We start from the raw sequence: 54597 nt of genomic DNA on the forward strand, positions 1-54597 counted from the left end.
TCTGCAGGTCGGCGGAGTTGAACCAGACGATCACCCCTACGCCCCGGTCCCGGGCGTAGGCGACCACTCCCGGCAGCCAGCTCGACTGCCAGCCCTCGTCGATGAGGACGTAGCCCCAGCCGTTGCGCTGGGCGAAGTCGATGTACTGCCGCTGCCGGGCGGCGTCGGCGGGGCTGGCGTGTTCGGTCAGCCAGGACCAGGCCACGGTGCCGGGTCTGACCCACGAGGTGTCGGCGAACCGGGCCGGGGCCGACAGGTCGTCGACGATCGTCGACTCGGTGACGGTCTTCAGGGCGCCGATGGCCGCCGTCCGCCACGGCGTGGCCAGCGGCAGCGTGGCGGTGACCGGCGCAGCGGTGATCGAGGTGGTGTACGTGGGGGAGCCGGCCTGGTGCGCCAGGGCGCCGGCGGCGTACCGGCCGTCCAGGTCGGACTCGGCGAGCAGGACGAAGACGCCGCCGACGTCGAACAGGGCGGGCACCCCGTAATCGTTGGATGCGGCGCCACCGGCCGTGGTCTCGAACCAGACCCCCTGGTCCTCGCGGTCCGGCGGCACCAGCCAGGCCGGTGCCGCGGCGGGCAGGGTCCAGGACGATGCCTCCCGGCGTACGGTGACCGGGCCGCTGCCCGGCAGCACGTAGCGGTAGGCGGCCCCGGCGTCGGACACGCGCACCACGACGTCGAGCCGTGCGCCGCCCGTGCCGGTGAACGACAGCGTCGCCTGGGTGTAGGTGGTCTGCCGGCTGCGCTTCTTGCCGGTCGGCATGGTGTACGACTCGGTGATCGTCTGATCGGCGCGCGATGTGAAGACCAGGTTGCGGGTGAGGTCCGCGGTCGCGGTCTCGATGCCGATGGGCGAGGGCAGCAGCACGGCGCTGCCGCGGCTGGACGCGCCGAAGCTGAGCGCGCCGTTGTCGAGCGTGACCTGCGCGGAGATCACACCCGACGGCCCGGCGACCGTCCAGGTGACGGCGGCCTTCGCGGCGGCGGGGGTGAGGGTGACCAGAGCCGCGCTCGCGGCCAGGGCGGTGAGCGACGCGACGCACGCGCGGAGTCTGCGGCGGAACATGCCGTCTCCTTCGAAGATGACGGGTCACACGTCCGCCGTGACGTGATTACTTCAGGCGCTCCCGCTGAGAGCGTGTCTGATTCCACCACGTCCCGACATATTTGAACAGTGGTAACGGTGAATGTCTCGGCTGCGTCAGGCCGGGTCGCTCAGCTTCGCCGTCTGTGCCCGCAGCACCGCGATGGTGTGCTCCAGATAGTCGGCGATCGTCGCCAGCTGCTCGGCGTCGTACCGGGCGACCACCGTGCCCATCTCGCGGGTCAGGTCCGCGAAGATGGCGCTCAGGTCGGGCCGGTCGGCGGTGGCGGCGATCAGCACCCGCCGCCGGTCGTCGGGGTCCGGCCGGCGCTCGACGTAGCCGGCCCGGACCAGCCGGTCGACGATGCCGGTGACCGCGCTCGCGCCGACCGACAGCTGCGGGGCGAGCGCGCCCGCGGGCAGCGGGCCGCCGCGCACGATCATGCCGAGCGCCTTGTGCTCGACGGCGGTCAGCCCGAGCCGGCGGGCTACGGCCTCGTGGAACAGCACGCTGGCGGTGCTCAGCTCCCAGCCCAGATCGCTCACGACGCACACCCTAACCCGCCGGTATTTACTTCATGTCTGTGAATAGTTTAGTGTCGTGAAATACCTGGGGAAGGGAGCGGCTGACATGGGATCGGCCTGGAGTCTGAGTGTCGAGGCGGCGCGCTGGGCGGCGCGGTTCTACGCGGCCCACTGGCCGCTGGTGCTGGGATTGTCGCTGATCCCGAGCCTGCAGCGGTTCATGGTGATCAACTACGGTGACCGGCTGCCGTCGGGAGTCGGCCCGGCGAGCGAGGTGCTCACCGCGGGCGTGCGGATTCTGCTCGTCTACCTCATCCTGCGGATCACGGTGGTCGAGGCGGGCTGGTCCCACCTCGGGATCGGCGAGCGCTGGCAGCGGCTCGGCCAGGGTATCGACGGCCGGATGCGCGACTTTCTGCTGCAGTTCCTGGTGCTCGGCATCGCGTTCGTGATCTTCGACGTGCTGCCGGAGACCGCGATCTCGCTCTGGGCGCCCGAGGAGCGCAAGGACCTGCTGCAGGCGATCCTGGTCAGCGTGAAGAACCCGACGGTGATCGCGATGACGATCCTGTGGATGGTCGGCGTGGGACACCAGCTGGCAGCGTCGCGGATGGACGACCTGACGCGCGCGGTCCCGAAAGTGGGCCCCGGCGCCGACGGTCCCTGAGGCTTTCGCCTCATGAAGCGATCCACGTCCGTAACTACGTTGAAACGACTCGCTCTTTCACGTACGCAGGAGGTCGCGCATGACAAGGGACTGGATCAGACAGCGGGTGCGGGCGGGCTGGCTCGCGGCCGGTGGCGCGGCGATGGTGCTCACGGTCGCCGTCGTCGCGCTGACGCCGTCGGCGGGCGCCGCCGCCGAGCTGGTGGTGCAGGCTGAGGCGTACGCGGCGCAGTCCGGCGCCGTCGTCGAGCCCACCGTCGACGCCGGCGGCGGCTCCGCCGTGGGCTACCTGGCGCGCGGGGACTGGCTGCGCTACGACGGCGTCGACCTGGGCGCGTCGGGCACGATGGCCGTCTCCGTGCGCGTCGCCTCCGCCGTCGGCGGCTCGGGCGCGATCGAGCTGCGTACGGCGTCGACGACCGGGCCCGTGCTGGCCCGGTTCACCATCGCGGCGACGGGCGGCTGGCAGGCGTGGGTCACCCGGACGGTGAACCTGACCAGCCACCCGGCCGGCGTCCAGGCGGTGTACGCGGTCATGGCCAACACCGGCAGCGGGGCCGACTTCGTCAACCTGAACTGGCTCTCGTTCAGCACCGGGGGCACCGGCAGCGGCACCGGCTGGGTCGACGTCGACCCGGTGAAGTGGAACGCGCAACTGGCCGCGTTCCGGGCGATGGCCATGGCCCCCGCGCCGGCCAACGCCGTGCGGGTCCCGGAGTTCAACGCGACCTGCACCTACAGCCACTCCGTCAAGGACGACCCCATCGTGTTCCCCGGCCTGCCGGGCGCGTCCCACATGCACAGCTTCTTCGGCAACCGCAGCACCAACGCCGGCTCCACCCTGGACAGCCTGCGCGCCAACACCACCACGACCTGCACCCCGGCCCCCGCCGACCTGTCGGCGTACTGGGTGCCGACCCTGTACGACCGCGGCACGGCCGTGGAGCCGAAGGGAGTCGTGGTTTACTACGGCTCGCGGCTGGCCGACCCGAGCCGCACGGTGCCGTTCCCGCTCGGCTTCGAGATGATCGCGGGCAGCGCGAGCCGGCAGGTCCCCACGCCCGCCGGTGCGGTCAACCAGTTCTACTGCGTCGGCGGGACCACCGGCGGTGAGATCGGCCGCAGCGCCGACGGCAACTGGCCGATCTGCTCGCCGGGCGGCACGCTGATGTTCCAGCTCGTCTTCCCCGACTGCTGGGACGGCGCGCACCTGGACAGCCCCGACCACAAGTCGCACGTGGCGTACACCGCGGACGGGACGTGCCCGAGCGCGTTCCCGGTGGCGATCCCGTCGGTCTCGTTCGTCATCGCGTACCCGGCCGTCGGCAGCGCCGACGGGTTCACGCTGGCCTCGGGCATGGCCTCGTCCATGCACGGCGACTTCGTCAACGTCTGGGACAACGACGCGCAGGGACACCGGGTGAAGAACTGCATCGTCCAGTCCGCCAAGTGCAACAGCGCCGGTCAGTTCTGAGCGGCTGCCCGGGCGGGCGGTGTGCGAGACGCCCGCCCGGGCAGCATGTTCGCAGCGTCAGCTGACGGTGACCGTGTTGATGTCGGGGGCCGAGCCGGTGTCGTTGAAGAACCTGATCCAGCAGGCGCCCTTCGGCAGCCGCAGCCGCACCGACGTCCGTGCCGGGATCAGCCAGCTCCGGGCACCGGCGAGGGTCAGCTCGCGGACCGGGCCGTCGTCGACGGCGAGTTTGAGGGTGCGCGGCTGCTCGGTCTCGTAGACGACGGTCAGGGTCCGCTCACCGGCCTGTGGCACGCCGGTGACGCGCACCGCGAGGGTGTTCGGGCCGCCGATGTAGCCGACCCGGCTGCCGTCCACGCAGGTGGGGCACTCGATGACCCGCGCGCCCACGCGGATGTTGGCCGGGTCGGCGGCGTGCACGGTGATCGGCTCGAACGTCGCAGGGCTGGTCGCCCTGGCCGGTGGCTCGGCCCCGCCTGTGCGCTCGTGCACCGCCGACGGAGCGGGTGACGGTGGGACGGTCGTCGCTGTCACGGTCGGCGGGCTGGGCGCACCGCCTGCCGCAGGTCCGGGAGCCGGCGGTGGGGCAGGCATGATCAGCGGTGGTACGACGGCGATCGTCGCCGCGACGGCCAGCCCCAGGGCCGCCCAGCCCAGCACACGCCTGTAGACGACGGGCACCGTCACCGCCGCCCGGTCCACACGACGACCGCCTCGGTGCGGCTGGCCACGCCCAGCTTGGCGAAGATGTGCTGCAGGTGGTTCTTCACGGTCTTCTCGGCCAGCATCAGCCGGTGGGCGATGGCGGCGTTCGACAGGCCCTGCGCGACCTGCCCGAGCACCTCCTGCTCCCGCCGCGTCAGCCCGAACCGGGACCTGGCGAGCCGCCGCCGCTCGGCGAGGTCGCGTTCGGTCCGTTCGCGTTCGGCCTGCTCGCGTACGGCCGACGCGGCGACCGCGGCCGCCACCGGCGACAGCCAGCCGTGCCCGGCCACCACGGCCAGCACCGCGCGGTGCAGTTCGGCCGGATCGAACGCGCCGTGCACCAGGTAGCCGCGGGCGCCGCCGCGCAGCATCCCGGCGATGAGCTGCGGGCTCGCGTCGCTGGTGAGCACCAGCACGCGGGTGTGGGCGACCAGCTCGCCGAGCACCGCGAGCCCGTCGGCGACCGGCATGCGGTGGTCGAGCAGGGTCACCGTGGGCCGGTCGCGGCGGGCCAGCGCGACGGCTTCGCGCCCGTCGGCGGCCTGCGCCGCCACCCGGATCCCCGGACAGAGCCCGAGCCAGCCGGACAGCGCGGCACGGACGATGGGATTGTCGTCGACGACCATCACCGAGATCATGCGGATGCTCCGGCCGGCGTGAGCGCGATGTCCGCGACGACGGTCGTGCCCGCACCCGGCGCGGACAGCACCCGTAGCGCGCCGCGGATCGCGGCGGCCCGTTCGGCCATCCCGATCAGTCCGAAGCAGCCGCGCCAGTCGGCCGGCACGGCGAACCCGGCCCCGTCGTCGGCGACCCGCAGCCGGACACCGCCCCCGGCGTATCCGAACTCCACGGTCACCAGGCTCGCCCCGGCGTGGCGGGCGATGTTCTCCAACGACTCGTGCAGGATCTGCGCCAGCTCGTAGCGCAGCTCCACCGGCAGGTCCCCGGCCGCGACCGCACAGCGCACCGGCACGCCCGTACGCTCGGTCCACCTGCGGCAGATCCGGTCCACCGTCGCGCCGAACTCGTGGTTCGGGTCGTCCAGGCGCAGCCCTTCCAGGACCTCCTGCGCCTGGCGCACCGCCGCGGTGGCCCCGGCCGACACCGTCGCCGCCAGCTGCTCGGCCAGCGCGGGCTGCCGCCGCAGCGACGTCGGCAGCGCCAGCGCCGCGAACGACACCCCGCGCAGCGTCTTGGTGACCGAGTCGTGCAGCTCGCGGGCGAGCCGGGACCGTTCGGCCGCCGCTGCGCTGCGCTGCGCCGAGGCCACCAGCCGGACTGACAGCTCGACATGGGCGGCCAGCGCGGCGGTCGCCACCGCGGCCCCGACGGCGGCCAGCACGTTGACGATGGGGAAGGCCAGGACGAACCCGGCCAGGCTCGCCGCGTCCGGTGCCGCGCCGAGCACGTGTCCGGCCACCAGGTAGCCGAGCGCGGTGTAGCACGCGGCAGGCAGCAGCGCCCAGAAGCCGGCGAGCACTCCGGCCAGCGCGGCGGCACCCGCCGCGCAGCAGAAGAAGGCGACGTCGCCGCCGCCGATGCCGAGCACGGCCAGGACGATCGCGGCGTCGGCGGCCAGCACCGGCAGGGGGTGGGCGACGACGTGCGGATCGCGGGTCAGTGCCACGAGCGCCACGGCCGCGGTCAGCGCGACGAGCACCAGCACGGCGAGCAGCGGGCCGGGACGGGCGTGCAGGCGCAGGCCGCCGCCCGCGACGGCGAGGGTCGCCGCCGCCCGCCCGAGCAGCACCGCCCGCGCCACAGCGGCCCGCGCGACCGTACGGTCCGGGTGTCCAGCTGTCGTCGTCACGGTGTCCTGCCCCGGGGTGGGCGATCGCTGTCGATCTTCGAGGGAGCGCTCTCTCGACGAGGATCGGGCAAGCGCTCCCCGGTTGTCAAGGCGTCCGTCGATCTCCGCCGTGGACGGTCCCGTGACCTTCGCCGGCCGGTCAACAGCGTGGTCGCCTCAGACACTCTTACCTGTTGTGACTGAGGGCATGAGCTTCGAAGAGTACGTGCTGGCGCGCGGCCCGGCGCTGGTCCGCCTCGCTCGGCTGCTGGTGGGCGATCCGCACCGGGCCGAGGACCTGGTGCAGGACGCGCTGCTGCGCACCTATCCGCGATGGCAGCGCATCGTGCGGTCCGACCATCCGGACGTCTACGTGCGGCGGGTGATGGTCAACCTGAGCTCCGCCTGGTGGCGTAGGTTGTCCAACCGCGAGCTGCCGGCCGACCTGCGTGCGCACGGTCCGGTGGCCGTCGGCGCGGGGCCGGAGGCGACGAGCGTCGCCCGGATGCTGATGTGGGAGCGGATCAACGGGCTGCCGGCGCGGCAGCGGGCCGTGATCGCGCTGCGGTACTACGAGGACTTCGACGATCACCGGATCAGCGAGATCCTCGGCTGCTCGCGGGCGAGCGTGCGCACTCATGCCATGAGGGCGCTGAAGGCGATGCGTATCCAGCTCACGGCAGATGTGGAGGCGACCGTATGAACATCGACATCAATACGCTGGTCGAGCAGTTGCACAGCCGTGCGGAAGGCCCGGTGGATTCGAGGGCGCTGCTGGCCAGGGTGGAGCTCGTGTATCGCCGACGGCGGTCACGGCGGGCTGTCGTCGGTGCCGTGGCGGCGGTGTCGCTGGTCATGGCGGTGGCCTTCGCGACGCTCGCGCCCCACGACGGGCAGTCGTCCCCGCCCGGGTCGCCGGGGACGGGGGGCCCGCGCCCGGTGCTGCCCAGCGGCGCGGCCCGTGCCGGCGATGTCCACCAGGTGCCCGCGTTGCCGGGGATCGGCTCGCTGAACGACGCCTCGGACGTCGGCGCCGATCCGTTCGCCGTCCACTTCGACACCGGGCGGTTCGCCCACCCCGTGGCGACGGCGCGGTGGTCGGTCGCCGACGGGGTCGAGGAGCTGACCTTCTACGGCGACACCGAGGGCGTCGGCGGCCCGAAGGGAGACTCGGCATCGGAGTACTACGCCATGGTGACGATGTCGACGGCGAGCGCCGACCGGGCCCGGCCGGACCGGACGGCCGCCGACTTCGGTACGCCGTCGCCGGTCGCCACGCAGCGACCGTCCATCGCGGGCGTGGCCGCGGTCGCGGAAACCGTCGTCCACCGCGGTGGGATGTTCGACGGGCAGCAGGAGACCACGGTGCGCTGGCAGCCGGTCGCCCGCGTCGACGTGGTCGTGTCCGTACGCGGTGAGATCGAGCCCGCCGACGTGCTCGCGTTCGCGACCGGGCTGCGATTCGATCGGGCCAGCCGGTGCGCCGTCCCGCTGCGGTTGGGCGACCTGCCGTCCGGGGCACGGGTGACCGGCTGCGCGTTCCGCCTGTCCAACTTCGCCGCGGAGCCCGGCGCCGGCCGTGGGCGCGGTGACCTGCTCGTGAGCGGCCCGAACGGTTCCACGCTGGAGGTTCGCTACCTGGGTCCGCAGGGCCCGGAGCCTTCCACGCAGGCGAAAACGACGTTGGCCAACGGCTGGAAGTACTCCGTCATGTCGACTGACAGCGGCATGCCCGGCGCGCCCAACGCCGTCATCCGGGTGCACGAGCCATGGCACCTGGAAGCCCAGGCGACCGGGGGGTACACGATGGACGATCTGCTGCTGTTCGCGGGCCGGTTCGAGCAGTCCGGCGATGCGGAGGATCCGCAGACCTGGCCGGGCTCGGCGGGCTGACCGCAGGTTCGGGGGCGGGCGCTGCCTGCCCCCGAACGATGACGGTCGGAAATCGATTTCGTCACGGACTGGCACCGCTGTCCGGGTCGGCTGCTTCCCCTACGCGCCTCCAGCCTGCTCTCTTGTACAGCGATGCAGGCGTCCGGCGCGTCCGGGAGTGCCGAGCGACGCCATCGACGTATTGACAGGTTCTCCGAACTTGCCTACGTTCTGAGAAATCGATTTCTTGGCCTGTCGTCCCGGCAAGGAGGCCATGTGGTGCCCGAGCTCGTCCGCATGAGCGGCATCACCAAACGCTTCGGCGGGGTGCTCGCCTGCGCCGGGGTGGACTTCACGGTGCGCGCCGGTGAGGTCCACGCCCTGCTGGGCGAGAACGGGGCGGGCAAGTCCACGCTGATGAACATCCTGTCCGGGGTGCACACCGACTACGAGGGCGACGTCGCGGTCCATGGCGAGGTGGTGCGGCTGCGCGACCCCGCCGACGCCCAGCGTCACGGCATCGCCACCATCCACCAGGAACTCGACCTCGTCCCGCAGCTCACCGTCGCCGAGAACCTCGTCCTCGGCCGCGAACCGCGCACCCGCGCCCGGCTGCTCGACCGCCGCGCCATGCAGCGGCTGGCGCGTGAGGAGTTCGCCGCCCTGGGCATCGACCTCGACCCGAACCGGCCCGTCGGCTCCCTGCGCGTCGGCGAGCAGCAGCTCGTCGAGATCGCCAAGGCGCTGTCGCTGCACGCCCAGGTCCTCGTGATGGACGAGCCGACGGCCGCGCTCGCCGACGCCGAGGTCAGCCGCCTGTTCGAGATCATCGACGGGCTGCGCCGCCGCGGCGTCGGCATCGTCTACATCTCGCACCGCATGGAGGAGATCGAGGTCATCGCCGACCGGGCCACGGTGCTGCGCAACGGCGCCGTCGCGGGTTCGCTCACCCCAGCACCCGAGCACCGCCCGCAGCTCATCTCGCTGATGGTCGGCCGGTCCGTCGAGGCGATGTTCGCCCGGCCGAAGACGCAGAAGCCGGCTGCCGAGGCCAGGCCGCTGCTGCGGGTCGCCGGGCTGACCGTGCGGCCCCGCACACCGCGCCCCGGGCGGGCCGAGCCCGACGGCATCGACCTCAGCGTCGACGCGGGCGAGATCGTCGGGCTGGCCGGCCTGATGGGCTCCGGACGCACCGAACTGCTGGAGACCTTGTTCGGAGCCGGTCCAGCCGCGCGGGTCACCGGAGCCGTCACGCTCGACGGTCTGCCGTACGCGCCCAAGAGTCCCCGCGCGGCCCTGGCCCGCGGCGTCGGGCTCGTGCCCGAGGACCGGCGCGGCTCCGCCCTGACCCTGCCCCACCAGGTCGACCACAGCATGGTCCTGTCCGCGCTGTCCCGGCTGACGACCCTCGGCTTCGTGCGCCGTACCCGGGAACGCGCCTCGGTCCTGGACATGATGCGCCGGCTCGCCGTCAAGGCGGGCGCACCCACCGCGCCCGTCGGCTCGCTGTCCGGCGGCAACCAGCAGAAGGTCGTGCTCGCCCGGCAGCTGATGACGGTGCCGCGGCTGCTGCTGCTCGACGAACCCACCCGCGGCGTCGACGTCGGCGCGAAGGCCGAGATCTACCAGATCCTGCACCGGCTCGCCGACGAGGGCATGGGCATCCTGCTGGCCTCCTCCGAACTGCCCGAACTGCTCGGCGTCTGCGACCGCGTCGTCGTGCTGCGCCGCGGCGCCGTCGCCGCCGACCTCGACCCCGCCGACGTCACCGGCGACGACGTGCTCGCCGCCGCCATGACCGCCCCAGGAGGAACCGACCGATGACGCTGCTCAAGACCCCGCCCGCGCTCGCGCGGCTCACCGGCGGCAGGCGCGAGCTGGTCGACCGGCTGTTCGCCGTGCAGAGCCTGGTCGCGCTGCTGGTCGTGTTCATCGTGGCGATCCTCGCCAGCCCGACCCGCGACGGCGAGATCCTCTTCCTGACCGCCGGCAACCTGGGCAACATCGTGCGGGCCGTGTCCGAGATCGGCATCATCGCGGTCGGCATGACCTTCGTCGTGCTGCTCGGCGGCATCGACCTGTCGGTCGGCGCGATCCTCGGCCTGAGCGCCGTCGGCACCGCCACGCTGATGGTCGACTCCGGGTACGGGATCGCGCCGACGGTGCCGGCGGTGCTGGCCATCGGCGCGGTGATCGGCGCGCTGCAGGGATACGCCACGGCGCGGCTGGGCATCCAGTCGTTCATCGTGACCCTGGCGGGCTTGCAGGTCGCGCGGGGACTGGCCCGGATCTGGTCGGGCGGGCTGGGCATCCCGATCGCGTACGGCGACGGCCCGCTGCAGGCCCCGCCCGCGTTCGAGATCCTCAACGGCTCGATCAACGGCGTGGTCCCCGTCCCGGCCGTGCTGTTCCTTGCCGTCGGCGTCGCCGCGATCGTGGTCCTGCGGACCACCGCGTTCGCCCGCCACGTGTACGCGATCGGCGGCAACGAGAAGGCGGCCCGGCTCTCGGGTGTCCCGGTCACCCGGGTCAAGGTCGCCGTGTTCGCCGTCTGCGGCCTGCTGGCCGCGGTCGCCGGCGTCATCCACGCGGGCCAGCTCAACCAGGGCAGCCCGAACGACGGCGCGGGCTACGAACTCGACGCGATCGCCGCCGTCGTGATCGGCGGGACGAGCCTGTCCGGCGGCTCCGGATCGATGGGCGGCACCCTGGCCGGCGCGCTGATGCTCGGCGTGCTCAACAACATCCTCGCCCTGAACAACATCGACGCCAACGTGCAGCTGCTGATCAAGGGCCTGGTCATCGTGGCCGCGGCCGGTCTGCAGCGGCTGCGCCGCGGCGTCGCCTGACCGTACGCCCGTTCCCTCAAGGAGAAGTCACCGATGCGCACACGCACCGCCATCCTCGCCGCCGTCGCCGCCGGCGCGCTGCTCGCCTCCGCGGCGTGCAGCGTGGAGAAGGACGACCCGGCCGCCGCGAACGCGGCCTGCGGACCCGACCGGCAGTACCTGATCGGCATGTCGCAGGCCAACAACGCCGAGCCCTACCGGCAGGTGATGAACAACGACGTCACCACGGCGGCCGAGGCCGTCAAGGGGTTCGAGGTGGTCGTCGCCGACGCCGCGCAGGACAACAGCAAGCAGGTCGCCGACGTCGAGAACTTCCTGACGCAGAAGATCAACCTGCTGATCATCTCGCCGAACGAGGCGAAGCCGCTGACCGCCGTGGTGAAGAAGGCCTACGACGCGGGCATCCCGGTGATCGTGCTGGACCGCAAGGTCGAAGGTGACGCCTACACCGCGTTCATCGGCGGCGACAACGTCGCGATCGGCAAGGCGGCGGGGGAGTTCTACGCCACCAGGCTGCTGCCCGACGGCGGCAAGGTGATCGAGATCGCGGGCCTGCCCGGCTCGACGCCCGCGGCCGAGCGCGCCCAGGGCTTCCGCGACGGCATCGCGGCCAACCCGAAGATCCAGATAGTGGCGTCGCAGCCCGGCGACTGGCTGCGCGAGAAGGGCCAGTCGGTGGCCGACGCGCTGCTCAAGGCGCACCCGGACGCCGCGGCGATCTATGCCCACAACGACCCGATGGCCGAGGGCGCCTACCTGGCCGCCAAGGCCGCGGGCCTGGACAAGAAGATCAAGTTCACCGGCATCGACGCCCTGCCGGTGCCCTCCGGCGGTATCAAGGCCGTCGAGGAGGGCCGCCTGGCCGCCACGTTCCAGTACGCCACCGGCGGCCGCGAGGCCGTGGACCTGGCCAAGAAGATCCTGATCGACTGCAGCAAGGACGTGCCGCGCTCCACCACCCTGGGCACGCAGCAGATCACCGCCGAGAACGCCAAGGACGTCTACGCGAAGCTCGGCGGCAGCTGACCGCCGTACGCTCGCCGTCGCCGGCCCTGTCGCCACACAGGGCCGGGGCGGTGGCGTACGGTCACGGCCCCGCTATCTCGCCGCCACGCGGGATCGCGGGGCCGTCCCGGCATGACCGGCAACACGATGATCATGGTGTTGACCGGGTCGAAGGCTATTCTTGGCGAAATGCGCACCCCCGAACGCCTCTCGTCGACCGCCCGTGCCGCAGCCCGCGCGGCTGCCGGTGTACGGCGCCGCGCAACCGGACGGGCGGCGGTCCTGCCGGCCGTGGCGGTGCTCCTGGGCTGCGCGCTGGCCGCGTGTTCGGGAACTCCGGCCGCCGCGGAAGCGGACAAAGTAGCGCAGACACCAGCTGCTGTGCCGATAGCGCACACCGAGTATCGAAGCCCCGCGCCCATCCGTTTCGGCGACGCCACCGCCGGGCCGTCCTGGCTGGGAAAGCGGGTGCTCCCGACCGGGCCGCAGGGCTTCGCCGCAGCCCGGCAGACCCCGCCCGAACTGCGGAACCGGTCGATCATCACCGTCGACTACCTGCCGCCACCGGCGGACGGCCGCTTCCACGCCACCGTCCGGGCGGTGCCCGCCGACGTGCTCGCCCGCTCCAGCTGGACCGAGAAGTGCCCGGTCGCCGCCGCCGACCTGCGCTACCTGACGGTCGGGTTCCGCGGCTTCGACGGCCGCGCCCACACCGGCGAGCTGCTGGCCAACGCCCGGGTGGCCGACGACCTGGTCACCGTGTTCGAGCGGCTGTTCGCCGCGGACTTCCCGATCGAGCGGATGCGGATCTCCAGCGCCGCGCGGCTGAACGCCCCGTCGACCGGCGACCAGAACACCACCGAGGTGTTCGCCTGCCGGTCGGTGCGCGGCCACCAGGGCTGGTCCCAGCACGCGTACGGGCTCGCCGTGGATCTCAACCCGTTCCAGAACCCGTACCAGAAGGGCAAGGTCGTCCTGCCGGAACTCGCCACCTCCTACCTCGACCGGGCCGATGCCCGGCCCGGCATGGCGTTGCCCCGCGAGCAGGCTGTTCAGGCCTTCGCCGCGATCGGCTGGAAGTGGGGCGGCGACTACCGCACCCTGAAGGACTACATGCACTTCTCCGCCAGCGGCGGCTGAACCGGAGAACCCGCGCCGACCGCCGTCGGACGGTCGGCGCGGGGCCACGGCTACGAGCCGACCGTCAACGTCCAGGTGTCGATCCGGCCGACGTCGGCAGCCGCCGCGTCCTGCACGCGCAACCGCCACGTGCCGTTGGCGGTCTCGCTCGAGAGGTTCACCGTGAAGGTCTGGTGGATGTCGTCGGCGCTGCCGCCGGACCGGTTGCTCAGCGAATAGCTCGACCCGTCCGGCGCGACCAGGCTGACCGCCAGGTCACCACGGTACGGGTGGACGATGTGCACCTCCGCCGTCGACGACGCCGACGCCGTCCCCGGGCAGCCGCTGATGGTGATCGTGCTGTCCACCGCCGCCCCCGCGTCCGGGATCGCCACGTCAGTGGGGTTGCTCGCCCGGCAGCCGGCGGTCCCGTTGACCGTGAGCGTGTAGACCGCGGTGCGGGTGGTGCCGGAGCCCGTGCCGGTGATCGTGATCGGGTAGGTGCCCGGCGCGACCGCCGCGGTGGTGCTCAGGGTCAGCGCGGAGCTGCCGCCCGCCGGCACGGTCGACGGGCTGAACGACGCGCTCACCCCCGCCGGCAGCCCGGCCGCCGACAGCGCCACGCTCTGCGTGGAACCGCTGGTCACCGCCGTGGTGACCGTCGCGCTCAGCGAGCCGCCGGGGTTGGTCGCGCCCGCCGCCGGGGACACCGAGACCGAGTAGTCGTTGCCGGTGGCCAGGCCGGTCTGCGCGATCGTCAGAGTGCTCGCGACGGGGTCGAGCCGCAGCACGGCGCCGGCCGGCGGGCGCAGCGTGTAGTCGTAGTCGGTGGAGATGACCACGAGGCCGATCCGGCGGCCGGCCGCGAACACGTAGTCCTTGGGCTGCATGGCGAAGTTCAGCGTGTACTCGGTGCCCTGCACGACCTTCTCTCCGGCGGCGTGGCTGCTGCGGTTCTGCGGGTCGATCCAGCCGCGGGTGACGATCACGGGGGTGGCGCTCGTGCCGGTGCCGCCGTAGTCGACCAGCAGCGCGGTCACGTTGGCGTCGTTGCGGTTGGTGACCGCCAGCCGGAGCGAGACCTTCGGCGAGCCGGTCAGCGTGACCGCGGCGGGCAGGTTGCCGGTCCGGTAGACCAGCCGGTTGCCGTTCGCGCTGTCGGGGTTCGCGACCAGCGTCGTCGCCGTGCTGGTCCGCCCGTTGTCGGTGAACTGCTGCGCCGTGGCACCGCTCGGGGTGCCGAGGGTCAGCCCGCCGGGCGCGGTGGCCGAGGTCGCGTCGAGTTTGAACACGGCCTCGGTGGCGGCGGGGTTGGGCCAGTCGGTGTACTGCCGCCAGGTGCCGTCCTTGAACTGCACCTCGGCCCGGGGCCCGGTGAGCACGCCGTTGTCGACGCCCTTGAGGAAGTACTCGAACCAGCGCTCGACCGTCGCCTTGTAGTCGGTGCGGGAGGTCGTGCCGTGGCCGCTGTTGTGCAGCCAGATCTTGCGCGGCACGTTGTTGGCCCGCAGCGCGTCCCACCACTGCGCGTAGTGCCGGCCCTTGACGTTCCAGTCGGCCTGGCCGTGGATGACGAACACGCCCGCGGTGACCTTGTTCGCCTTGCCGACGTAGTCCCGGTCGGCCCAGAACTGCGTGTAGTCGCCGGTCACCCGGTCCTGGTCGGTCTCGATCCGGTTGATCCGGCTCGTGCAGTCGGTCCGGTCGACCACCGCACGGGCCAGCACGTCGGCGTCCTCGCCCTGGTAGCCGCCCGGGGCGACGACGAGCCCGTTGGCCCGGTAGTAGTCGTACCAGCTGGAGATCGCCGAGATCGGCACGATCGCCTTGAGCCCGGCGACGCCGGTGGCGGCGGCCATGTTCGGCAGCGTGCCGTTGTACGAGATCCCGATCATGCCGACGTTGCCGGTGCTCCAGGACGCCGTCACCTGGGCGCCCGAGGCGCTGAAGCCGCGGGCCCGGCCGTTGAGCCAGTCCACGACCGCGGTGGTGGCCAGCGTCTCCTGCATGTCCCCGCTGGTCGGGCAGCCCTCCGAGGCGCCGGTGCCGAGGCTGTGGCCGAGCACGACCGCGTACCCCTTGGGCACGAAGTAGTCGTCGTACCAGTCGGGCAGGTCCGGCACCGGCCTGGCGGCGCTGATCCCGGCCGTGGGCTGCGCGCCGGGCACGAGCGGGAACAGGCCCTCCTGCGGCAGGGCGCTCACGTTGACGCCGTGGTTGGCGGCGTTGGCCAGGCCGTTGCGGTACGGACTCTGCTCGAACACGACCGGGACCGGCCCGCCGGTCGAGGGCCGGGCGATGTCGATGGCGATCCGGTCGAGCCGGCCGTCGCCGTTGGAGTCCACACCGGACTCCACGTAGACCCGCTCCTCGATCTGGGCGAGCGCGGCCTGAGCCGGCGTCGCCGCGTTCGCGTGGGTGGCCGGGATCGGGAGGGCGGCTGCGAGCAGCGCAAGGGTGAGTGTGACGCGGTGGGGGAACCGCATGGGCTTCCTTCCAGGGGGTGGTGGATAGTCGCCGGATGTCGGTAGAGCGCGATGGTTGTCGATGCTTGCAGATCGTCGGAGGTGATTCAAGACGTGCGGCGGCGCGACACCTGGCCGGTCGGACACTCCGAACGGTCACTTTCGACCCGGCCCGCCGTCGGCGGCATCGACGCTGTGGCGACGATTGGGCATGATGTCTTGGTGACGAACACACAACGCTGGGTCGTTGTCGGGGCGGGTGCGGTGATCGTCGCGGGGCTCGTCGGCGCGGCCGTCGTCGCGGGCCTGGAGGGCGTCGAGGTCATGAGCTGGCTGGCGGGCTCGGCGAGCCTGCTGGTGGCGGTCGTCGCGCTGGTCGTCGTGTGGCCGGCTCCGAACCGGACCGATCGGCCGCTCGCCCCGCCCGCGACAGCGCCCGCACCGGTGCCGGTGGCGGCGCAGGCCGAGCGGCCGCCGATGGAGGTGCCGGCGGAGCCCGTGGTGGCGCCTGAGCCCGTTGCGGCCCGCGAGCCGGCGGTGGCGCGCGAGCCCGCAGCGGCGCAGGAGCCGGCACCGGGCGGCAGCGCGGGCGCAGGACCGGCGAGCACCGGGCCGGTGCGGCAGCAGAACACCGGTGGCGTCAACATCGCCAACAGCGGCGTGATCGGCAGCATCGACCTCTCGCAGTAGCACCGTTCGTCCGACATACCGATGAGGAGCGACCATGCCGGACACCGGCGGCCAACCGGGTGCCTCGGCGATCGCCGAACACGACCTCGCCGACATCCGCGCCGCGCTCGCCGGGCGGCCGACCGGCGCGATCGACCAGGCCAACTCCGGCGGCGCGAACGTCGCCAACAGCGGCGTCATCGAACACCTCACGATCACGCTCGGCGCCCAGCCTGAGGCCGCCCCCAGCAGCGTCTTCGTCGTCTGCGCCGATGCCGACCGCGCCTTCGTCGAGACCGCGATCCTCCCGGCGCTCGACCCGCTGCCGCTGCGCATCCGGTACGCGGTGAACACCGCCGGCCACGCGGACGCGTGGGAACCGCTCTACCGCGCGATGGACCGGGCGAACCTGCTGCTGGTGGTGGCCTCGAACCCGGCGGCGCTGCGCGACGCCGTGGTACGCAGCCAGGTCGCCTACTGGCTGGACTCCCATCCGGACACCGCCAGTGTGGTCGTGGTCAGCGGATCGGCGAGCCTGCCGCAGCCGGCCGACGACCGGCTCGCCCGGCATCCGGTGGTCGTGTGGTCGCACGACGTCGCCGGGGGTCCGGGCGCGTACCTGGTCAGGGCGGTGCGGCGAGCGACGCCCGTCGTCCCCCTCGCCGTCGCCGGGGCCGGTGACGAGGAGCGCCGCTCCCTCGCTCCGATCCGCTCGGCCTATCTGCGCTGGCTCGGCCGCTGCCACGCGACCCTGGAAGCGGTCATCGCCGGGCGTGCCGTCGTCCGCCCGCTGCGTTCCTGCCCGCCGCCCGGCGACCTCGTCTCCGACGAGTCACATCACGGCTCGCGAGCCGTGGAGCTGGCACACCTGCACGCCCGGTCCGACCGCCGCGGCTCCCTGCTCGGCGACGACGGCGGGCCCGACGCGGCCGAGCTGGCGGCGCTGGCCGACCGGCCGCTGCCGACATATCTGGGTTCGGCCACCCACCTCGACCACCTGGACCTGAGCGGGCGGCCGGCGATCTCCCCGGACGCGATCCTGGCCGACGTGTGGCGCGCGATCGTGCTCGGCGACCCCGGCAGCGGCAAGAGCAGCCTGGTACGCCGCCTCGTCACCGACCTCGCCGCCGCGGCGGCCGACGACACCGCCCCGGACGCGGCCGGCGGACCCGTGGTCCGGTTGCCGGTGCTCTGCCGGGCAGCCGACCTGATCACCGCGCTGGACGAGCACACGCTGTCGGCGGAGGGGCTCGCCGCCGCCGCGATCTCGTCGGGCTGGGCGGGCCAGGCGCCGTACGACCCCGGCAGCGGCGACCCGATCGCGGCGGCCGATCTGGCGCGGCTCGCCCGCGCCACCGTGCGCGACCGGCGGATCCTGCTGGTGGTCGACGGGCTCGACGAGGTGCCCACCCAGGCCGAGCGGCGATCACTGGCCGAAGCACTCGACCGCTTCGCGGCGGCGGGTGGCGCCCGCATCGACCGTCCCGAGCGGGCGCCGGGCAACCAGATGCTGGTCACCAGCCGCATCGCCGGCTACCACAGCTCACCACTCGGCGAACGCTTCAGCCAGTTCCTGATCGGCCCGCTGACGCCCGAGGGCGCCGGCCGGATCGTCGACTACTGGCTCGTCGAAGCGCCGGACACCCCGCGGGACAGTGCCCTGCCCGGCGACGCGGCCGCCCAGCGCATCCGCGTCAACGACCTGGTACGGCGGCCGTCGCTGCCGGTGGGCGAGTTCGCCACCAACCCGTACCTGCTGGTGTCGCTCATCTCGGCGTCGTTCACCGGCTGGGGCAGCGGCCGCAAACCCGACGGCCACCGCTGGGTGCGGGCCGACCTGTACCACCTGATGGTCGACGACGCCATCCGGCGCGGCCTGCAACGCTACCCGGACGTCGCACCGCAGTTCGCGGTCCGGCTGCACGGCGCGCTCGCGCACCGGATCCATCAGCGTTCCCGCAGCGGCGTCGTCGAACGCGACCTGCTCGACTCCTGCGTCGCGGAGGTCCTCGCCGAGCTCGGGCCCACCGGGCGGTCCTGGGACGTCGCCTCGGCCCGGCAGCTCGTGGCCGACACCGGCCTGCTCGTCGACCGGGGGCAGGGCCTCTACGGCTTCCGGCACCTGACCGTCGAGGAGTACCTCGCCGCGCGCTGGCTGCTCGCCCGCGACCCCGATCCGGCCGGCATCGCCGCGAGCGTCGTCGAGCTGCTCGCCGACCCGCGGTGGCTGGAAGCGCTCCGGCTGGCGCTCGGGGAGCTGAGCAGCACCGACCGGCCGGCCTTCGACGCGGTGGCCCGCGCGCTGTTCGACGGGTCCGGACGGCGTGCCGGCGCGGAACTGCTGACCACGTGCCTCGCCGACCTGGTGACCCTGGAGCCGGGGCACGTCGGCGAGCTGGTCGCGGTCGCCGTCGAGACCGACCGGCACGACCGTGCCGGGTCGGCGGCGACGGCGGACGCGGCCCTGCTCGCCCCGCTGCTCGGCTGGCCGGTCACCGTCCAAGGCCGCTCCTGCGCGGTCCACGTGCGAGAGGCGCTGACCCGGTTCATCACCGGCGGCGACCCGGCCGCGGCGGCCGCCGCCGCCCGCCTGGTCGACGCGACGCAGATCGAGGACAGGAGCGTGGCGGAAGCGCTCTTCGACGCCCAGGAACGCGACGGCGAACGGCACGGCTGGCAGCTGACCCGCTCGCTGATGTCCATCCAGGCCCGGCGGCTGACCACCGTCACCGCGAGCCCCGCGGTCGAGCTGACCGACGACGACCGGTCCTGGCTGGCCGAGCAGGAGATCCTGCTGCCGCCGGCGGACAAGCCACAGCCCCGCTCGGCGCTGCGCGGCAGCGGCGGACTCGGCGACCGGCTGCCGATGCGCCGCGCCCTCGAACTCGATCCGTCCCTGGCCGCCCGGGTCCTCGCCGACGTGACCTGGACCCGGACCGTCCTCTGCCTGTACGGCGGTATCGCCTTCCTCGACACCCGGCGCTGGCAGGAGGCCCACCGCGAGATCGTCAACGCGTTCGACGCGCCGACGACCGGGGACGCCGAACGCCGGCGCCTCGCGATCGTGCTCGACACGGTGACGGAGCCGGCGCTCGCCGCGCGCGCCGAACGGTCCATCGCGTTCAGCGTCGCCCACATCACCGGCGAATCCCCGCTGACACCGCTGCTGATCGGGCTGCTGCGCCGCGGCGTCGACGGCGCCGGCCTGCTCGCCGCGCTGGCCGGGTGGTCCACCGACCCCGGCCTCGACGACACGGCACGCGGCGACGCGCTTGCCGCCAACCTGGCGGTCGCCGACCCGGCCACCTCGCCGGTCGACGTGCGGGCGGCCGCGCCGGTGCGCGAGCGGGCCGCCTGGCGGTTGGGCCGCGCCGAGGTCATGTTCACCGACGCCGTGGCCCGGCTGAGCCCGAGCGCCGTCGTGACGTCAGCGGCGTCGGCGTCGCCCGAGGCGGCCGCCGACGTGGTCCGGGCGATGCGCCGCCTCGGACACCAGCCGGGCACCTGGGGCGACGGCGCGCAGGACCACGTCGTCCACGCATTCGGCTTGCTGATCTTCGCGACCGTCCCGGACAAGACCTACCAGCTCGCGGTCGCGCTCGACACGATGGGCCGCGCGATCGGCGGCGACCCCGACCTCCTGATCGGACGGCTCAGCCTGCTGCACCTGTCACCGGCGTTCGGCGAGCAGACCGGCGCCGGCTGGCTGATCGACCCGTTCGCGCCGGTCGTCGCCGACCTGGGCGAGGCGCTGTCCGCGCTCTGGAACATCGACCCACGCCTTTCCTTCGTCCGCTGTTGGCTCTTGGACCGCCTCGCCGGCGCGCTGGTCGACGGCGGGTACGCGGGCGAGGCGATGCTCTGCGCCGCGCATGTCGCCCGCGCCGACCGGGTCAGCGCCCTGCGCACCGTGACTCGCATCTACGAGGCAAGCCGCCCGCGCCCGAGCCAGGTCCTCGCCGGGGATACCCCGAGCACGGCCGGCGATGCCGACGCCGACGCCCACCGGCAGGAGACCCTCGTCGACGCGGGCGCCCTGGCGGCCGACGTGCAGCGGCTCGTCGACGACGCCGGCCATCCCTACTCTCGGATCCGCGGGCGCATGCGGCACGCGGCCCAGCTGGGGGCGGTCTGGGGCGCCGTCCGTCTGGCCGAGGTGCTCGCGCCCGTCGAGGACGCCTGGCAACGGATGCGGCTGTTCGACCTGGCCGTCGAGCTCCGGCTCGCCGACTCCGACGACGGCCTGCTCGACGCCGCGACGGCGACCGCTCGACAGATCGACATCCTCGTCGAGCAGGCCCGCGCACTCGCCCGCCTGTCCCGCTGGACGACCGGGCAACGCGCCGAGGACCTCCGAGTCGCAGCGGTCGCGGCCCTGAACGGCGCGCACCCGGATGACGCCGCACCGCTGCTCGCCGCACTCGGCCCGGCGATCGTCAGTGCCGCGGGTCAGGCGGTCTGGCGACAGTACGTCGACGCGCTACCCCTGCTCCGCCAACGGCAGCTGGCCACCGGCGACGCCGCGGGTCTGCTGCTCGGCCACGAGGCGGGCCCGGCGGCGGATGCCGGGTCGGGACCGGACGCGGCAGCCGACGACCGGCCGGCGGAGGTCCAGGTGGAGCTGCTGCCGTGGGCGGTGCTCAGCGGCGCCGTGCTCTGCCGCGCCGGGCGCGAGTCGCTGCGCCGCGCCGGTGACGCGCCGCCGAACGAGGCCCAGGCATGGCCGGCGCTGGCCGACCCGGCCCGGCGCGGAGCGGCGACGGCCGTGCTGCGAGAGGCCGCGGCCCGGCGCGAAGGCGCCACTCCGCTGCAGCTGACCGATGTCGCCATCGCCGGCATCGACGCGCTCTTCGGTGGCGGGCTTTACGACGAAGCCGCTGAGCTGCTCATCCTGTGCTCGTCGGTCGGGCGCGACGAGCGGCTGCACACCTGGCGGACCTTCGACGGCCTGGCCGGCGAGGTAGCGACGCTGCTGCTGATCGAGTCGGGCCGGCTCGACCTCGCCGCGATCGGCCGGCTCGCCTCGCTGCTGACCCATCACGACGACCGGATCCGGCTGCGCACGCGGCTGGCGATCGCGCCGGTGAACAATTTCGGCGAAGGAAGGCCTCGGCTTCGGGCGAGCGCGCTCGGCGCGCCGGCGCTGACCGCGTTCGTGCGCCTGGCCGCGGATCTCCGCGCGAGGCTCGCGCACTTCTACACCGACGTCATGTGGGCCTTGACCGAGATCGTGCACGATTCGGCGGACGTCCTGATCACGACACTCGCCGCGCTCGACCGTGATGACGCCGCCCGCCGACTGCTGCTCGGATCGATATGCCAGCCAGGCAGGCAGGTATTCGACCGCCTCGGCGAGATCCTGGCTCCGCTGGCGGAGGGCGACGTCTGCCACCTGCTGTACGGGCTGCAGTGCGCAGCGGCGAACCCGGTCCGCTACGGGGTGCAGGTCGACCAGCTGAGACGGATCGTGCCAGTGATCGAAAGCCTGCTCGGGGCCAGCGGCACGGCGGCGGCGCGCGACTGCCTGCGGCTGCTCGGGCACATCCTGCCCGCCGAGCGCGCCTCGGTCGGGCTCCTGCTCGACGAGGCGGCCGCCGACGACGAGGTGGCCGACGCGGCCTGCGAGGCCGTCGGCTTCGTGTTCGACCGGGGACCCGTCGACGGGTGGGAGCTCGACCCCGCACAGCACAGCCGGCTGATGGCGTTCGCGACCGGACCCGACGCCCAGGTCGCCGCGGCCGCGCTGGGCGCGCTGACCCGCGGGGGCGTCCTGATCGAATCCCTCGACCAGGTCCCGGCATACACGATCACCCGTGGCCTGATGGCCGCCACCGACCCCTACCTGGTCGGCGAGCAGCAGCGGCGCTCGATACGTCGAGCCGGGAGCTTCGTCCTCGCCCCGCTGCGCCACCACGACGATCAGACACCGCTGGCCGATCGGCTCATCGACGACGTCATGGCGTGGCTGACCGGCCACCTCGAAAGGTGCCGCAGCGGCGGGGCGCGGCGCGTGGCCGCGGGCGAGCCGGTCATGCCGGAGGACACGCCGTTGCTCGTGCTCGCCGAGATCGCGCGGCGGCAGCCCGCCGCCGTCCGGGAGGCGGCGCGTCTGCGGGCGCCCCACCTGCCCGACCGTCTGGTGGAGGTCATCGACATCGACCATGGCTGGACCACGCGCCTGTCGGCCGGCGTCCTGCTGCTGTGTCTGGGCCACGCCGACGGGCCTCGGCTGCGTGCCGTGGTCGGGCTCGCCCGCGACTCCAGCATCGTGCATGCGGCTGTGCTCTCGGTCGTCCCGTGGCTGGACGACGTGACCGACTGCGGTCTGGTCGAGCTGGTGACGGCGACCGCGAGCGCCTACCTCACCGAAGCGCACCTCGCCGTGCAGATCCTGGGCTCGGTGCTCCAGCGGGCGGGCCTGTCACCGGTGCAACGCAAGACCGCGCTCGACGCCGTGGCCGGCGCGGCGCGGCGCCCCGACGCCGAGCGGCACGTGCAGGTGATCCATTCCGGCGCCGTCGTCTCGATCGGCACGCTGGCCGGCACCTGCGGCCGGATGCTGTCGGCGCTGCGCGATGCGCCGGGCGTGGCCGCCGCCGCGACGCACACCCCGCACCTCGTGGTCCACCTGCGCGACGCCCACGGCAGGCCCGTTCCGATCGCCCTGACTGCCGGCGTGCCGACCCAGGAGCCGATCAAGCACCAGGTCCGATATCTGCAGGAAGCCCAGTCCGTCGAGTTCGTGCAGGACGACATCGACCGGCTCAACCGGATCGGTGACACGGTCGCCACCGCCGGTGGCCGGATGGCATCGGTGGCGCGAGCGCTGCAGCCCTGACGTCGCGATCAGCCAGGTCCGGGCGCTTCGGCGCTATCCGCCCCGTCGGCTTCGGACTGCTGGCTGAGCGCTTCGTTCATCGCGTACGCGGTCAGTTCGCCGAAGTCGACGTCATTGTCCGCGGCGATCACCCGAAGCTTGGCGAACGACTCCATCACCTCGGCCGGAACCGTGCCGCCGCGCTCTCGTTCCAGCCAGGCGGCCTGCTGCTCCAGGGGATGCGCGTCCAGCACCGGCTCGCCCGCGTAGATCGGAAACGGCAGCCGCCTGCCACCGAAGTCACAAGGGATCATGAAATGTTGCACACCACACCGCTTCCCGAAACGTCGCTTATGGAAGTCACCTGTGCTCGCCCGCACAGTCTAGGCAGCACACGCCCGAGCTCGTGCCGGTGGTTTCGCCGATGCGTGGTGCGTGTGCCGGATTGAATACTCGGCCGATGACGGTGCGGATCTACGACATCATGGCCTGCGACGTGTACTGGGATTTCGAGGACAGCGTGGGGCTGCCCAAGGAGCAGCACAAGTTCCTGGTCTCCTTCTTCCCGTCCGAGACGCCGGTGCCCGACCAGATCGAGAGCATCGTGGCGCGCGGGCCGGGCGGTTACCAGGCCGCGTTCACGAACCAGATGTTCACCAACGCCAACCGCGACGGGTGGATCTACGACCCGTCGCTGGACTACCACTGGTACATGCTCAACGTCCCGGCCGGGTTCCTGGCCGAGGGCACGTACACGATCGAGGTGACGACCAAGGACGGCGAGGTGCTGACCCGCTCGCGGGAGCAGCGCAGCGCGCCGTCGCGCGCGATCGTGGACGGCTACCTCGCCCACCGCGACCGGATGGCGTACACCCTGACCAGCTGGTCGACCCTGGCCGAGTTCGGCGGACCGGACGCCTACTACGTGTACCGGCTGGCCCAGGCCGCGTCGCTGCGCGAGTTCGACACCCAGAAGCTGCTGTGGTGGGACAACATCTACATCCGCCGCGCCCGCGGCGTCGAGCCCCTGGCGGGCCTGAACAAGGGCTCCGTCGACCTGCCGATCGAGCTGACCCCGGGGAACACCTACGGCCTGTTCGTCGAGATCACCGACGGCAACGCCCAGGGCGAGGCCAACATCTGCGTGTTCCAGCCACACCGATTCCTGACCGCCTGACCAGCCGCACCCGGACAGGCAAGAAAGGAAGGGCACCTTCTACAACACATAGCGATGTGAAGGTGCCCTTCCTTTCCCCGGTCAGGGGGTGGGGTGGCCGAACCAGCGGGTGAGGTGGTGGTTCAGGGCTTGCTGGTCGTCGCCGAGCCAGGCGACGTGGCCGTCGGGGCGGAGCAGGACGCATGGGGCGTCCAGGGCCGCGGAGGGGTCGGGGAGGTGGTCGACCCGGTCGGACCAGCCGTCGGCGGTCAGGCGGCCGGTGCGGTCCAGGAGCAGGCCGCGGCCGTGGTGCAGCAGGTCGTAGAGGCGGCCGTGCTTCAGATCGAGGTCGGGCAGGCGCCGGCCGAGCAGGTCGGGGCCGGGGCCGAAGTCGTACCGGACGCCGATCGCGGTGATCTTCTCGATCAGCCGGCGGTTCACCTCGTCGAAGTCCATCAGTTCGGTGAGCAGCCTGCGTACGGCCCGCGGGCCGGGCTCGGTGGACAGCAGTTCCAGCTGGGCGCGGGTGTTGTCCAGCACGTCCGCGGCGACCGGATGGCGTTCGGTCTGGTAGGTGTCCAGCAGCGGCTCCGGCGCCCAGCCGCGGACCTGCGCGGCCAGTTTCCAGCCGAGGTTGAACGCATCCTGAACGCCCAGGTTGAGGCCCTGCCCGCCGATGGGCGGATGGATGTGCGCCGCGTCGCCGGCCAGCAGCACCCGCCCGACCCGGTACCGTTCGGCCAGCCGGGTGGCATCGCCGAAGCGCGACAGCCAGCGCGGGGAGTGCACACCGAAATCAGTTCCGGCGATGGCGTGCAGCTGTCGTCGGAAGTCCTCGATGGTGGTTGGCTGCGTACGATCGCCGACTCCCGCGACGGGGATCACGACGCGATAGATGCCCTGCCCGAAGGGCCTGAAGTCGAATCGCCGGTCGGTCCGGCCGATCTCGGACATCTTCGCGGCGATCTGCTCCGGCGGCACGCCGACCTCCAGCTCGCCCATCAGCGTCTCGTTGCGCGAGGGCTCGCCGGGGAAGCCGACTCCGAGCAGTTTGCGCACCGTACTACGCGCGCCGTCACAGCCGACGAGATAGCCCGCCCGCAGCCGTTGCCCGTCGGCCAGCGCGACGGTCACGCCGTCGCCGTCCTGTTCGAGGCCGGTCACGGCGGCGCCGCGCCGGACCTGTGCGCCCAGGCTGATGGCGTGCCGTTCGAGCAGGTCGACGATGACCGGCTGCGGGATGCCCAGCAGGTAGGCGTGCGCGGAATCCAGGTCCTCGGGCGCGGGCTTGTCGATGGCGGCGAAGTAGGCGCCGGCCGGACGCCTCCTGCCGCGTTCGAGAACGCGCTCCAGCAGCCCGCGCATCGCCATCAGCTCGATACTGCGGATGTGCAGCCCGACTATGCGGGCGTACGACACGGGTTCGGTCTCCTTCTCCAGGACGAGTACCCGCACGTCGTGCAGCCGCAGTTCGGCGGCCAGCATCGCGCCGGTCGGCCCGCAGCCGGCGATGATCACGTCGAACATGTGGGGCGCGCGATCGGCGCCGGAGGCCGGCGACGGTTCGCCGGAAATTCGAGAGTCCACAGGTGTTGCCTTTCGGGAGTGCCTTGTCGGGGCTCCCGGCGACACCTACGTCAATCGCCCGACCGTCAGGGGAAGGGGGAGCACCCACATCGATACAGCGTTCATGGGTCTCACCTCCTTGGGCGGGTCACGGTCAGCTGCAAGTTACAAGACCGGCCGTCACCGCGTCCAGTCTTTCCGGTGTGACGAGCGGCCCAGGCGCCGGCTCGCCCGGCTGGTCGCGACGGACCCGCTTATATCGTCAGGTATGACTACGTCAGAGCGCGGCCACCTGGTCCGAGCGACACCTCCAGTCGCGGTTCCGCGACCACTTCGGCTTGACCCCGAAGGCGGCCCAGCGCGTCGCCCGCCTGCAGCGGGCGCTGCGCGCCCTGGACGCGGGACTGCCCGCCAGCCGGGTCGCCTGCCTGGCCCGTTACAGCGACCAGGCGCACCTCATCCGGGAGGTCAAGGCCATGACCGGGCTGACCCCCGCCACGCTGACCCGGCGCCGGGCGGCGAGCTGGCGGCCCACCGACCGCTCGCAGACCGAGATCACATCGGTGTTCCTCGCCTGACAGTTCGGATTTGTTCAATACGTGACCGGGGTCCGGCTGCGACTCTCGGTTCGCAGATCACTGCGCGCCCCGCACCGGCGTCGCGGGGCATCCCGTCTCTCCGAGGAGCCCGATGCCCGTCCCGATGATCGTTCAACGTTCCCTGCGGCTGTCCCTGGCCCTGGCGATCGCCGGATCGACTTCCTGTTCGCGAAGGCCTACACGGCCTCGGGCACCGGCACCGTCGACTACGGCCAGGCCTACGACGCGTCCGGCGGCCTGGGCGCCCGTGCGCCGAAGTACTCGGACCACCGCGGCCAGGGCGCGGCTTTGAAGTACTACTGACATCTCCTGAGTCGGGTCGAGTGCGGCGACAGCGCCGCCCTCGACCCGACCCGTGGCGCTACGCGGGATCCGGGGCGTCGGCGGTGGCGACCGGGTCGACCAGGAACGCCAGCACGGTGTCCTCGATGTCTCCGCTGAGCAGGGTCACGCCGTGGCTCACGCTGGAGCGGATGATCAGCTTCTTGTGCTCGGCGATCGACAGGCCGTACAGCTCCTTGGCGTGGGCGGCGAAGTTCTCGTCGAGGTCGCCCGCGATGAGGATGGTCGGCACGTCCAGCTTGGCGACGGCGGTCAGCGCGTCGGCGCCGTACACCGTCGGGGCGGACAGGGCGACCACACCGTCGACCGGTGGGGTGGTGGCCGCGGCCGCGGCCAGGGCGATCGTGCCGCCGCGCGAGGCGCCGATGACGATCACGCGCTTGGCTCCGTCCTTGCGCAGCTGCGCGATGCCGGCCTGGGTGACCTCGACGGCGTCGCTGGAGGTGATGTCCGGCGCCATCGCCCGGTAGCCGCGCTGCGCCAGCAGCAGCGCGAACGCGTACCACTGGCACGCGGTGCCGTCCACCTGGTGCAGCAGGACGACCGCGGTGTCGCCCGTGCCCACCTGGATCGCGGCCGTCATCTCCTGCTCGGCTCCGGTGATCGCGACCACTGGGCCGCGGTCGTCCAGGCAGTCGAAATTGGCGGTGTCGATGACGCGCTGGCGGGCCGCCGCGGTCGGGTCGAGCGGCGCGGGGGACGCGGTGCCCTGGCCGCAGCCGGCGGCGGCGAGCAGGACGGCGGCGACCAGGCCACGGGCGGCGGTGGTGATGGCTCTCATGCCAGTGGTTACCGTCCGGACGGCTGGTTCGGTGGGGTCCGATCCCGGAAAGAAGACGACGGAATTCCAGCGACGGAGGTCGATGACAGGTGGGCCGTCGGGGCCTATGCTGCCTACAGGGCGGGCCGTTGGCCGGGTGATCAGTACCGGTAACTCCTCACTTCGCTGGAGACGTCTGCCATGCCCGCATCCCACGTGAGACCACGGTGGCCGCACGCCGCGCTCACCCTCCTCGTCGCCGCCGCGATGTCGCTGACGCCGGCGCCCGCCGCACACGCGGCCGCCGACACCACCGCGCCCACCGCGCCCGGCACGCCGAGCTTCACCCAGGTGACGCCGTACGCCGTGACCCTGAGCTGGTCGCCGTCGGCCGACGACGTCGGGGTCGCCGACTACCTCGTCCGCCGGACCCTGCCCACGGGCGGCGTCTGGGTCGACAGCACCCCCGGCACCACCACCACGATCACGATCCGGGACCTGACTCCGAACAACCAGTACACGTTCTCGATCGTCGCCACCGACGCCGCCGGCAACACCTCGGCCGCCTCGGCCGCGGCCGGCGTGCGCACCCTGCGCCACACCGCCGGGACGATGTGCTCGATCGCGTTCCGGCCGGTCAGCTCCGGCGGCGGCTCGTTCCAGTCGCAGCTCGACATGACCAACCTGACCCCCGGCGTGTGGCAGGAGTGGACGCTCGCCTTCACCCTCGCGCCCGGCCAGCAGGTCCGGCCCGAGTGGGGCTTCCAGCAGAACGGCACCCGCTGGAGTCAGACGTTCGTCTCGCTGTGGTCCAGCGGCGCGGGCCCGGTGCAGCCCGGCGGCACCAGATCGGTGACGTTCACCGGTTCGTACACCGGCGACAACCCGCCACCGACCGAGTTCACGATCAACGACCACCCGTGCGCTGTGACCGGCGTGCCGAACACGCCGCCCACCGCGCCCGGCACCCCGGTCGCCTCCGGCCTCACCGAGACCAGCGTGGTCCTGACCTGGACCCCGTCCACCGACGACGTCGGCGTCGACCACTACGAGGTCTGGCGTCAGTACACGGACTACGTCATCCGCGTCGCCAGCCCGACCACTGCCACCGCCACGGTCACCGGCCTGCCGCGCGGCTCGGTGAACCGGTTCTACGTCGTCGCCTTCGACGCGGCCGGCAACCGCTCGACACCCTCCGGGGTGCTCACGGTGACCACGCTGCCGGGGGACCTGGAACCGCCGGGGCCGGTCTTCTCACTGGCCGCGTCCGAGATCACCGACAGCTCCGTACGCCTGAGCTGGCAGGGCCCGATGTGGGGCGACTTCGCACTGTTCCGGATCTACCGGTCGCAGGGCGGCGGACCGCTGGCGCCCGTGGCGACCACGACGGCCCGCACCATCGTGGTCACCGGGCTCAGCCCCGCCACCACGTACGGGTTCGCCGTCGCGGCCGTCGACGCCGCGGGCAACCAGTCCCCGCCGTCCCAGCCGCCGCTGCCGGTGACGACGACCGGCGTCCCGACCCCGCCGGCCTGCACGGTGACCTACCGCGTCACCAGCCAGTGGGCCGGGGCGTTCAACGCCGACGTGCGGATCACCAACACCGGCCCGGCGGCGATCACCGGCTGGACGCTGCGCTGGACGTACGCGGGCACCCAGCAGATCACCAACCTGTGGAACGGCGCGCACACCCAGACCGGCGCCGCCGTGCAGGTCGCCAACCTCGGCCACAACGCCACCATCGGCGCGGGCGGCGGTTCGCAGTCCTTCGGGTTCCAGGCCGGCTGGAACGGGAGCAACCCCAGCCCGACCACCTTCACGCTCAACGGCCTGCCCTGCCTGACGGGGTGATGATCACAGTTGTCCGGTGCGACACCGGCCGTGCGCCGCGCGAGGGCGAGCGCACGGCCGGTGTTCGCCGGGACGATCACGTCCGGCCGGGGACGCCGAACCGGGCGGTAACCGGCCGTCTCAGCGGATCGGCTGCTCCTTGCCGTGGTCCTCGGGCTGCCGCGGTCCGAAGATGGCCCGATCCGACTCGGCGATCGGCACATCGTTGATGCTGGCCTCCCGGCGGCGCATCAGACCGTGCTCGTCGAACTCCCACAGCTCGTTGCCGTAGCTGCGCCACCACTGCCCGGCGGCGTCGTGGGACTCGTACTGGAAGCGCACCGCGATCCGGTCGCCGCCGAACGTCCACAGGTTCTTGCGCAGCGCGTAGTCCAGCTCGCGCGCCCACTTGCCCCTGAGGAACTCGATGATCGCCGGGCGGCCGGTGAGGAACGTGTCCCGGTTGCGCCACACCGAGTCCTCGGTGTACGCCAGCGCCACGCGTTCCGGGTCGCGGGTGTTCCACGCGTCCTCGGCGGCCTGCACCTTCGTCAGCGCGGCGGCATGGTCGAACGGGGGCAGCGGCGGTTTGTCGGCCATGGTGGAGCCTCCTGAACGCGTCACTCGCGGGTCCGTCGCCGGCAGCCGTGTCCGCTGCGTGTGGCGCTACCGCACCACTGTGGCACGGCATACAGCGCCGCCGAGGCCGTTCCGGCGCGATACCCCGCCATCGCCACCGCCGGACCGCCGCGTGGCGTCGCCCGGCAGACTGGGCCCGGTGAGCGACGACTACATCCGCCTGGTTCCGACGGATCCGGACTGGCAGCCCCGGCCCGCGGCCGCCGCGGCCGCTGTGGCGTATGTAGCGGGCCTGTTCGCCGGGCCCGGTGACACGGTCGAGCAGGTCAGGCAGGTCTTCTACGACCGGGTCACCCTCATCGACGCCGGCGTGCACACCGAACGGATCGCGTGCCCGCGCTGCGCCGGGGACATCGGCATGGACTGGCTCGGCGACCTGGTCCGCGAGAACGGGATGAGCTTCGACCGGCTGGACGTGGCGGTGCCCTGCTGCGGCGCCACCGTCGAGCTGAACACCTTGCACTACGAAGACCCGATCGGTTTCGCCCGCTTCGAGGTGAGCGCCATGAACGCGGTCCGGGCGGGATACGAACTCGACACCACCGAGCTCGCCCGCGTCGCTGAGCTGCTGGGCCATCCGGTGGCGCAGATCCTCGCGCGCTACTGAGACAGCACGGAGCTGCTCCAGCGCCGGCATCCGGCCACGGCCGGTCAGGGCGTCTTGAAGGGCGGAATGGTGATCTCGCTGAGGCAGGCGCGGTCGACGGGCCGGGTCGGGTCGTCGAAGAACGCGTCCATCAGCGAGCGCGCACAGGGCGACTGCGCGATCACGTCGTGGCCGGCTCCCGGGATCGCGATCGTCTCGGCGTTGCGCAACCCCTTCGCCACTGCCTCCGTCCACCGGGCGGGCGTGACCCCGTCCATGGCGCCGCCCATGAGCAGGGACGGCACGTCGCTGACGACCGGGGCGCGTTCAGCCGGCGTGGCGCTGCCGACGTCCCAGGCCGCGCACTCGGCGAACAGCCGGCCAGGGACCATGATCAGCCGGAGCACGTCGTCGGGGAAGCCTGGCAGCGCCGCCTTGCCCGCCGCGGCGACGTCCTCGGTGGAGCTCCACGACGCCATCTCGCGGCAGTACGCCCCGAATCCCAGCCCGTAACCGGCCAGACCCGGCGGAGCGACCCGGGCCAGCCGGGCCGCCGCGGCCTCCCGCCCGTCCCCCTGCGCCGCCGTGTGGATCATGCTGGGGATCGTCGCGAACCCGCTCGGGCCCGTGTAGCTCTGGCCGGTCACCAGCCAGGCCAGCGTGTACCCGTCGATGACCACCTGCACCGGCCTGCCCGCGGCGTCGTTCACGGTCACCTGGAGCGGAGTCTGGTTGAGCCGGTTGACGGCGGCGGTGAACTCCGCTTTCAGGTTCGGGTAGGCGGCGGCGCAGGCAGGCTGGCCCGCGCAGGCGTCGAAGATCGCCTGGTACATGCCCGCGGCGGCCGGCCAGCCCTGGGTGAGCAGGTTCTGGTTGATCGGCGACACCGAGTCGAGCACCATGCTGCGGATGCCTTCCGGGTGGTCGCGCAGCAGCACCTGGGCCACGTTCGTGCCGTACGACACGGAGTAGACGTTCCACTGCTCGATGCCCAGCGCCTTGCGCAGGTCGGCGATGTCCGCCGCGTTCTCCACCGTGTTGTACGACGCCAGGTGGGCGCCGGTGGCCGCGAGCTTGTCGTGGCAGGCCTTGATCGCGGCCAGGTTCCGCGCGCCGGTGGACGGGGCCGCGAACTTCAGGCCCAGCGCGGTGCCGTCGGCGAAGCGGTCGTAGTCGGGGCAGGTGAGCTGCGGGTCGGAGTGGTAGTTGCCGCGCTGGGCGACGAAGTAGACGTCCCGGTCGGCGTTCATGCCCGCGCCGACCTCGCGTACCGCGTCGAGGAAGGCGACGCCGCCCGGACCGTGCGTCAGGAAGACGATCGGGTCCGGCTTCGGCGTCGCCGAGACCGCCTTGGCGTGGGCCACCGCGACGCGGATCATCCGGCTGCCCGGCCGGCCGCGGTCCTCGGGCACGGTCAGGTACCCGCAGGTCACCCCCGGCGGGAGGTCGGCGCCGGGGCCGAGCTCCGGGATGTTCGGCTTCGGGCACGGCGCGCTCGCATAGGACGGCGCCGGTGCGTGCGACGCGGACGCGGCCACCGCGGGCGTGAGTGCCACGACGGCCACCGCCGCGACCAGCATCAGGCGGCGTGCTCGGTGCATCTGCGATTCCTCGTTCCCGGTCGGCCGAGCTCGATATATTCGAGCTGTCTCGGTGGCCGGGGGCCCGCCCCGCGATCGGGCGGACCGGAAACCTCATCCTCGTCACATGGTATTTCCCGGCGCGCTGTGCTGCGGCGGTATGCACAGGTAGGCAGCCCAGCCGCCGTACGCGGTGATGTCCGGCGCGCCCTGGGCGGCGACCGGCTCGCAGAGGAAACCGGTCACGAGGCTGCCGTCGGCGAGGCGGACCTTGCCGAGGGTCATCGGCTCGGGCAGCGCGGCCAGGAACCTTCCGAGCGCGGCCGGAGGGAGCAGCCACACCTCGCCCTCGATGCTGCCGCCGCCGGAGCCGACGCGCAGCAGGCCCGGCTTCGGCGGCTGCGTCGCCAGGGCATGCAGGCGGTATTCGGGCGCGGTGCGGACCTGGGCCACAAACCGCGCGCCGACCGAGGTGAGCTGGCCGTTGAGCGGCTGGCCGGTCAGGTGCGCGCCGACGACCAGCAGCGGCAGCCCGCCGGCCGAGGGCGCGGGCGGGGCCTCACCGAGCAGCAGCGCCGCGATGTCGGCGGCGACGGCGTCGGCGAAGCCACGGGCGATCACCTGCACGCCGAAGTGCCCACCCTCGACCTCCCCGGCCGGCACGGCGACCGCCGCGAGGTCGAACAGGTTGCAGAAGTTCGTGTACGTGCCGACCAGCGCGTTGACGCCCACCGGGTCGGCCGCCACCTGCGCGATCGTGGGGTGCACCGGGGCGGTCGGCAGCAGCAGCGCGTCGGCGTCGCCCCACTCGGCCAACGCCTGCTCCCGCAGCCTTTCCAGGCGTTCGGTGTCGGCCACCAGGACGTGCGCGGGGACGTCCCGCGCGGCGGTGATGATCCCGGCGACGGTCGGGTCGGCGCTGCCGGGCCGCCCGTCGAGGAAGGCGCCCACGGCGGCGTACCGCTCGGCGACGAAACCGCCGCCGTAGAGCAGCCGCGCGGCGGCCAGGAACGGCGCCAGCCGGATCGGCCGCAGCCGCGCCCCGGCCTTGGCCAGGGTCTCGGCGGCCTGCTCGAAGGCGTCGAGCCAGGCCGCGGACATGGCGGCCAGCTCGGCGCGGTCGGGCACCGCGACGACGGGTGCGGGCGGCGCGGCCAGTGGCGCGTCCGCGGGCCAGGGCCGCCCCGCCGGCTCGCTCATGACCGCCATCGCCTGCTGCGCCGCGGTGAGGGTGCGGGCGAACACGGTGACGCAGTCGAAGCTGCGGCAGGCCGGCACCACCCCGTCGGTCGGGACCAGCCCCCGGGTCGGCTTCACGCCGACGACGCCCTGGAACGCGGCGGGCACCCGGCCCGACCCGGCGGTGTCGGTGCCCAGTGCCAGGTCGGCGATGCCCAGCGCGACGGCCACCGCCGAGCCCGAACTGGACCCGCCCGACACCCGCGCGGGATCCCGGACGTCCCGGACGGCCCCGTACGGGCTGCGGGTGCCGACCAGGCCGGTGGCGAACTGGTCCAGGTTGGTCTTGCCCAGCACCAGCGCACCCGCGTCGACCAGCCGCTGCACGGCCGGGGCGCTGCGCTCGGGCAGGTACGCGTAGTCCGGGCAGCCCGCGGTGGTCGGCAGCCCGGCCACGTCGATGTTGTCCTTCACCGCCAGCAGCGACCCGGCCAGCGGCAACCGCTCGCCCGCCGCCAGCCGCCGCTCCAGCGCGGCGGCGTCGGCCAGGACGTCGGCCTCGGCGCGCAGCGTGATCCACGCTTCGTGGCGCTCGCCGCGGGCGAGCCGGGCGTACGCGTCGCGTACGCGGTCCTGCGGGGTCATCGGTTCCTCCCGGCGAGCACGACGAGCGGGCTGCCCGGGGCCACCTGGGACCCGGGCGTGACGAGGATGTCGGCGATCTCGCCGTCCTGCGGGGCGACGATCACGGTTTCGAGCTTCATGGCCTCCAGCGCCAGCAGCGGCTGCCCGGCGCTGACCCGGTCGCCGGGCCGCACGTCGACGCGCCAGACGCTGGACAGCATCGGCGCCTCGACCAGCGCACCCCCGGCGGGCACCGGCACGGTCCCGGCGGCGGCCGGGGCCTCGGGTTCGGGCCGGGGGTCGAACTCACCGGCGGCGGCCCAGGCGTCGCGTTCGGCCGTGAACGCCGCCGCCTGCCGGGCCCGGAAGCCGGCGATGGACGCGGCGTTGTCGGCCAGGAACGCCTCGTGCTCGGCCAGCCGGAACACGCCGTCCTCGATGCGCAGGTCGTGGCGTCCGGCGGCGACGTCGGCGCGCAGGTCGAGCAGTTCGTCGGCGGCGACCGGATACCAGGAGATGCGGTCGAAGTGGCGCAGCAGCCACGGCGAACCCGGCTCGAAGCCGCCGGACTGCCGCCACCGCGACCACACCTGCACGGTGCGCCCGACGAACTGGTAGCCGCCGGGCCCCTCCATGCCGTAGATGCACAGGTACGCGCCGCCGATGCCGACGGCGTTCTCCGGCGTCCAGGTGCGGGCGGGGTTGTACTTCGTGGTGACCAGCCGGTGCCGGGGGTCCAGCGGTGTCGCGACGGGCGCGCCCAGGTACACGTCACCGAGGCCGAGCACGAGGTAGCTGGCGTCGTAGACGGTGCGGTGCACGTCGTCGACGCTGTCGAGCCCGTTGACGCGGCGGATGAACTCGATGTTCCACGGGCACCAGGGCGCGTCGTCGCGCACGCCCGCCGTGTACCGGGCGATCGCCTCGCGGGTGGCCGGGTCGTCCCAGGACAGCGGCAGGTGCACCACCCGGCTGGGCACCTGGAGCGCGGACGTCGCTGGCAGCTCGTCCTCCAGGCTGCGGGCGAGGCCGAGCAGCCGCCGGACGGGCAGCACCGCCGGGTCGACGTGGACCTGCAGCGACCGGATGCCCGGGGTCAGGTCGACGACGCCGGGCAGCCCTTCGGCGCGCAGCCGCTCCATGAGCGCGTGGGCGCGCATCCGCAGGCCCAGGTCGAGGGTCATCGGGCCGTACTCGATGAGCAGGTTGTCGTCGCCGCTGCGCCGGTAGGTGACGGCGGGTCCGGCGGCGGTCGGCTCCCGGCGCGCGAGCACGCCGTCGTCACCGGCGCCGGGCGGCAGCAGGAGCAGCGGGCCGGTGCGGTCGGTACGCAACGCGGCGGCGGTGTCGTCGGTGACCGGCGTGAACCGTACCGTGTCGCCGGGGCTGAGCTGGCCCAGCTTCCAGCGTTCGGCGGTCACCACGGTGGCCGGGCAGACGAACCCGCCCAGGCTCGGGCCGTCCGGCCCGAGCAGGATCGGCACGTCGCCGGTGAAGTCGACCGCCCCGACCGAGTACGGCGTGTCGTGGATGTTCGACGGGTGCAGTCCCGCCTCGCCGCCGTCGGCGCGGGCCCAGCGCGGCTTGGGCCCGACCAGGCGTACGCCGGTGCGGGCGGAGTTGAAGTGCACCTGCCACCGTGCCGCGTAGAACTGCTCGACGTCCTCGCGGAGGAAGAACTCCGGCGCGGCGTGCGGCCCTTCCGTGACCGCGAGTTGCCAGTCGTGGCCGATCACCGGCCGGTCCCCGGGCGGCACCGGCCCCTCGACCGGCCCGGCCGGCACGGCGGCCCGCAGCACGTCGCCGACGCGCAGCGCCCGCCCGCCGTGGCCGCCGAACTGGCCGAGGGTGAACGTCGCCGCGCTCCCGAGATACCGGGGCACGTCGAACCCACCCGCGACCAGGACGTACGCCCGCAGTCCGGCGGTCGCGCGGCCGACGTCCAGGACCGCGCCGGCCGGCACCTCGACCGGCTCCCAGCAGGGCACCGCGGTGCCGTCGACGGTCACCGGCACGGCCGCGCCGGTGACGCAGACGGTCGCGGCCGCGGTGAAGCGCAGGGCCGGGCCTTCCACGGTGCACTCCAGCCCCGGGGCGCCCTCGGGGTTGCCGAGCGCCCGGTTGCCCAGCCGGAACGACAGGTCGTCCATCGGCCCGGAGGGCGGCACGCCGACCTCCCACAGCCCGGTCCGGCCGGGCCAGTCCTGCACCGCGGTGAGCGTGCCGGGCCGCTCGACGACGATGCGCGGCTCGTCGTCGCTCACCCCGGCCAGCGTCGCGGTGCTGTGCCGCGCGGCGAGGACGTCGGCCTCGGCCGCGGCGGCCCGCAGCAGGCCCAGGTTCGTCTCCACGCCGTCGACCCGGGTCTCCGCCAGCGCGTCGCGCAGCCGCGCGAACGCCTCGTCCCGGGTCGCGCCGGTGACGATCACCTTGGCCAGCATCGGGTCGTAGAACGTGCTGACCTCCGTGCCCGCCTCGACCCACCCGTCGACGCGTGCCGACGCGGGGAACTCGGCCCGGGTGACGAGCCCCGCGCTGGGCCGGTGGCCCTGCGTCGGGTCCTCGGCGTAGACGCGTGCCTCCACCGCCGCCCCGGCCGGGCGCAGCGGCGTGTCCACGACGCCCGCGTCGCCCTGCGCCAGCCGCAGCATCCACTCGACCAGGTCCACGCCGAAGACCTGCTCGGTCACCGGGTGCTCGACCTGCAACCGGGCGTTGACCTCCAAAAACGAGGCCTGCTCGCGCTCGGCGTCGTACACGAACTCCACCGTGCCCGCCGAGCGGTACCCGACCGACGCGCACAGCGCCGCCGCCGAGTCGTGCAGCCGCTCGCGGACCTCGTCGGGCAGCCCCGGCGCGGGCGCCTCCTCGATCACCTTCTGGTTGCGCCGCTGCAGGCTGCAGTCACGGTCGCCGAGCACGACCACGCGGCCCCGCCCGTCGCCGAACACCTGCACCTCGATGTGGCGGGCCCGCGGCACGAACCGCTCCAGGAACACCCCGCCGCTGCCGAAACTCGCCACGGCCAGGCGCTCGACCTGGTCGTACGCCGCCGACAGCTCCTGCGGTGTGTGGCAGGCCCGCATCCCGATGCCCCCGCCGCCACCGGTCGCCTTCACCATCACCGGGTAGCCGATGCCGTCGGCGGCGGCCAGCGCCTCGTCCAGCCCGGACAGCAGCCCGGTGCCCTCGATCATCGGCACCCCCGCGGCGCGGGCCAGCTCGCGGGCCGTGTGCTTGGCCCCGAACGCGGTGAGCTGCCGGGGGGTCGGGCCGACGAACACCAGCCCGGCGGCTTCGACGGCGGCGGCGAACCCGGCGTCCTCGGACAGGAACCCGTACCCGGGATGCACGGCCCCGGCCCCGGTGGACTGCGCGGCCGCCAGCATCCGGTCCACCCGCAGGTAGCTGTCGCGGGCGGGGGACGGGCCCAGGTGCACCGCGGCGTCGGCCAGCCGCACGTGCGGGGCGGACCGGTCGGCGTCGGAGAAGACGGCGACGGTCTTGAGGCCGAGCCGCGCGGCGGTGCGGATGACTCGGCAGGCGATCTCGCCGCGGTTGGCGACGAGCAGGGTGTCGAACATGGCGGGCCTCTCGGCGGGGGGACGGCGGCTCAGGGCGCGGTGACGACCAGACGCACCGGGGTCGGGTCGAAGCCGTTGCACGGGTTGTTGATCTGCGGGCAGTTCGAGATCAGAACCAGGACGTCCAGCTCGGCGCGCAGGGCGACGCGCAGGCCGGGCGCGGAGATGCCGTCGACGATGCCGAGGCTGCCGTCCGGATCGACCGGCACGTTCATGTACCAGTTGATGTTGCTGACCAGGTCGCGTTTGCCCAGTCCCCAGCGCGCGCCCTCGACGAGGAAGTTCTCGACGCAGGCGTGCTGGTGCGCGGTGTGGTGGCCGTAACGCAGGGTGTTGGACTCGCGGCTGCACGCCCCGCCGACGGTGTCGTGCCGGCCGACCTCGTCGGCCACCACGGTCATCAGCGCCCGCCCCTCCGACGAGCGCAGCACGCTGCCGGTGGTCAGGAAGATGCCGCCCTGGGCGGCCACCGTGTCGGGTGCCGAGTAGCGCTCGGCGGTGTCGTCGGCGCGGTAGAGCAGGCAGTCGACGGCCTGGTTGCCGTGCAGGTCGACGATGGTCAGCACCTGGCCGCGCCGGACGACCGCCGACCACGGGGCGCGCGCGGGCACCGTCTCGTCGAGCACGACCGTGCCCGGCACCAGGGCCGGCGCGGCGGTGGACACGGTCATGAGAGCCCCCGGGCGGTCAGGTGGTCGGCGGTGTTGAGGAATGCGCGCTCGCCCTCGGGCGTACGCGTCCACAGGGGGTCGCCGGGCGCGGTCGCACGGCCGCGCCAGGCCCGCACCTGCACCGGTGAGCAGGTGTACGCCGGGCGCGGGTCCAGCGGGTGCGGCACGTTGGCCAGCAGCACGACGACCGGCATCTCGGCGCGCAGCTCGACGCTCGCGCCGGGCCCGGCCGACCCGAGCCACTCGAAGGCCCCGTCGGCGTCGACGCGCACGCCCTGGAAGAACGAGACGCTCGGCGGCAGATCACGCCGGCTCAGCCCGTGCTTGGCCGCGGCCAGCGTGAACAGCTCCCGCCCGGCCGGGGAGGGGCCGTGGGCGGTGCCGTCGCCGTAGCGCTCGGTGTTGCGCAGCACCGTGGACGTGCCGCAGAAGGCGTCGGCGCGGCCGGGCGCGGCGGCGGTGACCGAGGCGAGCACCCGCCCCTGGTCGGACAGCAGCAGGTGCCCCTCGCCGAGGTACGCCTGCCACAGCACCTTGACGGTGTCGGCGACGTTGAGCCGCTCCCATGGCTCGTCGGCGCTGAACAGCAGCACCGACACGCAGGCGTCGCCGTCGAGGTCGGTCAGCCGCAGCGCCGTCCCGGCGGCCAGCCGCCGGTGGGCGTAGCCGCCGCCGGGGACGGTCTCCGCCCAGAGGAGGTCGGCGGCGTCGACGCCCTCGGGCGGTGCGGCGAGCCCGGTGGCGGGCACGGTCGGCATGCAGGCCACGACGGTGCCGCCCTGGGCACGGGCGTGCGCCCGTGCCCCGGCGGTGGTGGCCGTCGAGCCGGTCACGCGGCCTCTCCCTCGGGGAGGGCGGCGAGCGGCAGCCGCAGCTGCGACGGGCTGGTCCGGGTGCGGTAGCGCCGGTACACCAGCGCGCCGGCCAGCAGCGAGCCGCCGACGAACAGCAGCGAGAAGTAGTGCAGGTACCAATGCTCGCCGGAGGGGTCGTAGACCTCCTGGCGGGGCCAGCCCAGGTTGAGGATCATGCCGATGCCGTACAGCACGGCCAGCACGTTGACGAGCATTCCCCACCTGCCCAGGGAGAACAGCCGGCCGCCGCGCTCGGTGGCGGCGGCGTCCTCGCCGCGCGGCCAGCCCTTCAGCCTGCGCACGAGCAGCGGCACCGTCACCAGCGCGTACGCCAGATAGAGCATGACGATGCAGACGCTGGTGAGCGCCGTGAACAGCGCCGCCTGCCCGATGTTGACGAACAGCACCGCGACCGCGCCGACCCCCACGACGATCGCGGGCAGCGCGGGCGCCCCGGTGCGCGGCGACACCTTGCGCAGCGCGGCGGAGAACGGCAGCACGCCGTCGCGGGCCATCGAGAAGACCATGCGGCTGCCCGCGGTCTGGATCGCCAGGGTGCAGACCACCACCGCGATCGCGACGTCGATCAGGAGGATGCGCCCGCCGGTCTCGCCCAGCCGGCTCATGAGCACGTACGGCAGGCCCTCGGTGGCCAGCCGCCCGTCGGTCAGGCTCGGCGCGGCCATCAGCGCCACCAGCAGCATGAGCCCGCCGCCGATGCCCGAGGCGGCCAGCGCCCGCAGGATCGTGCGCGGCGCGGTGTGGCGCGGGTCGCGGGTCTCCTCGCTGAGTTCCCCGGCGCTGTCGAAGCCCACCACCACGTACGCGGCCATCAGCGCCGACACCAGGAACGCGCCGACGTAGCCGGAGCCCGAGCCGGCGCCGCCGGTGTCGAAGACGACAGCCGGTCCGCGCTCGGCGTTGACCAGCAGCAGCACCACCACCGCGACCACGCCGACGATCTCCAGGGTCACCCCGGTGCTGTTGATGATCGCCATGAGGCGTACGCCGATGACGTTGACCAGCGTGGTCAGTCCGATCAGGATCGAGCCGAGGATGACGGCGTTGGTCGCCCCACTGGGCGAGGTCAGCGCCGGGTCGCCGCCGACGAGCTGGAACCCGGACCAGATCGACGGGAGCACCACCTGCAGGGCGATCGCCGCCGCCGCGACGGTCACGGTCTGCGCGATGATCATCACCCAGCCGGCGAACCAGCCGACCACCGAGTTCGACAGCCGCCGCGACCACTGGTAGATGCAACCGGAGATCGGATACCGGGCGGCCAGCTCGGCGAAGGTGAGCGCCACCATGAACTGCCCGGCGAACACCAGCGGCCAGGTCCAGAAGAAGGCCGGCCCGCCGAACGAGAAGCCGAACGCGAACAGCTGGAAGACCGTGGTGAGGATCGAGACGAACGAGAACCCGGCGGCGAACGACGCGTAACTGCCGATGCTGCGGCGCAGCTCCGGCTCGTACCCGAAGCCGCGCAGGTCGGCGGCGTCCGTGCGGGCCCCGGTCACGGCGACCGGGGGTGGTGCCGGCGGAGCGGGGGTGGGGGACATGACCGCCTCCTCGTCTGGGCGGCGGATCCTGGGTCCGCCGACCGCCAATACCTGTCGAGCGACAGATTTATGCGGAGGCGTATCGGACAAGGTCTTCCACGGTAAAACCTGGGTTGCCGGAACCTCACCACGGACACCGCCGGGCAGTGAGTCACCCCGTCCGGCCGGGATGCGACGATGCAGGGTGTGAAGCCGCAGCCCGCCGCCGTCGGCCGGCCCCGGTCCGGCACGCGCCGCCTGCCCGCGGCGACCGCCCGCGAGGAGATCCTCGACGCCGCCGCGGAACTGTTCGCCCAGCGCGGTTACGCGGCCACGTCGACGCGGCTCATCGCCGAGGCCGTCGGCATCCGGCAGGCCTCGCTCTACTACCACTTCGGCAACAAGGAGCAGATCCTCGCCGAACTGCTCGAAGCGACCGTCCGCCCCTCACTGGACTACGCCGCCGAGCTCGCGCATCAGGACACGGAACCGGTTGCCGCTCTGCACGCGCTGGCGATGTACGACGTCGGCGTCCTGCTCACCGCTCGCTGGAACGTCGGCATCCTCTACGCCCTGCCCGAGGTCGCGACCGAGCCCTTCGCCCGCTTCCGCGCCGAGCGCGACCGGCTGCGGGAGGCATACCGGGTGCTCACCGCCGCGGCCGCCCCGGCGGACGCGGGCGGTTTCCTGGGCGACCTGGTGTTCGGGCTCGTGGAGAGCGTCATCGGCATGCGCCGCGACCTGCCCGTGGCGCCGACGGAGGAGCTGCGGCGGGCGGTCGCGGCGGCGGTGCTCCGCATCGTCGGGGCGAACCCGGCCGGGCGCTGACAGCGCGCTTTCGGGCGACGGCGGCGATGTGACGTGCCATCGCACTCCGATGTGGTCGGCAGGCGTCGGATCAGTGCGGGCAGGGCAGCAGCCGGGTGGTGGTGACGCGGAAGTCGAGCGAGTCCAGGGTGATCTGGCCGCTGCCGCTTCCTCCGTCGAGGCGCAACTGGGCGTTGATGTTGTCCGGGCGCACCGTCTCGGCCACGCATAGCGTGCTGGTCAGCGGGGCCTGCAGGTACGAGTCGGAGACCAGGTAGTCCTTGGCCGTCGGCGACGCGCCGCGGCGTGGTTCCCCCGAACGGGTGCGTGTCCGGCCGTCGCTGAAACGTTCGAGTCCGTCACGCATTGCTACTGGCCTGGGTGTTTCCGCCCCGCCGCGAAACCCTTGCTTAACACATAGAGCTTCATTACTGTGGGCCAGCAAGCGCTTTCCGGGTGGCGCACCAGAGGTTCGCTCGGCGGCTGCCCTGACGGCCGCGCGTCCAGAAGGGACACTCGTTATGAAACGATTCAAGATCACTATGGCGGTAGTCGCGAGCGCTGCGCTGCTGCTGTCCGGCTGCGGCGGCGACCCCGCGGGACCGAGGTCCGACTTCGATCCGAACGCGCCGGTCACCCTCGATCTCGCGTTCTGGGGCAACGACACCCGGGCCGGCTTCTACCAGAGCGCGATCGCGAAGTTCAACGAGAAGTACCCGAACATCACCGTCAACTCGACCTTCCTGGCCTTCCCGGAGTTCTGGGAGAAGCGCCAGATCGAGGCGGCGGGCCGCGACCTGCCCGACGTGATGCAGTTCGACTACGCCTACCTGCGCCAGTACTCGCAGAACCGGCTCCTGCTAGACCTCAAGCCGTACCTCGGCAAGTACATCAAGACCGACGGGTTCACCGAGTCGACCCTGGGCATCGGCGTCGTGAACGGCGTGACGACCGCGCTGCCGGTCGGCACCAACGCGTGGGCGATGTTCACCAACACCGCGCTGCTCGGCAAGTCCGGCGGCACCCCGTACGCGGGTGGCACGTCCTGGGACGAGTACGCGACGTGGATGGGCTCGGTGACCAAGGCCGGCGGCGGTGCGGTGTGGGGTGGCACGGACCCGACCGGACGCATCCAGAACTTCGAGATCACCCTGCGGGCCAACGGCAAGAACCTGTTCGACGACGCCGGCGCGCCGCAGTTCACCAAGGCGGAACTGACCGCCTTCTGGAGCGGGGGAGCACAGGTGCGGGGCGCCGGCGCGACCATCCCGACCAAACGGCTGCTCGAGGTCGCGCCCAAGTCCGGCTTCGGCGCGGGCCTGACGGCCAGCGAACTGACCTGGGACAACTTCGGCGCGGGTTATGCCGGTGACCTGGGCGCCGACGCGAGCGGGCTGGCTCTGGCCGCCCCGCCCGTGACCAAGGCCGGCGCGAAGGACCTGTACCTCAAGCCGTCGATGCTGCACGCCATCGCCGCCAACAGCGAGCACCCGGAGGCGGCGGCGCTGCTGGTCGACTTCCTGGTCAACAGCCAGGAGGCGGGTGAGGTGTTCGGCACCAACCGGGGGCTGCCCGCGTCTTCGACGCACCTGGCGGGCGTGAAGCTCGACCCGCTGTCGCAGAAGATCCTCGACTACGAGACCTCGATCAAGGACCGCCTGGGCCAGGCGCCGCCGGTGCCGGTGGTCGGCTACGGCTCGATCGAGGAGAAGTTCCGGCAGCTCGGCGAGGAGCTGGGCCTGGGGACGGTCACCGTCGAGCAGGCGGTGGACCAGTTCTTCAGCGAGCTGGACACGATTCTCAAGAAGTAGGCACGTAGCGCTGCGCGGCCCGGCGGACCTGAACGAATGGAGATCAAGTGACGACTCGGGCAGGGACGCCGGCAGCGCGGCGCGAAACGGTGGCCGGGTACGGATTCCTGGCCCCCTGGCTCGTGGGCTTCTTCGGCCTCACCCTCGGGCCGATGGCGGTCTCGCTGTACCTGTCGTTCACCCGGTACGACATCTTCAACCCGCCGGAGTGGATCGGCTTCGGCAATTTCGTCCGCCTGTTCACCGACGATCCGGTCTTCCTGCGCTCGGCGAAGGTGACCCTCCAGTACGTGCTCATCGGCACGCCGGTCAAGCTGGCCGCGGCGCTGGCGGTCGCGATGCTGCTCAACTCGATCACCCGGGGGTCCGGGTTCTTCCGGTCGGCGTTCTACACCCCGAGCCTCATCGGGGCCAGCGTCTCGGTCGCGATCGTGTGGCGGGCGATGTTCGCCGGCGACGGCCCGGTCGACGGTTCACTGCGGACGCTGGGGATCGAGCTGGGCGGCTGGGTCGGTGACGTCGACCTCGCCATACCGATGATGATCATCCTGGTGGTGTGGCAGTTCGGCGCGCCGATGGTCATCTTCCTGGCCGGGCTCAAGCAGGTCCCGGCCGAGCTCTACGAGGCGGCCGAAGTCGACGGCGCCGGCCCGGTGCACCGGTTCTGGAAGGTGACCGTGCCGATGCTGTCGCCGGTCATCTTCTTCAACCTGCTGCTGGAGACCATCCACGCCTTCCAGGTGTTCGGGTCGGCGTTCATCATCTCCAACGGCTCGGGCGCACCGGGCGGACAGCTCAACTTCATCACCCTCTACCTGTACAAACGCGGCTTCGCCGACCTGCAGATGGGATACGCGGCGGCGATCGCCTGGGTCGTCCTCGTCGTCGTCGCGATCATCGCGCTGATCATGTTCCGGACCGCCCGGTCGTGGGTGTACTACGCGGGAGACCAACGGTGACCACCATCGAGCAGGAGCACGAGACCGCCGGGCGGACGGCGCCCGACACCGGCCCGGCCCCGCGGCGCGGCCGCCGCCGCGGCCTGGCGAGCACGATCGTGTGGTACCTGACGCTGCTCGTGCTCGCCGCCGTCGTCCTCTACCCGCTCGTCTGGCTGGTCCTCGCCACGCTCAAGCCGTCGAGCGAGTTCGGGCGCAACAGCGGAATGCTGCCGTGGGAGCCGACGCTGGACAACTACGCCCGGGTATGGGACGGCATCGCCGGCATCCCGCTGTGGCGCTACTTCCTCAACTCGCTGATCGTGGCGTCCCTGGCGGTGGTCGGCACGCTGGGCTCCAGCGCCCTGGCCGGCTACGCCTTCGCCCGCGTCGCGTTCAAGGGCTCCGGGATCCTGTTCGCCGCGATGATCGGAACGCTGCTCCTGCCGTTCCACGTGATCATCATCCCGCAGTACATCATCTTCAACGAGCTGGACCTCGTCGACACGTACGTCCCGCTGCTGATCGGCAAGTACCTGGGCACGGAGGCGTTCTTCGTGTTCCTCATGGTGCAGTTCATCCGCAACATCCCGCGCGAGCTCGACGAGGCGGCCCGCATCGACGGCGCCGGGCACCCGCGCATCTTCCGGTCGATCATCGTGCCGCTGCTGCGACCCGCCCTGGTCACCGGCGGGATCTTCAGCTTCATCTGGACCTGGAACGACTTCCTGGGCCCGCTGATCTACCTCACCTCGCCGGAGAACTACACCCTGCCCGTCGCGCTGCGCCTCTACAACGACGCGACGAGCACCTCCGACCACGGCGCGACCGTCGCCGCCTCCCTGCTGTCGCTGATCCCGGTGCTGCTCTTCTTCCTGATCTTCCAGCGGCTGCTGATCCGGGGCGTCGCCACCCAGGGCCTGAAAGGATGAGGGACCGGCTCGCGAACAGCAGCGGGTTCGCGCTGTTCGGCGAGGTGCTGCTGACCGGCGTCGCCGTCGCCCTGCTCGCCCTGCCCGTGCTGACGCTGCCCGCCGCGCTGGCCGGCGGCATCGGCCACCTGCGGCGGTACGTCGACGACGAGGCGGCTCCCGTCGCCGCGCTCTGGCGTGACACACGGGCGGCCGCGGCGGGCGGGGTGGCGGTGGCGCTGGCGGCACTGCTCGCCGGCAGCGCGGCGGTCTTCGCGATCGGGCTGGCGGGCGCCGACCGGACACCGGCGGGCACCGTCATGGCGGTCGCCGGCCGGCTGGCCCTCGGCGTCGTGGCCACCGCGGTGGTGATGGCGGCCGGGGCGTGGACCCGTGACGGCGGCTGGGCGGGGGCGGTCCGCGGCCTGCGCGGCCAGCTCGACACCGATCCGGCCGCAGCGCTGCACCTGTTCGTCGCGGTGGCGCTGACCGCCGTGCTGACCTGGCAGTTCCTGCCGCTGCTCGTGCCTTCGCTCGGCGTGCTCGCCTTCGCCGCCGTCGCCGTGCGGCACCGCTCACGCGGACGCTTGCCGTGACCATCGGTCAGCGTGCCCGCCTGCCGTTTTTAATCGACGTTGGCCTATCTCGGCGAATCCGGCTGCCGGATTTTCCACGTGATAGGCCAACGTCGATCAGGGGTCGGCGTTCGGCCTTCAGGTCTGACGGACGGCCTTACGATTCAGCACGTGACCCTCGTGAGGACAACGTGATCTTCACGTACCTCGCCGACCATGGCGAAATCGGACCGGTCGACGTCGCAGCAGAAGCTGAGGTCACTGGAAAGGTCGACGCGTTCGGACGCGGGTAGTCCGGCATAGCGGCGACTGTGCTCGGCGGCACCGTCGAGGATGCCCGCGACCAGTTCTGCCCGTCCCGGCGCCGAACCGTCGAGAAGGCCGGCCAGGTGCCGCGCACAGGCCCAGTCCTCAGCGGTCCGCCCGGTGCAGAGGAGAGTGTACGGAACGTCCGCGTGGTTGCTCGCGATCCACCGGGCGGTGGCGCCGACGTTCCGCGCCGATGCCGCGAGCAGTGCCGCCGGCGCTGGGCACCGGGCGAGCCCGAGCGTGCCGTTCGACGTCGCCTGGATCATGCGTCGGCCTTCCCACCGCTCCACCGACATCTCGAACGGCGAGTTCCCGAAGTCGAAGTCCGCGGGCTTGAGCCCGTCGGACTCCCCGACCAGGAGGCGGTCCGGGTGCAGCCGCCGGAGGCTTCGGCCGGCCTCGACCGTCGGCGCACAGGCGATTTCTGTCACGCCACGCTCGAAGGCCACCGCGGCCGTCGTGAAAGCCCGGATGACATCGATGACGACGACGACTCCGCCGGCCGGGATCTCGGCGTCCATACCCACGATCGACACGGCACTCATCGTTTCGCCGCGGCAGCGCGGCTTGCAACGACATTCTCGTAGCGTGACCTGGCGCGCTTCGTCGGCGGTTCCGCGCGCCGCTGTCGCATGCCGGTGGGGCCGGTCCGGGGAGACCAGGACCGGCCCCACCGGGTCAGGACAGCGTTCTCAGGATCGTGTTCGCCTGGTACGACAGCGCCGTGCGCGCCGCCGCCGAGACGCCCCGCCCGTCCAGCTGCCGTACGAAGCGCCGCAGCGTTTCGGCCGCCGCGTCCGCGCGGCCGTCCCGGGCGTGCCCGTCCGCCTGGTCCAGCAGCGCGCCCAGCCGTGGCGCGTCGTGGGGGCCGACGTCCCCGCTTCGTGCGTATCCGTCCAGGATGTCGCGCAGCGCCCCCACAGCGCCCGGGGCCCAGTAGTCCGGCACCGGCACCCGCGCCCAGTCCACGTCCGAGGCGAGGTGGAAGCCCGGGTACGCGGGCTGGTTGTAGGACGTCTGCTGCCGGGCCACGTCGGCGCGGTACTGGGGGTCGTGCATCAGCGTGAACAGCTTGCGGTCGGTCACCTCGGTGCTCAGGTGGATCCGCAGCGCGGTGCTGTCGGCCGTACGCAGCAGCAGCTCCTCGCGCCAGTCCCCGAAGACGTCCGCGACCAGCGCGGGGTTGCCCTTGGTGCCGTTGTTGGCCAGGGTGCCCTCGGCGCTGAGCAGCCGCCCGTGCCGCCAGTCGTCGACCGTCGGCGTCTGCAGCACCGTGGTGGCCGTGCCGTTCACGAGCTGGGTGGTCATGTCGGCCGCCCAGCGGATGCTCATGTTCGTGCCCGGCGTGGTCGGGGCGAGCAGGTCGCCGCGGGCGGAGAACAGCCCGATGCCCAGCTCGGCGGAGTTGGGCGGCATGGCCGGCCACACCTCCAGGCCGCGCACCCCGGGTTCGACGTCGCCGACCATGCCGCGCCCGGTGTCCCGTCCGGTGTAGTCGCCGAAGATCACTTCGCCGGTACGGGCGTCGCGCAGGGTGTGCCCGTACGGGGCGAACGTGCCGCCCTCGTGGACCATGTAGATCTCCAGCCCCGGGCGGTCGGGGTCGATGTCGGTCACGTGCAGCGCGTCGCCGTGCCCCAGGCGCACCACCGCGCCGGGATCGGCGCTGCCGGGCGGCAGGGGCGCGAACGAGCTGTAGAGCAGGCTGCCGTCGTCGTCGAGGGTCGCTCCGCCGTAGACGATCTCCTGCCTGCCGTCGGCGTCCACGTCGGCGACGCCGAGCGAGTGGGCGCCCTGCGTGGTCAGCGTCGCGTACCGCGGATCGGTGCCGTCCCGGCCGTGCGGGGAGTCGTTGAACGGGTTGCTCATCGGCACCCAGCCGCTGTCGACGTACCAGTCCTCGGTCAGCCGCCGGCCGTTCCAGTGGTAGGCGACCAGCGTGGTGCGGGTGTAGTAGCCGCGGGCGAACACCGCCGACGGCCGCCTGCCGTCCAGGTACGCCACGGTGGCGAGGAAGCGGTCGACACGGTTGCCGGGCTCGATGCGCGCCATGGCGTAGTCGCCCCAGCGCAGTCCGTCGTCGTCCCGGCCCGGCTTGTACCGGATCGTCTGCAGCTCGCGGCCGGTGGCGCCCTCGAAGACGGTCAGGTATTCGGGCCCGTGCACGATGAAGCCCTCGAACGCCCGCAGGTTGTTGCGCGTGCTCCGGCTCGGGGCGTACACGTCGACGAAGTAGTCGGCCAGCGCCCGCGCGTCGGCCGCGGACAGCGGATAGGCGTACGCCCGCGGGATGCCGAACGCGTCCTCCAGCGTCGCGGGCCAGCGGCCCGCCAGGACCTCGGGATGCCGGTGCCAGCCGAGGAACATCTCGACCACGTGGTCGTGGTAGCCGGCCGCGCTGAGGCGGTAGTCGTCGGTGTGCGCGTAGCCGGCCGCCAGGTCCTGCCGCGGCATGGTGATGTGCCGCTCGGCGGCGACGCCGCCGTCCGGCCGGTATCGCACGACCTTCGTGCCCGGCGCGGTCTTGAGCATCAGCTCCGCCCGGCCGTCGCCGTCGAAGTCGTAGACCAGCACCTGCGCGTAGTGGGCTCCGGCGCGGACGTTGACGCCGAGGTCGATCCGGTGCAGCAGGGTGCCGTCGAGGCGGTACGTGTCGACGTAGACCGGGCCGGTGTAGCCGACCTGGGAGACGTCCTTGGAGTTCGACGGGTCCCACTTGACGACGTACTCGTACTGCCCGTCGCCGTCGACGTCGCCGACGCTCACGTCGTTGACCGAGTAGGTGTACGCCTCGCCGCGCGGGGTGACGCCGTCCGGCGGCTTGCGCATCGGCACGTCGTGGTACGCGCCCGACCAGGGCGAGACCTCAGCGCTGAGATCGACCTCGGCGCCGCCGACGACGGCGGCCACCCGGTACGCCGACCCGGCCGTGCCGTCCCGGTCGAGGTGGTTGGTGCTGTCGGTGACCGTCGCGATCCGCTGCCCGTCCCGGTACACGTGGAAGGCCGGGCCGGCCATGCCGGTGTCGGTGCGGCCGCTGACCTCGTGTCCGCGCAGCCGCCAGCTCAGGAAGACCCCGTCGGCGGTGGTCGCGGCGACCAGGCCACGGTCGAGGTGTTCGAGTTGGACGGCGGGGATGCCGTGCTGTCGTCGCGGTTCGGCGGCGGACGCGGCAGGCCCGGGGAGGATCAGCGCCACGGCGCAGGCGGCGGCGGTGACCGCGGACGGGATGCGGCGGGTCCGGGTCCGAGGACTCATGTGCGATCTCCTCGTCGAAGTGGGGCCTCCCACGCCGTGGGACAGGGCTCACCTCGGCTGGAAAGCGCTTTCAGGAATATGAAACGTTAAAACTATCGATGTGTGCCGACGCCGTGTCAAGCGCAGCCGTATGCCGATCAGCTCGGGACGGTGGCGCGCAGCGCGGCGACGGCGGCCAGCAGCTCGTCGCGCCGATCCAGCGGCATCATCCAATCCGGCAGCTCGACCTGGTCCGCGGGCAGGTAGGCGCCGCCGTCGGCCAGGCGTACCCGGGCGCGCAGGTGCCGCTCGATCGCGTCGAGATGGCCGGTCCCGTACGCCCACAGCCGCCGGCCGGCACAGGGCTGCTGCAACCACAGCGGCAGGCGGAACACCGGGTCGGACACGGCGCTGCCGTCCCAGCGGTTGCCCTGCCTGAACTCCGGCCTGCGCGTCGCGGTGTGCGAGCAGCGGGAGCAGGTCACCCGCCACGCCGGCCGTCCCGGGCCAGGCGCGGGGCGCGCTGGTGGAAGGTCCGCAACAGGCTCGTCTTCGTGCCCCACGACTTGGCGTGCCAGGCCCACTCGTGCGGGAACCGCAGCTCCCAGTGCAGGTAGAGCAGCCGGTAGCGCACCTCGCGCGGCACCCGCGCCAGGCCCGGCCAGGTCCCCGTCCAGAGCCCGTCGGGCAGCAGCCGGCGGCTCGCCTCCTCGTGCTCCTGCCGGGTGACGGCGGCGGCCCTGACCGTGCGGAGCCCGTCGAGCCGCAGGTGCGCGGCATCGCGCCGGGCCGGGTCCTCGCTGATCAGGTCCCAGGCCCAGGCGAACCGCTCGTCCCAGTCGTCGGCCATCCGGGCACTCGACCACGAGACGCCCGCCCCGGCAAGTGCCGACCGGGCAGAACGACGGCGCGGGCGGCGACACCGCCGCCCGCGCCGCGTCTGCGGCGAAAGATGATCAACCGCCGTGGTGGTACGGAGCGCCGATCGTGTAGAGCAGCGTCGCGAGCGAGACGAGCGCCAGCGGGATACGGATGCGCATGCCTCAGCCGCCGTGTTCGTGTGGCGCGCCGACCGTGTACAGCAGTGTCGCCAGCGAAGCCAGCGCCACCATGATGCGGATTCGCATGACTGCTCCTAACTTCCTTCCGTCATCGGCGCGCCGATCGTGTAGAGCAGCAGGGCCAGCGATGCCAGGGTGAGCACCGCGTAGGCGGCCCGGTGCCAGTTGATGGCCAGGGTCATGGTTCACCTCCCTTCACAGGCTGGGGTTCCGGATCAGGCCGGTCGCGGCGGCGGCGCATCGCCAGCGCCGTCAGCGCGACGGTCCCGGCGCCGATGAGCACGTCACCGGGACTGACGACCTTGTTCAGGAGCGCGACGGGGATCGTGTCACCGAGGAACGCGAGCCGGGTCGCGTCGTGGGCGGGTGCGTTCTTGGGCGTGGTCAGGCCCGGTCGCAGGCCGACGGCCTCGGCCGCGGCCGGTTCGTACGGCATGCGCCCGTTGGCGGCGATGGCCAGCCCGTTGGCGAGCGCACCCGCCGTGATGGCGATGCCGGCGAGGCGGAGCGCGCGCGGCCAGGCGGCGAGGTTCACGGCCAGCCAGCACAGGACCAGCCCGAACACGAGGATCAGCAGGGCGGGGTGCCGCAGGGGAGTCACGTAGTACTGCGCCGCCTGGACAGCGGCGGCCAGCCAGAGCAGCCACAGGGCCGACAGCCGGATGCCGCGCAGACCCGCGAGGCGGCCGCCGCACAGGTAGCCGACCAGGACACCCAGCGCCGGCGGCGCGATGAGCAGGATCAGGCCTTGGACGCTCATCGCGCCACCGCGCGGGCCTCGGATCCGGTCATGCGCGGGCTCCTGTCGGTCGGGTGCCCTCAGCAGATCCGTTCGTTCGGCGTGGCTGGGCGGTTCCCGGCAGACTCCGGAAACCGCCGTTGTCGGCGCAGGTCCGGGCGGGTCCGTGAGTCCGGCATGCCGGACGACACCGGACCCGATCGGCAAGGACAGGATGAGCCGGCGATGCCGGGGTGCGGCCGGCGTGGCGAGCAGTGCCGCAGCGAACCGCGCAGCCACGGCGGGTGGCGGGTGGAGCCGGTCAGTGCGGACGGATGTTGATGGTCTGCTTGTTCTTGTTGCCCACGATCACACCGGTCGAGCCGTTGACCTGTACGCGGGCCCCGCCGAGGTTGGCCTGCTCCAAGAGCTGCAGCAGCCGCTGAGCGGCGTCCTCGGTCGCTTTGTCGATCTCCTCCGCCGGCAGGCTCGACGCCAGCGCGTTGCGCGGGCCCTCGCCGTCGGCGGCTTTGGCGACCAGTTCCCGGCTCGAAGACTCGGAGACCCCTGCGCGGCGAAGGCAACCGACCACGAGTTCCTTGAAGGTGCTGTACGCGTCGGCGAACGCCGTGGTGACCGTTCCCGAGATGCCTGCGGTGGCTCCAGCGACCACCGCGCTGACGACAAGGGCTACCACCGGGTCCATTCGTATCGCCTTTCGTCGAAGTGACACATGCGCTCACCGTAGGTGCCGCGTCCCCGGCTGTCTGTCGTGCTGCTGATAGGCCTGAGGTGCCAGAACCTGACTCCCCGGATCCCTGAACGACACTGCCGCCCCAGGTCCCGGACGAGTACCGTGACATTGCGATCCGCCGATTGCCCGCGAGGTGGTGACTGCGATGTACTTTCCCCGGTTCGCTGAGCATCCGGAGGGCTCCGCCCTGCCTATGCCGGCAACGGAGCACGAGAATCCGCTGGGAATCGGTGATCTGACGGCAGCGTTGGAGCGGACCGAGGCTGAGCGTCCTGGCTTGACGCTATTCGGCCCGCGGCCCACTCCGGGTGGAGAATCATCCATCGGGCCGTCCTTCGATCTCGACGCCTTGCGCTTGCCCGCCATCGATGAACATGGTGACCGCGGCAATCCTCCGTCGGAGTTGCTCTTGCCGGCATGGACCGACGAGCGAGGGCCTGAAATCGGTCGGTTCGACGACGGACCTGGGTCGTTGCAGGAGGCGTCGGCGGTCGTGCACGGACTGCAGGTTCGGATCGGCGACCTCGAACGCGATCCCGCAGATCATCCGGATTCGCTGCGACTCGCCGATCTCTCGCCATTGGATCCGCCGGACGTGCACCGGTCTCCACTCGATGAGCACGATGGCGTCGGGCTCGCGGCTCACGTGGAGATGCCGCCGCTGACGCAGACCGGTGAGCTCGGACCCGGGGCCGGTCCGTTCGATGGGGGACGCGAATCATCAGAAGATGGACCGTTGGTCGTGGGCCCCCACGGCGACCCTCACCTACTTGTGGCCGACGCCGGGATGGAAATGGAACGTCCTCGTTTCACGCCTCGCTCCACACAGCGCGGCGACACTGAACGCCGGGCTGAGCGCGCCGCGGCCGCGGCCTCCGCGCGGCCGCCCGAGAAGGCCGTGGTCGATCCGGGTGCCGGCGTCTGGAATGCCGACCCGACGATCAGCAGGGCTTCCGACGTGATCCGCGGCCCGCGCTTGGCCAAGCCCATTACGTCTATCGAAGAGCCGTTGGGCTCGCCCAAGCTGCTTGAGATACCCGAGAGCCAGGTGCTCGAAGTCCATGCCGTGTCAAGGTCGGTCGGCTTCGATCCGGCGATGCATGCGACGGAGTCCGCCGTTCAGGCGGTGTTCGAGCTGTCCGAGCACTACTGTCGCATGCTCGAATCGCGAACGCTCCGGCTGGAGAAGCTGATCACCCGTGTTCATGAGGTGATGAAGCAGTGGGGATATCTCCACCACGTCGAGGAGCTGGGCGAGCTGACGCCGGCCGAACCGTACGACTGCCTCAAGACGCTGGAGACCGTGCTCACCGAGTCGGGTCTCGTCGCGAAGATCAAATCTTGGCCGCGCGACCTTGATCGATGGCTGGAGTCCATGTCGATCGCCGTGGACCGAGCTGAGCGTGTACGTCCGGAAGTCAAGATCGCCCCAGGGGTCGACGGCTCGGTCGACGGGCGTATGCCGACGTCGCTGAAATCAAGCGTCGAGGTGAGCGACTCCATCGGCGTGATGTGGGGTGCGCACAACCGCATCGAGGTCACTCACATGTGTGTGGTCGAGCACCCTGTCATCGAGGTCGCCGAGTTGGTGCGGATGGCGGCCGACGGTCCTGTGTTCAACTGGTCGGCCTGGGAGCTGCGCCGACCGCCTGCCGACGGCGAAGTGCAGGTCAAGTCGTCGCCGCTGCACCCGGGATACTTCGCCAACATCTGGAACTGCACCGGCGTGACTCTGGGCAACCACAACGACCTGGACCTGACCTACCTGTATCGCATGTCGTCCTGCCGGGTGAACCTGCTGCCGCTGCTGCGCGATCCACGCATCAGCGCCGAGCTTGCCCTGTGTGCCGACGAGTCTCCGGAAAACGCCGAACACGCCGCGGCTGCCCGCTCCGGACTCCAGGAGACCGTGGCCACGGTGGTGGGTGCCATGGACCTCAGCAACCTGGTGTCTGAGCAGGAGATAGCCGCTCACGCGGCACGGATGCGCCTGCCGCGGGTACGTGGACGAGGGTCGACCATCGCGATATCCCACGGTGCGGGCGTCGCGATCGGCACTGATCTCTCGGTGACCTCCGGCACCCGGTTCAAGGTCGGCCGGCCGCGCGTCACGTGATCCAGAAGGAGGCCCAGAGCTGCTCGGTCCTCGGGTGGCAGGCTGATCGTGCGTCACCTGCGGCGGGATCCTGCAGTCGGACCGCGTGTGACGCGGCCGGCGGTCGGTGCCCTCATGAACGGCCTTGGCGGGGATGGAATCCCCGCCAAGGCCGTTCCCGTCAGTTGACGTAGCGGACCGACGGACTCGTCGAGCTGAAGCGATAGGTGCCCGAGCTGTTGTAGATGTCGATCTCCGTGTAGACCGTGTACCAGATGTTGGGCAGGCTGTCGGTGTTCCGGTACCAGCAGCAGTAGTTGCCCTTGTGGTCGAGGCGGCCCGATCCCACGAGGTACCAGGTCCCGTTGACGTTCAGCCAGGCCTTGAACGAGTGGTAGTCGTCGCTCGGGGTCGCGTTCATGTAGAAGTCCGCCCGCACCCGGTTGCCGTAGGAGCCCCAGTCGACACAGGCGGACACGGGACTTTGGCCGTTGCAGCCACCGGCCGCCGCGGCGGGTGTCGCGGTGGCGAGCGTGGACCCTGTGGTGATCACCATGGCGACCAGCAGGCCACGCAGGACGTTTCGCCAGGTGGCGATGCGGCGGCCGGCCCCGATTCCCGGTGCTCTCAAGCGCATGACGTTTCCTTTCCTGTTGCTCTCGTCAGCTGCCACCCAATGAACCCGATCACTGCGGACAGGTGGCCCATGCTCGGCGAACTCCGGAAGCCTCCCGCATCGACCCTGGTCGCACGGTGCTGAGGTTTCGGAGTTCCGGACGACACCGGACGCCGCCGACGGAAGGAACGGACCGAGGAAACGCAAC

The 54597-nt window shown here is 72.3% G+C and carries 44 protein-coding genes and 1 pseudogene (1 of these 45 running past the window's edge); 21 read left to right on the forward strand and 24 right to left on the reverse strand.

Annotation, left to right across the window (positions count from 1 at the left end):
* Positions 1-1069 carry the 5' end (the start) of a glycoside hydrolase family 97 protein gene (locus Cco03nite_RS14620; RefSeq protein ID WP_203692619.1) on the reverse strand. Its footprint begins 1541 nt before the window's first position, so only the first 1069 of its 2610 coding nucleotides appear in the window; it begins with the start codon at positions 1067-1069; its stop codon lies beyond the left edge, outside the window.
* 135 nt (positions 1070-1204) lie between these two features.
* Positions 1205-1633 (reverse strand): MarR family winged helix-turn-helix transcriptional regulator, encoded by a 429-nt coding sequence (locus Cco03nite_RS14625; RefSeq protein WP_239167372.1) that lies wholly within the window; start codon positions 1631-1633, stop codon positions 1205-1207.
* Positions 1634-1718: 85 nt separating this feature from the next.
* On the opposite strand from Cco03nite_RS14625, the gene Cco03nite_RS14630 reads away from it, so the two are divergent.
* Positions 1719-2279, forward strand: coding sequence for a hypothetical protein (locus Cco03nite_RS14630; protein WP_203692621.1), 561 nt, complete (start codon positions 1719-1721; stop codon positions 2277-2279).
* A gap of 79 nt (positions 2280-2358) precedes the next feature.
* Positions 2359-3753, forward strand: coding sequence for a DUF1996 domain-containing protein (locus tag Cco03nite_RS14635; protein WP_239167373.1), 1395 nt, complete (start codon positions 2359-2361; stop codon positions 3751-3753).
* 57 nt (positions 3754-3810) lie between these two features.
* On the opposite strand, the gene Cco03nite_RS14640 is transcribed toward Cco03nite_RS14635, so the two are convergent.
* From Cco03nite_RS14640 to Cco03nite_RS14650, 3 genes are read right to left on the reverse strand one after another with little or no spacing between them, the layout of a single operon-like run.
* Positions 3811-4455: a carbohydrate-binding protein gene (locus Cco03nite_RS14640; protein WP_203692622.1), complete on the reverse strand. Its 645-nt coding sequence runs from the start codon at positions 4453-4455 to the stop codon at positions 3811-3813.
* Positions 4437-5096 carry a LuxR C-terminal-related transcriptional regulator gene (locus Cco03nite_RS14645; protein ID WP_203692623.1) on the reverse strand — a complete coding sequence of 220 codons (660 nt, stop codon included), beginning with the start codon at positions 5094-5096 and terminating at the stop codon, positions 4437-4439. The genes Cco03nite_RS14640 and Cco03nite_RS14645 overlap by 19 nt, the downstream gene beginning before the upstream one ends.
* A complete protein-coding gene (locus tag Cco03nite_RS14650) occupies positions 5093-6271 on the reverse strand; it encodes a sensor histidine kinase (protein ID WP_203692624.1) in 1179 nt (392 codons plus the stop codon). Before Cco03nite_RS14650 ends, Cco03nite_RS14645 begins: the two co-directional genes overlap by 4 nt.
* Before the next feature lie 187 nt (positions 6272-6458).
* Here Cco03nite_RS14650 and Cco03nite_RS14655 point away from each other — a divergent pair, with 187 nt between their 5' ends.
* The 6 genes from Cco03nite_RS14655 (at position 6459) to Cco03nite_RS14680 (ending at position 13116) form a co-directional block, all read left to right on the forward strand.
* Complete coding sequence (locus Cco03nite_RS14655) at positions 6459-6953, forward strand: SigE family RNA polymerase sigma factor (protein WP_203692625.1); 495 nt, start codon at positions 6459-6461, stop codon at positions 6951-6953.
* Complete coding sequence (locus Cco03nite_RS14660; protein WP_203692626.1) at positions 6950-8143, forward strand: hypothetical protein; 1194 nt, start codon at positions 6950-6952, stop codon at positions 8141-8143. Before Cco03nite_RS14655 ends, Cco03nite_RS14660 begins: the two co-directional genes overlap by 4 nt.
* 258 nt (positions 8144-8401) lie before the next feature.
* Positions 8402-9946 carry a sugar ABC transporter ATP-binding protein gene (locus Cco03nite_RS14665; RefSeq protein ID WP_239167374.1) on the forward strand — a complete coding sequence of 515 codons (1545 nt, stop codon included), beginning with the start codon at positions 8402-8404 and terminating at the stop codon, positions 9944-9946.
* Positions 9943-10971, forward strand: a complete 1029-nt coding sequence (locus Cco03nite_RS14670) for an ABC transporter permease (protein WP_203692627.1) — start codon at positions 9943-9945, stop codon at positions 10969-10971. Before Cco03nite_RS14665 ends, Cco03nite_RS14670 begins: the two co-directional genes overlap by 4 nt.
* A 33-nt stretch (positions 10972-11004) precedes the next feature.
* Entirely contained in the window at positions 11005-11997 is a 993-nt protein-coding gene (locus Cco03nite_RS14675) for a substrate-binding domain-containing protein (RefSeq protein ID WP_203692628.1), read from the forward strand.
* A 447-nt stretch (positions 11998-12444) separates the two neighbouring features.
* A complete protein-coding gene (locus Cco03nite_RS14680; protein WP_239167375.1) occupies positions 12445-13116 on the forward strand; it encodes a M15 family metallopeptidase in 672 nt (223 codons plus the stop codon).
* Between the two features lie 50 nt (positions 13117-13166).
* On the opposite strand, the gene Cco03nite_RS14685 is transcribed toward Cco03nite_RS14680, so the two are convergent.
* A complete protein-coding gene (locus Cco03nite_RS14685; RefSeq protein WP_203692629.1) occupies positions 13167-15581 on the reverse strand; it encodes a Xaa-Pro dipeptidyl-peptidase in 2415 nt (804 codons plus the stop codon).
* A gap of 201 nt (positions 15582-15782) precedes the next feature.
* Between Cco03nite_RS14685 and Cco03nite_RS14690 the strand changes: the two genes are divergently transcribed.
* A complete protein-coding gene (locus tag Cco03nite_RS14690) occupies positions 15783-16250 on the forward strand; it encodes a hypothetical protein (RefSeq protein ID WP_203692664.1) in 468 nt (155 codons plus the stop codon).
* Positions 16251-16284: 34 nt separating this feature from the next.
* Positions 16285-23067, forward strand: a complete 6783-nt coding sequence (locus Cco03nite_RS14695; protein WP_203692630.1) for an NACHT domain-containing protein — start codon at positions 16285-16287, stop codon at positions 23065-23067.
* A gap of 8 nt (positions 23068-23075) precedes the next feature.
* Here Cco03nite_RS14695 and Cco03nite_RS14700 read toward each other — a convergent pair whose 3' ends face one another.
* A complete protein-coding gene (locus Cco03nite_RS14700) occupies positions 23076-23372 on the reverse strand; it encodes a DUF2610 domain-containing protein (protein ID WP_203692631.1) in 297 nt (98 codons plus the stop codon).
* A gap of 134 nt (positions 23373-23506) precedes the next feature.
* Here Cco03nite_RS14700 and Cco03nite_RS14705 point away from each other — a divergent pair, with 134 nt between their 5' ends.
* Positions 23507-24223 carry a hypothetical protein gene (locus Cco03nite_RS14705; RefSeq protein WP_203692632.1) on the forward strand — a complete coding sequence of 239 codons (717 nt, stop codon included), beginning with the start codon at positions 23507-23509 and terminating at the stop codon, positions 24221-24223.
* A gap of 81 nt (positions 24224-24304) precedes the next feature.
* Here the strand turns inward: Cco03nite_RS14705 and rox are convergent, their stop codons facing one another.
* A complete protein-coding gene (gene rox / locus Cco03nite_RS14710) occupies positions 24305-25729 on the reverse strand; it encodes a rifampin monooxygenase (RefSeq protein WP_203692633.1) in 1425 nt (474 codons plus the stop codon).
* Positions 25730-26067: 338 nt separating this feature from the next.
* Between rox and Cco03nite_RS14715 the strand changes: the two are divergent.
* A pseudogene (locus tag Cco03nite_RS14715) lies at positions 26068-26346 on the forward strand (helix-turn-helix domain-containing protein); the annotation flags it as partial.
* A gap of 21 nt (positions 26347-26367) precedes the next feature.
* Positions 26368-26670, forward strand: coding sequence for a hypothetical protein (locus Cco03nite_RS14720; RefSeq protein ID WP_203692634.1), 303 nt, complete (start codon positions 26368-26370; stop codon positions 26668-26670).
* 58 nt (positions 26671-26728) lie between these two features.
* Here Cco03nite_RS14720 and Cco03nite_RS14725 read toward each other — a convergent pair whose 3' ends face one another.
* Entirely contained in the window at positions 26729-27490 is a 762-nt protein-coding gene (locus Cco03nite_RS14725) for an alpha/beta hydrolase (protein ID WP_203692635.1), read from the reverse strand.
* A gap of 195 nt (positions 27491-27685) precedes the next feature.
* Here Cco03nite_RS14725 and Cco03nite_RS14730 point away from each other — a divergent pair, with 195 nt between their 5' ends.
* Positions 27686-29320 carry a cellulose binding domain-containing protein gene (locus Cco03nite_RS14730; RefSeq protein ID WP_203692636.1) on the forward strand — a complete coding sequence of 545 codons (1635 nt, stop codon included), beginning with the start codon at positions 27686-27688 and terminating at the stop codon, positions 29318-29320.
* 120 nt (positions 29321-29440) lie between these two features.
* On the opposite strand, the gene Cco03nite_RS14735 is transcribed toward Cco03nite_RS14730, so the two are convergent.
* Positions 29441-29899, reverse strand: a complete 459-nt coding sequence (locus Cco03nite_RS14735) for a nuclear transport factor 2 family protein (RefSeq protein WP_203692637.1) — start codon at positions 29897-29899, stop codon at positions 29441-29443.
* A gap of 178 nt (positions 29900-30077) precedes the next feature.
* Between Cco03nite_RS14735 and Cco03nite_RS14740 the strand changes: the two genes are divergently transcribed.
* A complete protein-coding gene (locus Cco03nite_RS14740) occupies positions 30078-30545 on the forward strand; it encodes a hypothetical protein (RefSeq protein ID WP_203692638.1) in 468 nt (155 codons plus the stop codon).
* Positions 30546-30589: 44 nt separating this feature from the next.
* Here Cco03nite_RS14740 and Cco03nite_RS14745 read toward each other — a convergent pair whose 3' ends face one another.
* The 6 genes from Cco03nite_RS14745 to Cco03nite_RS14770 all read right to left on the reverse strand — a co-directional run bounded on the left by Cco03nite_RS14745 (position 30590) and on the right by Cco03nite_RS14770 (position 40578).
* The gene (locus Cco03nite_RS14745) at positions 30590-32125 is read right to left on the reverse strand and encodes an alpha/beta hydrolase (RefSeq protein WP_203692639.1); all 1536 of its coding nucleotides are present in this window, start codon (positions 32123-32125) and stop codon (positions 30590-30592) included.
* Positions 32126-32227: 102 nt separating this feature from the next.
* Positions 32228-33928, reverse strand: a complete 1701-nt coding sequence (gene atzF / locus Cco03nite_RS14750; protein WP_203692640.1) for an allophanate hydrolase — start codon at positions 33926-33928, stop codon at positions 32228-32230.
* A complete protein-coding gene (uca, locus tag Cco03nite_RS14755; protein WP_203692641.1) occupies positions 33925-37491 on the reverse strand; it encodes an urea carboxylase in 3567 nt (1188 codons plus the stop codon). The genes atzF and uca overlap by 4 nt, the downstream gene beginning before the upstream one ends.
* 29 nt (positions 37492-37520) lie before the next feature.
* The gene (locus tag Cco03nite_RS14760) at positions 37521-38162 is read right to left on the reverse strand and encodes an urea amidolyase associated protein UAAP2 (protein ID WP_203692642.1); all 642 of its coding nucleotides are present in this window, start codon (positions 38160-38162) and stop codon (positions 37521-37523) included.
* A complete protein-coding gene (locus tag Cco03nite_RS14765) occupies positions 38159-38995 on the reverse strand; it encodes an urea amidolyase associated protein UAAP1 (RefSeq protein WP_239167377.1) in 837 nt (278 codons plus the stop codon). The genes Cco03nite_RS14760 and Cco03nite_RS14765 overlap by 4 nt, the downstream gene beginning before the upstream one ends.
* Entirely contained in the window at positions 38992-40578 is a 1587-nt protein-coding gene (locus Cco03nite_RS14770; protein WP_203692643.1) for an amino acid permease, read from the reverse strand. Before Cco03nite_RS14770 ends, Cco03nite_RS14765 begins: the two co-directional genes overlap by 4 nt.
* 177 nt (positions 40579-40755) lie before the next feature.
* On the opposite strand from Cco03nite_RS14770, the gene Cco03nite_RS14775 reads away from it, so the two are divergent.
* Positions 40756-41385, forward strand: a complete 630-nt coding sequence (locus Cco03nite_RS14775; RefSeq protein ID WP_203692644.1) for a TetR/AcrR family transcriptional regulator — start codon at positions 40756-40758, stop codon at positions 41383-41385.
* 70 nt (positions 41386-41455) lie between these two features.
* Here Cco03nite_RS14775 and Cco03nite_RS14780 read toward each other — a convergent pair whose 3' ends face one another.
* A complete protein-coding gene (locus Cco03nite_RS14780; protein WP_203692645.1) occupies positions 41456-41731 on the reverse strand; it encodes a hypothetical protein in 276 nt (91 codons plus the stop codon).
* Between the two features lie 154 nt (positions 41732-41885).
* On the opposite strand from Cco03nite_RS14780, the gene Cco03nite_RS14785 reads away from it, so the two are divergent.
* The 4 genes from Cco03nite_RS14785 to Cco03nite_RS14800 are packed head-to-tail and all read left to right on the forward strand — an operon-like array spanning position 41886 to position 45620.
* A complete protein-coding gene (locus Cco03nite_RS14785; RefSeq protein WP_203692646.1) occupies positions 41886-43175 on the forward strand; it encodes an ABC transporter substrate-binding protein in 1290 nt (429 codons plus the stop codon).
* A 47-nt stretch (positions 43176-43222) separates the two neighbouring features.
* A complete protein-coding gene (locus Cco03nite_RS14790; RefSeq protein ID WP_239167378.1) occupies positions 43223-44134 on the forward strand; it encodes a carbohydrate ABC transporter permease in 912 nt (303 codons plus the stop codon).
* Positions 44131-45045, forward strand: coding sequence for a carbohydrate ABC transporter permease (locus tag Cco03nite_RS14795; protein WP_239167379.1), 915 nt, complete (start codon positions 44131-44133; stop codon positions 45043-45045). Before Cco03nite_RS14790 ends, Cco03nite_RS14795 begins: the two co-directional genes overlap by 4 nt.
* Positions 45042-45620, forward strand: a complete 579-nt coding sequence (locus Cco03nite_RS14800; RefSeq protein WP_203692647.1) for a hypothetical protein — start codon at positions 45042-45044, stop codon at positions 45618-45620. The genes Cco03nite_RS14795 and Cco03nite_RS14800 overlap by 4 nt, the downstream gene beginning before the upstream one ends.
* A gap of 143 nt (positions 45621-45763) precedes the next feature.
* Here Cco03nite_RS14800 and Cco03nite_RS14805 read toward each other — a convergent pair whose 3' ends face one another.
* The 6 genes from Cco03nite_RS14805 to Cco03nite_RS14830 form a co-directional block, all read right to left on the reverse strand.
* Positions 45764-46444: a 2-phosphosulfolactate phosphatase gene (locus tag Cco03nite_RS14805; RefSeq protein WP_203692648.1), complete on the reverse strand. Its 681-nt coding sequence runs from the start codon at positions 46442-46444 to the stop codon at positions 45764-45766.
* A 142-nt stretch (positions 46445-46586) separates the two neighbouring features.
* Positions 46587-49166, reverse strand: coding sequence for a rhamnogalacturonan lyase (locus tag Cco03nite_RS42855; RefSeq protein ID WP_203692649.1), 2580 nt, complete (start codon positions 49164-49166; stop codon positions 46587-46589).
* 137 nt (positions 49167-49303) lie between these two features.
* On the reverse strand, positions 49304-49630 hold the full coding sequence (locus Cco03nite_RS14815) for a hypothetical protein (RefSeq protein WP_203692650.1): 327 nt from the start codon (positions 49628-49630) through the stop codon (positions 49304-49306).
* Positions 49627-49995 (reverse strand): hypothetical protein, encoded by a 369-nt coding sequence (locus Cco03nite_RS14820; RefSeq protein ID WP_203692651.1) that lies wholly within the window; start codon positions 49993-49995, stop codon positions 49627-49629. The genes Cco03nite_RS14815 and Cco03nite_RS14820 overlap by 4 nt, the downstream gene beginning before the upstream one ends.
* 389 nt (positions 49996-50384) lie before the next feature.
* Positions 50385-50966, reverse strand: coding sequence for a DUF5317 family protein (locus Cco03nite_RS14825; protein WP_203692652.1), 582 nt, complete (start codon positions 50964-50966; stop codon positions 50385-50387).
* 280 nt (positions 50967-51246) lie between these two features.
* On the reverse strand, positions 51247-51630 hold the full coding sequence (locus tag Cco03nite_RS14830) for a hypothetical protein (protein ID WP_203692653.1): 384 nt from the start codon (positions 51628-51630) through the stop codon (positions 51247-51249).
* A 193-nt stretch (positions 51631-51823) separates the two neighbouring features.
* On the opposite strand from Cco03nite_RS14830, the gene Cco03nite_RS14835 reads away from it, so the two are divergent.
* The gene (locus Cco03nite_RS14835; protein ID WP_203692654.1) at positions 51824-53794 is read left to right on the forward strand and encodes a hypothetical protein; all 1971 of its coding nucleotides are present in this window, start codon (positions 51824-51826) and stop codon (positions 53792-53794) included.
* 160 nt (positions 53795-53954) lie between these two features.
* Here Cco03nite_RS14835 and Cco03nite_RS14840 read toward each other — a convergent pair whose 3' ends face one another.
* Positions 53955-54410: a hypothetical protein gene (locus Cco03nite_RS14840; protein ID WP_203692655.1), complete on the reverse strand. Its 456-nt coding sequence runs from the start codon at positions 54408-54410 to the stop codon at positions 53955-53957.
* Positions 54411-54597: the final 187 nt, after the last annotated feature.

The sequence above is a fragment of the Catellatospora coxensis genome (genome assembly GCF_016862635.1).
Lineage (GTDB): Bacteria > Actinomycetota > Actinomycetes > Mycobacteriales > Micromonosporaceae > Catellatospora > Catellatospora coxensis.

What these genes read in the sequence shown, in the direction of transcription:
- Cco03nite_RS14800 (WP_203692647.1), top strand. Translation starts at nt 45,042, where the DNA reads ATGAGGGACCGGCTCGCGAACAGCAGCGGGTTCGCGCTGTTCGGCGAG.
- Cco03nite_RS42855 (WP_203692649.1), bottom strand. Translation starts at nt 49,166, where the DNA reads ATGAGTCCTCGGACCCGGACCCGCCGCATCCCGTCCGCGGTCACCGCC.
- Cco03nite_RS14635 (WP_239167373.1), top strand. Translation starts at nt 2,359, where the DNA reads ATGACAAGGGACTGGATCAGACAGCGGGTGCGGGCGGGCTGGCTCGCG.
- Cco03nite_RS14770 (WP_203692643.1), bottom strand. Translation starts at nt 40,578, where the DNA reads ATGTCCCCCACCCCCGCTCCGCCGGCACCACCCCCGGTCGCCGTGACC.
- Cco03nite_RS14735 (WP_203692637.1), bottom strand. Translation starts at nt 29,899, where the DNA reads ATGGCCGACAAACCGCCGCTGCCCCCGTTCGACCATGCCGCCGCGCTG.
- Cco03nite_RS14835 (WP_203692654.1), top strand. Translation starts at nt 51,824, where the DNA reads ATGTACTTTCCCCGGTTCGCTGAGCATCCGGAGGGCTCCGCCCTGCCT.
- Cco03nite_RS14840 (WP_203692655.1), bottom strand. Translation starts at nt 54,410, where the DNA reads ATGCGCTTGAGAGCACCGGGAATCGGGGCCGGCCGCCGCATCGCCACC.
- Cco03nite_RS14655 (WP_203692625.1), top strand. Translation starts at nt 6,459, where the DNA reads ATGAGCTTCGAAGAGTACGTGCTGGCGCGCGGCCCGGCGCTGGTCCGC.
- Cco03nite_RS14695 (WP_203692630.1), top strand. Translation starts at nt 16,285, where the DNA reads ATGCCGGACACCGGCGGCCAACCGGGTGCCTCGGCGATCGCCGAACAC.
- Cco03nite_RS14725 (WP_203692635.1), bottom strand. Translation starts at nt 27,490, where the DNA reads ATGAGAGCCATCACCACCGCCGCCCGTGGCCTGGTCGCCGCCGTCCTG.
- Cco03nite_RS14780 (WP_203692645.1), bottom strand. Translation starts at nt 41,731, where the DNA reads ATGCGTGACGGACTCGAACGTTTCAGCGACGGCCGGACACGCACCCGT.
- rox (WP_203692633.1), bottom strand. Translation starts at nt 25,729, where the DNA reads ATGTTCGACGTGATCATCGCCGGCTGCGGGCCGACCGGCGCGATGCTG.
- atzF (WP_203692640.1), bottom strand. Translation starts at nt 33,928, where the DNA reads ATGACCCCGCAGGACCGCGTACGCGACGCGTACGCCCGGCTCGCCCGC.
- Cco03nite_RS14660 (WP_203692626.1), top strand. Translation starts at nt 6,950, where the DNA reads ATGAACATCGACATCAATACGCTGGTCGAGCAGTTGCACAGCCGTGCG.
- Cco03nite_RS14675 (WP_203692628.1), top strand. Translation starts at nt 11,005, where the DNA reads ATGCGCACACGCACCGCCATCCTCGCCGCCGTCGCCGCCGGCGCGCTG.
- Cco03nite_RS14670 (WP_203692627.1), top strand. Translation starts at nt 9,943, where the DNA reads ATGACGCTGCTCAAGACCCCGCCCGCGCTCGCGCGGCTCACCGGCGGC.
- Cco03nite_RS14775 (WP_203692644.1), top strand. Translation starts at nt 40,756, where the DNA reads ATGCAGGGTGTGAAGCCGCAGCCCGCCGCCGTCGGCCGGCCCCGGTCC.
- Cco03nite_RS14820 (WP_203692651.1), bottom strand. Translation starts at nt 49,995, where the DNA reads ATGGCCGACGACTGGGACGAGCGGTTCGCCTGGGCCTGGGACCTGATC.
- Cco03nite_RS14785 (WP_203692646.1), top strand. Translation starts at nt 41,886, where the DNA reads ATGAAACGATTCAAGATCACTATGGCGGTAGTCGCGAGCGCTGCGCTG.
- Cco03nite_RS14760 (WP_203692642.1), bottom strand. Translation starts at nt 38,162, where the DNA reads ATGACCGTGTCCACCGCCGCGCCGGCCCTGGTGCCGGGCACGGTCGTG.
- Cco03nite_RS14745 (WP_203692639.1), bottom strand. Translation starts at nt 32,125, where the DNA reads ATGCACCGAGCACGCCGCCTGATGCTGGTCGCGGCGGTGGCCGTCGTG.
- Cco03nite_RS14645 (WP_203692623.1), bottom strand. Translation starts at nt 5,096, where the DNA reads ATGATCTCGGTGATGGTCGTCGACGACAATCCCATCGTCCGTGCCGCG.
- Cco03nite_RS14705 (WP_203692632.1), top strand. Translation starts at nt 23,507, where the DNA reads ATGACGGTGCGGATCTACGACATCATGGCCTGCGACGTGTACTGGGAT.
- uca (WP_203692641.1), bottom strand. Translation starts at nt 37,491, where the DNA reads ATGTTCGACACCCTGCTCGTCGCCAACCGCGGCGAGATCGCCTGCCGA.
- Cco03nite_RS14830 (WP_203692653.1), bottom strand. Translation starts at nt 51,630, where the DNA reads ATGGACCCGGTGGTAGCCCTTGTCGTCAGCGCGGTGGTCGCTGGAGCC.
- Cco03nite_RS14630 (WP_203692621.1), top strand. Translation starts at nt 1,719, where the DNA reads ATGGGATCGGCCTGGAGTCTGAGTGTCGAGGCGGCGCGCTGGGCGGCG.
- Cco03nite_RS14825 (WP_203692652.1), bottom strand. Translation starts at nt 50,966, where the DNA reads ATGAGCGTCCAAGGCCTGATCCTGCTCATCGCGCCGCCGGCGCTGGGT.
- Cco03nite_RS14685 (WP_203692629.1), bottom strand. Translation starts at nt 15,581, where the DNA reads ATGCGGTTCCCCCACCGCGTCACACTCACCCTTGCGCTGCTCGCAGCC.